At 62.2% G+C, this 56786-nt stretch carries 52 protein-coding genes and 7 pseudogenes (2 of these 59 only partly in view); 33 read left to right on the top strand and 26 right to left on the bottom strand.

Annotated features, from left to right (window positions below; all coding sequences use genetic code 11):
• The 6 genes from E6C48_RS18195 to E6C48_RS18170 form a co-directional block, all read left to right on the top strand.
• Positions 1–15, top strand: the final stretch of a protein-coding gene (locus E6C48_RS18195) for a sigma-70 family RNA polymerase sigma factor (protein WP_206086529.1). The gene continues 567 nt to the left of window position 1, outside the view; 15 of the gene's 582 nt are visible here — the last part of the coding sequence; its start codon lies off the left edge, out of view; it ends in the stop codon at positions 13–15.
• Positions 12–662 carry a ChrR family anti-sigma-E factor gene (locus E6C48_RS18190; RefSeq protein ID WP_136359587.1) on the top strand — a complete coding sequence of 217 codons (651 nt, stop codon included), beginning with the start codon at positions 12–14 and terminating at the stop codon, positions 660–662. Before E6C48_RS18195 ends, E6C48_RS18190 begins: the two co-directional genes overlap by 4 nt.
• A gap of 53 nt (positions 663–715) precedes the next feature.
• Complete coding sequence (locus E6C48_RS18185) at positions 716–1573, top strand: alpha/beta hydrolase (protein WP_136359586.1); 858 nt, start codon at positions 716–718, stop codon at positions 1571–1573.
• Positions 1570–2400, top strand: coding sequence for a DUF1295 domain-containing protein (locus tag E6C48_RS18180; RefSeq protein WP_136359585.1), 831 nt, complete (start codon positions 1570–1572; stop codon positions 2398–2400). Before E6C48_RS18185 ends, E6C48_RS18180 begins: the two co-directional genes overlap by 4 nt.
• A complete protein-coding gene (locus tag E6C48_RS18175; RefSeq protein WP_136359584.1) occupies positions 2397–3425 on the top strand; it encodes an SAM-dependent methyltransferase in 1029 nt (342 codons plus the stop codon). The genes E6C48_RS18180 and E6C48_RS18175 overlap by 4 nt, the downstream gene beginning before the upstream one ends.
• Before the next feature lie 76 nt (positions 3426–3501).
• Positions 3502–4011 carry a hypothetical protein gene (locus tag E6C48_RS18170; protein WP_230978844.1) on the top strand — a complete coding sequence of 170 codons (510 nt, stop codon included), beginning with the start codon at positions 3502–3504 and terminating at the stop codon, positions 4009–4011.
• Here E6C48_RS18170 and E6C48_RS18165 read toward each other — a convergent pair.
• Positions 3995–4405 (bottom strand): DUF2177 family protein, encoded by a 411-nt coding sequence (locus E6C48_RS18165; RefSeq protein ID WP_136359582.1) that lies wholly within the window; start codon positions 4403–4405, stop codon positions 3995–3997. The genes E6C48_RS18170 and E6C48_RS18165 overlap by 17 nt on opposite strands.
• 186 nt (positions 4406–4591) lie before the next feature.
• On the opposite strand from E6C48_RS18165, the gene E6C48_RS18160 reads away from it, so the two are divergent.
• Positions 4592–4975, top strand: a complete 384-nt coding sequence (locus E6C48_RS18160; protein ID WP_136359581.1) for a DUF2147 domain-containing protein — start codon at positions 4592–4594, stop codon at positions 4973–4975.
• Positions 4976–5519: 544 nt separating this feature from the next.
• Here E6C48_RS18160 and E6C48_RS18155 read toward each other — a convergent pair.
• From E6C48_RS18155 to E6C48_RS22880, 3 genes are read right to left on the bottom strand one after another with little or no spacing between them, the layout of a single operon-like run.
• A complete protein-coding gene (locus tag E6C48_RS18155; protein ID WP_136359580.1) occupies positions 5520–6419 on the bottom strand; it encodes a DUF6671 family protein in 900 nt (299 codons plus the stop codon).
• Positions 6416–6736, bottom strand: coding sequence for a hypothetical protein (locus E6C48_RS22885; protein ID WP_230978843.1), 321 nt, complete (start codon positions 6734–6736; stop codon positions 6416–6418). The genes E6C48_RS18155 and E6C48_RS22885 overlap by 4 nt, the downstream gene beginning before the upstream one ends.
• Entirely contained in the window at positions 6737–7078 is a 342-nt protein-coding gene (locus E6C48_RS22880; protein WP_230978842.1) for a hypothetical protein, read from the bottom strand.
• Positions 7079–7180: 102 nt separating this feature from the next.
• Between E6C48_RS22880 and E6C48_RS18145 the strand changes: the two genes are divergently transcribed.
• Together E6C48_RS18145 and E6C48_RS22610 are read left to right on the top strand one after the other, a co-directional pair.
• On the top strand, positions 7181–8074 hold the full coding sequence (locus E6C48_RS18145; protein ID WP_136359579.1) for a LysR family transcriptional regulator: 894 nt from the start codon (positions 7181–7183) through the stop codon (positions 8072–8074).
• 205 nt (positions 8075–8279) lie between these two features.
• Positions 8280–8525, top strand: a complete 246-nt coding sequence (locus tag E6C48_RS22610) for a hypothetical protein (protein WP_168734576.1) — start codon at positions 8280–8282, stop codon at positions 8523–8525.
• A 21-nt stretch (positions 8526–8546) separates the two neighbouring features.
• Here the strand turns inward: E6C48_RS22610 and E6C48_RS18135 are convergent, their stop codons facing one another.
• The 4 genes from E6C48_RS18135 to tnpA form a co-directional block, all read right to left on the bottom strand.
• The gene (locus tag E6C48_RS18135; RefSeq protein ID WP_230978841.1) at positions 8547–9200 is read right to left on the bottom strand and encodes a plasmid pRiA4b ORF-3 family protein; all 654 of its coding nucleotides are present in this window, start codon (positions 9198–9200) and stop codon (positions 8547–8549) included.
• Entirely contained in the window at positions 9161–10744 is a 1584-nt protein-coding gene (gene tnpC, locus E6C48_RS18130) for an IS66 family transposase (protein ID WP_136359619.1), read from the bottom strand. Before tnpC ends, E6C48_RS18135 begins: the two co-directional genes overlap by 40 nt.
• A gap of 93 nt (positions 10745–10837) precedes the next feature.
• On the bottom strand, positions 10838–11185 hold the full coding sequence (tnpB, locus tag E6C48_RS18125; protein ID WP_136359578.1) for an IS66 family insertion sequence element accessory protein TnpB: 348 nt from the start codon (positions 11183–11185) through the stop codon (positions 10838–10840).
• On the bottom strand, positions 11182–11586 hold the full coding sequence (tnpA, locus tag E6C48_RS18120; protein ID WP_136359577.1) for an IS66-like element accessory protein TnpA: 405 nt from the start codon (positions 11584–11586) through the stop codon (positions 11182–11184). The genes tnpB and tnpA overlap by 4 nt, the downstream gene beginning before the upstream one ends.
• A gap of 482 nt (positions 11587–12068) precedes the next feature.
• On the opposite strand from tnpA, the gene E6C48_RS18115 reads away from it, so the two are divergent.
• From E6C48_RS18115 to E6C48_RS18105, 3 genes and pseudogenes are all read left to right on the top strand, one after another.
• On the top strand, positions 12069–13556 hold the full coding sequence (locus tag E6C48_RS18115) for an ATPase domain-containing protein (protein WP_136359576.1): 1488 nt from the start codon (positions 12069–12071) through the stop codon (positions 13554–13556).
• Positions 13556–14599, top strand: coding sequence for a sensor histidine kinase (locus E6C48_RS18110; protein WP_136359575.1), 1044 nt, complete (start codon positions 13556–13558; stop codon positions 14597–14599). Before E6C48_RS18115 ends, E6C48_RS18110 begins: the two co-directional genes overlap by 1 nt.
• A 95-nt stretch (positions 14600–14694) precedes the next feature.
• A pseudogene (locus E6C48_RS18105) lies at positions 14695–15776 on the top strand (sensor histidine kinase).
• Between the two features lie 469 nt (positions 15777–16245).
• On the opposite strand, the gene E6C48_RS18100 reads toward E6C48_RS18105, so the two are convergent.
• The 3 genes from E6C48_RS18100 to E6C48_RS18090 form a co-directional block, all read right to left on the bottom strand.
• Complete coding sequence (locus E6C48_RS18100) at positions 16246–16521, bottom strand: hypothetical protein (RefSeq protein ID WP_230978840.1); 276 nt, start codon at positions 16519–16521, stop codon at positions 16246–16248.
• Positions 16522–16688: 167 nt separating this feature from the next.
• Entirely contained in the window at positions 16689–16898 is a 210-nt protein-coding gene (locus E6C48_RS18095; RefSeq protein WP_136359573.1) for a cold-shock protein, read from the bottom strand.
• A gap of 88 nt (positions 16899–16986) precedes the next feature.
• Entirely contained in the window at positions 16987–17337 is a 351-nt protein-coding gene (locus E6C48_RS18090; RefSeq protein ID WP_136359572.1) for a hypothetical protein, read from the bottom strand.
• 26 nt (positions 17338–17363) lie between these two features.
• Here E6C48_RS18090 and dnaE2 point away from each other — a divergent pair.
• Positions 17364–18164 (top strand): annotated as a pseudogene (dnaE2, locus tag E6C48_RS23055) (error-prone DNA polymerase); the annotation flags it as partial.
• Between the two features lie 21 nt (positions 18165–18185).
• Here dnaE2 and E6C48_RS18080 read toward each other — a convergent pair.
• The 3 genes from E6C48_RS18080 to E6C48_RS18070 form a co-directional block, all read right to left on the bottom strand.
• Positions 18186–18407 carry a hypothetical protein gene (locus E6C48_RS18080; RefSeq protein WP_136359571.1) on the bottom strand — a complete coding sequence of 74 codons (222 nt, stop codon included), beginning with the start codon at positions 18405–18407 and terminating at the stop codon, positions 18186–18188.
• 69 nt (positions 18408–18476) lie between these two features.
• Positions 18477–20909 carry a YbcC family protein gene (locus E6C48_RS18075; protein WP_136359570.1) on the bottom strand — a complete coding sequence of 811 codons (2433 nt, stop codon included), beginning with the start codon at positions 20907–20909 and terminating at the stop codon, positions 18477–18479.
• A 25-nt stretch (positions 20910–20934) separates the two neighbouring features.
• Positions 20935–22503, bottom strand: a complete 1569-nt coding sequence (locus E6C48_RS18070) for a proton-conducting transporter transmembrane domain-containing protein (protein ID WP_136359569.1) — start codon at positions 22501–22503, stop codon at positions 20935–20937.
• A gap of 98 nt (positions 22504–22601) precedes the next feature.
• Here E6C48_RS18070 and E6C48_RS18065 point away from each other — a divergent pair.
• Both E6C48_RS18065 and E6C48_RS22865 read left to right on the top strand, forming a co-directional pair.
• Positions 22602–22847 (top strand): annotated as a pseudogene (locus tag E6C48_RS18065) (LysR family transcriptional regulator); the annotation flags it as partial.
• 139 nt (positions 22848–22986) lie between these two features.
• A pseudogene (locus tag E6C48_RS22865) lies at positions 22987–23103 on the top strand (sulfite exporter TauE/SafE family protein); the annotation flags it as partial.
• Between the two features lie 377 nt (positions 23104–23480).
• Here E6C48_RS22865 and E6C48_RS23200 read toward each other — a convergent pair.
• The 4 genes from E6C48_RS23200 to E6C48_RS18045 all read right to left on the bottom strand — a co-directional run bounded on the left by E6C48_RS23200 (position 23481) and on the right by E6C48_RS18045 (position 28021).
• The gene (locus E6C48_RS23200) at positions 23481–23708 is read right to left on the bottom strand and encodes a DUF6455 family protein (RefSeq protein WP_407941017.1); all 228 of its coding nucleotides are present in this window, start codon (positions 23706–23708) and stop codon (positions 23481–23483) included.
• 721 nt (positions 23709–24429) lie between these two features.
• Positions 24430–26688 (bottom strand): xanthine dehydrogenase family protein molybdopterin-binding subunit, encoded by a 2259-nt coding sequence (locus E6C48_RS18055; protein WP_136359568.1) that lies wholly within the window; start codon positions 26686–26688, stop codon positions 24430–24432.
• The gene (locus tag E6C48_RS18050; protein WP_136359567.1) at positions 26688–27551 is read right to left on the bottom strand and encodes an FAD binding domain-containing protein; all 864 of its coding nucleotides are present in this window, start codon (positions 27549–27551) and stop codon (positions 26688–26690) included. Before E6C48_RS18050 ends, E6C48_RS18055 begins: the two co-directional genes overlap by 1 nt.
• Positions 27548–28021: a (2Fe-2S)-binding protein gene (locus tag E6C48_RS18045; RefSeq protein ID WP_230978839.1), complete on the bottom strand. Its 474-nt coding sequence runs from the start codon at positions 28019–28021 to the stop codon at positions 27548–27550. The genes E6C48_RS18050 and E6C48_RS18045 overlap by 4 nt, the downstream gene beginning before the upstream one ends.
• Before the next feature lie 108 nt (positions 28022–28129).
• On the opposite strand from E6C48_RS18045, the gene E6C48_RS18040 reads away from it, so the two are divergent.
• From E6C48_RS18040 to E6C48_RS18000, 9 genes are all read left to right on the top strand, one after another.
• Positions 28130–29587 (top strand): MFS transporter, encoded by a 1458-nt coding sequence (locus tag E6C48_RS18040; RefSeq protein ID WP_230978838.1) that lies wholly within the window; start codon positions 28130–28132, stop codon positions 29585–29587.
• Positions 29588–29611: 24 nt separating this feature from the next.
• Positions 29612–33391: a nitrate reductase subunit alpha gene (locus tag E6C48_RS18035; protein ID WP_136359564.1), complete on the top strand. Its 3780-nt coding sequence runs from the start codon at positions 29612–29614 to the stop codon at positions 33389–33391.
• Complete coding sequence (narH, locus tag E6C48_RS18030) at positions 33388–34920, top strand: nitrate reductase subunit beta (protein WP_136359563.1); 1533 nt, start codon at positions 33388–33390, stop codon at positions 34918–34920. The genes E6C48_RS18035 and narH overlap by 4 nt, the downstream gene beginning before the upstream one ends.
• Before the next feature lie 4 nt (positions 34921–34924).
• Entirely contained in the window at positions 34925–35557 is a 633-nt protein-coding gene (gene narJ / locus E6C48_RS18025) for a nitrate reductase molybdenum cofactor assembly chaperone (RefSeq protein WP_136359562.1), read from the top strand.
• A gap of 15 nt (positions 35558–35572) precedes the next feature.
• The gene (gene narI / locus E6C48_RS18020; protein ID WP_136359561.1) at positions 35573–36292 is read left to right on the top strand and encodes a respiratory nitrate reductase subunit gamma; all 720 of its coding nucleotides are present in this window, start codon (positions 35573–35575) and stop codon (positions 36290–36292) included.
• Complete coding sequence (locus E6C48_RS18015; RefSeq protein WP_136359560.1) at positions 36289–37008, top strand: peptidylprolyl isomerase; 720 nt, start codon at positions 36289–36291, stop codon at positions 37006–37008. The genes narI and E6C48_RS18015 overlap by 4 nt, the downstream gene beginning before the upstream one ends.
• Before the next feature lie 261 nt (positions 37009–37269).
• Positions 37270–38628, top strand: a complete 1359-nt coding sequence (locus E6C48_RS18010) for a hypothetical protein (protein ID WP_168734574.1) — start codon at positions 37270–37272, stop codon at positions 38626–38628.
• Between the two features lie 26 nt (positions 38629–38654).
• Complete coding sequence (locus E6C48_RS18005) at positions 38655–39179, top strand: DUF2249 domain-containing protein (protein WP_136359559.1); 525 nt, start codon at positions 38655–38657, stop codon at positions 39177–39179.
• A gap of 89 nt (positions 39180–39268) precedes the next feature.
• Positions 39269–39523, top strand: coding sequence for a DUF1858 domain-containing protein (locus E6C48_RS18000; RefSeq protein WP_136359558.1), 255 nt, complete (start codon positions 39269–39271; stop codon positions 39521–39523).
• Here E6C48_RS18000 and E6C48_RS17995 read toward each other — a convergent pair.
• Positions 39489–40193, bottom strand: coding sequence for a Crp/Fnr family transcriptional regulator (locus E6C48_RS17995; protein ID WP_136359557.1), 705 nt, complete (start codon positions 40191–40193; stop codon positions 39489–39491). The genes E6C48_RS18000 and E6C48_RS17995 overlap by 35 nt on opposite strands.
• A gap of 230 nt (positions 40194–40423) precedes the next feature.
• On the opposite strand from E6C48_RS17995, the gene nirK reads away from it, so the two are divergent.
• A complete protein-coding gene (gene nirK / locus E6C48_RS17990) occupies positions 40424–41542 on the top strand; it encodes a copper-containing nitrite reductase (RefSeq protein WP_136359556.1) in 1119 nt (372 codons plus the stop codon).
• Between the two features lie 74 nt (positions 41543–41616).
• Complete coding sequence (locus tag E6C48_RS17985; RefSeq protein ID WP_136359555.1) at positions 41617–42492, top strand: SUMF1/EgtB/PvdO family nonheme iron enzyme; 876 nt, start codon at positions 41617–41619, stop codon at positions 42490–42492.
• 112 nt (positions 42493–42604) lie between these two features.
• On the opposite strand, the pseudogene E6C48_RS23195 reads toward E6C48_RS17985, so the two are convergent.
• From E6C48_RS23195 to E6C48_RS17965, 5 genes and pseudogenes are all read right to left on the bottom strand, one after another.
• Positions 42605–42703: pseudogene (locus tag E6C48_RS23195) on the bottom strand (hypothetical protein); the annotation flags it as partial.
• A gap of 71 nt (positions 42704–42774) precedes the next feature.
• Positions 42775–43101: pseudogene (locus tag E6C48_RS17980) on the bottom strand (DUF6544 family protein); the annotation flags it as partial.
• A 342-nt stretch (positions 43102–43443) separates the two neighbouring features.
• The gene (locus tag E6C48_RS17975) at positions 43444–44676 is read right to left on the bottom strand and encodes an NnrS family protein (protein ID WP_136359553.1); all 1233 of its coding nucleotides are present in this window, start codon (positions 44674–44676) and stop codon (positions 43444–43446) included.
• A gap of 86 nt (positions 44677–44762) precedes the next feature.
• Positions 44763–45164 (bottom strand): pseudoazurin, encoded by a 402-nt coding sequence (locus E6C48_RS17970; protein ID WP_230978851.1) that lies wholly within the window; start codon positions 45162–45164, stop codon positions 44763–44765.
• Positions 45165–45430: 266 nt separating this feature from the next.
• Complete coding sequence (locus E6C48_RS17965; RefSeq protein WP_168734573.1) at positions 45431–46279, bottom strand: ferritin-like domain-containing protein; 849 nt, start codon at positions 46277–46279, stop codon at positions 45431–45433.
• A gap of 143 nt (positions 46280–46422) precedes the next feature.
• Here E6C48_RS17965 and E6C48_RS17960 point away from each other — a divergent pair, with 143 nt between their 5' ends.
• The 7 genes from E6C48_RS17960 to E6C48_RS17930 are packed head-to-tail and all read left to right on the top strand — an operon-like array spanning position 46423 to position 55411.
• Positions 46423–48777, top strand: coding sequence for a NosR/NirI family protein (locus E6C48_RS17960; RefSeq protein ID WP_136359551.1), 2355 nt, complete (start codon positions 46423–46425; stop codon positions 48775–48777).
• 24 nt (positions 48778–48801) lie between these two features.
• The gene (gene nosZ, locus E6C48_RS17955) at positions 48802–50721 is read left to right on the top strand and encodes a TAT-dependent nitrous-oxide reductase (RefSeq protein ID WP_136359550.1); all 1920 of its coding nucleotides are present in this window, start codon (positions 48802–48804) and stop codon (positions 50719–50721) included.
• A gap of 30 nt (positions 50722–50751) precedes the next feature.
• Complete coding sequence (locus E6C48_RS17950) at positions 50752–52110, top strand: nitrous oxide reductase family maturation protein NosD (RefSeq protein WP_136359616.1); 1359 nt, start codon at positions 50752–50754, stop codon at positions 52108–52110.
• On the top strand, positions 52107–53024 hold the full coding sequence (locus E6C48_RS17945) for an ABC transporter ATP-binding protein (protein ID WP_136359549.1): 918 nt from the start codon (positions 52107–52109) through the stop codon (positions 53022–53024). Before E6C48_RS17950 ends, E6C48_RS17945 begins: the two co-directional genes overlap by 4 nt.
• Complete coding sequence (locus E6C48_RS17940) at positions 53021–53851, top strand: ABC transporter permease subunit (protein ID WP_136359548.1); 831 nt, start codon at positions 53021–53023, stop codon at positions 53849–53851. Before E6C48_RS17945 ends, E6C48_RS17940 begins: the two co-directional genes overlap by 4 nt.
• 8 nt (positions 53852–53859) lie before the next feature.
• Positions 53860–54396, top strand: coding sequence for a nitrous oxide reductase accessory protein NosL (locus tag E6C48_RS17935; RefSeq protein ID WP_407941018.1), 537 nt, complete (start codon positions 53860–53862; stop codon positions 54394–54396).
• A 1-nt stretch (position 54397) separates the two neighbouring features.
• A complete protein-coding gene (locus E6C48_RS17930) occupies positions 54398–55411 on the top strand; it encodes an FAD:protein FMN transferase (RefSeq protein WP_136359546.1) in 1014 nt (337 codons plus the stop codon).
• Between the two features lie 18 nt (positions 55412–55429).
• On the opposite strand, the pseudogene mog reads toward E6C48_RS17930, so the two are convergent.
• Both mog and ubiV read right to left on the bottom strand, forming a co-directional pair.
• Positions 55430–56004, bottom strand: a pseudogene (gene mog / locus E6C48_RS17925) (molybdopterin adenylyltransferase); the annotation flags it as partial.
• Positions 55955–56786, bottom strand: partial view of a ubiquinone anaerobic biosynthesis protein UbiV gene (gene ubiV, locus E6C48_RS17920; protein ID WP_136359544.1) — the 3' portion only. It continues 68 nt past the right edge of the window; only the last 832 of its 900 coding nucleotides appear in the window; its start codon lies off the right edge, out of view; it ends in the stop codon at positions 55955–55957. The pseudogene mog and the gene ubiV, both read right to left, overlap by 50 nt.

Raw genomic sequence — 56786 nt, 5'->3', positions numbered from 1 at the left:
GATAGCGATATATGACGATCAACCATCACCCCAGCGATGAAACGCTGATGCGTATGGCGGCCGGCGCATTGGGCTCAGGTCCTGCGCTTGTCGTTTCCGTCCATCTCGAAGGATGTGCGGTCTGCCGCAACCGTATGGCGCACTTTGAGGCCGTTGGCGGCGCGATCCTGGATGAGATGCCACCCGTTCCGCTGGCAGCGGATTTGTTCGGACGCACCATGGAGCGTCTTCAGGTTGTCCAACAATTGCAGACCAAAGAGCGGTCCGTGAACAAGCACCCGGAATTGGGAATCGAGCTCCCACGGGCGATGCAGGACTGCGAGGTAGGACCGTGGAAATGGCTGGGGCCGGGCTTCAAATGGAGCAAGGTTAAGATTCCCGGTAGCCCTGACGAAAAAGTCATGCTGCTGAAAGGAAGGGCAGGGCTTCATCTGCCGGCTCATGGCCATACCGGCCTCGAATTCATGCAAATTCTGTCTGGATCGCTGGCCGACGAGCGTGGCCGATATTTTCCAGGGGACCTCGACGAGGCCGGCGACGATGTGGATCATCGACCTGTGGTCGGGCAGGAATCGGACTGCGTGTGTCTTGCGGCGCTCGAAGGCGATACGCGACTTCACGGATTGCTCGGTCGCCTTCTGCGTCCGATCGTGGGTTTCTGATCGATGGCTGAGGGCAGTGCGTTCAGCACAGCGGCGCGAGAGGTGGCCGGTACATGAAAGCATTTCCGTCTTCGGTCGATTTGTTGAACGTGATTTCAAGGATCGGTGCGACGCGATCCTATAGCGTTGTCCGTTACGGACGCCACCCGCGCCATGTCCTTGACATCTATCCGGCCGCCAAGGACGGACCGTCGCCAGTCATCGTCTTTTTCTATGGCGGCGGCTGGGAGGATGGCGATCGAAGCGACTACCTCTTCGTTGGACAGGCCCTGGCCGAGCGCGGCTTCACCACCGTGATTCCCGACTACCGTGTTTTTCCGGAAGTTCGCTTCCCCGGCTTCCTCGAAGATGCGGCTGAGGCGATGCGCTGGACGGTTGATCACATTGCGGAGTTTGGGGGCGATCCGCGACCCGTCATCGCCATGGGCCATTCCGCCGGCGCCCATATCGCCGCCATGCTGGCCTTCGATCGCAAATGGCTTCTTAGGCTTGGTCTTGATGCAAGCGTCGACCTTCGCGCCATGATCGGCCTTGCAGGTCCCTATGACTTTCTCCCGCTTCATAGCTCGACGTTGAAAGAAATATTCGGACCAGAAAACCGCCTCGCCGGCACACAGCCGATCAACTTCGTGGATGCGTTTGCTCCGCCGGCGTTTTTGGCGACAGGAAAGAATGATCGGACCGTCGAGCCCGGCAACTCGATCCGGCTCACCGAACGCATAAGATGCGTCGGCGGCGAGGCTGAAACGAAGCTCTACGACCGTGTAAACCACCGCACGCTGATCGGCGCGTTTGCGCGTCCGTTGCGCTTCCTGGCGCCGGTTCTCAACGATGTCGTGGGTTTTGCGCTCAAACATACCGATCAACAAGCGCTTCACGTTTTTCCGATGGCGCAGGGCAGGAGCGCATGACCGCGCCGATCGTCATTGTTGCACTCGCGGTTTGCCTCTCCGCGACGATGATCGGCGCTTGGCTTATTGCGCTTCGTACTGGCCGGTCGGGCTGGATCGACGCGATCTGGTCTTTCGCCACCGGCGCGTTCGGCGCGGCAGCGGCCGTGATACCACTCGCCGAGTCGCAAATCTCGATGCGGCAGGTGTTTGTGGCGATCCTGGCGTTGTTCTGGTCCCTGCGGCTTGGCCTCCACATCTCGATACGCACCGCCCGTGGCGGCGACGATCCACGCTATAAGCAACTGCGCGAGGAGTGGGGTGGTTCGTTCAAGCGTCGCCTGTTCTGGTTTCTTCAGATCCAAGCGTTAGCGGCCTTGGCGCTTGCCCTGTCGATCATGCTCGCAGCTCATAATCCCGCGCCGGGCCTCGGCATCGCCGACTGGACCGGTTTCGCCGTGCTGATCGTTGCGGTCGCCGGCGAGACGATCGCCGACCGTCAGCTTTCCGCATTTCGGTCCAATCCAGCCAACAAAGGCAAGGTTTGCGACGTCGGGCTCTGGGGGATTTCACGCCACCCGAATTATTTCTTCGAATGGTTGGGCTGGCTCGCCTACGCCATTATCGCAATCGACCTTAAGGGCGCCTATCCTTGGGGGTGGCTGGCCCTCGCCGGACCATTGCTGATGTACTGGCTGCTCGTCCACGCCTCCGGCATTCCGCCGCTCGAAGCTCACATGCTGCGCTCGCGGGGCAAGGCATTTCGCGACTATCAGCAGCGCGTCAACGCATTCTGGCCCGGCCCGCAACACTGGGCCAATGCGCGTAACAATGGAGGCATTCGATGAGCCTGATTTCCTCGGCGATCCGCGCCGCCGAACGCGCTCCGCTTCCCGACCCATTGACGCGGATGGGCATCGAGTTCCTGGTCGGGCGCACGAGACGGAAACTTGCCGCAGCCTCCAGCCAGGAGGAAGAAGAGTTCGCGCGGGCCATGGCCGAACATCCGATCGCCGAACATGCCGACGCCGCCAACGAACAACACTACGAGTTGCCACCCGAGTTCTTCGCCCTCACGCTCGGGCCGCACAGCAAGTATTCCTGCTGCCTTTATCCGACGGGTGAAGAGACTTTGGCCGATGCCGAGCGTTTGGCGCTTGAAGAAACGATCGCTCATGCCGATCTTACCGACCGGCAATCGATCCTGGAACTCGGCTGTGGTTGGGGCTCGCTGACGCTTTTCATGGCGGAGCGGTTCCCACATTCGACCATCACCGCTGTCTCGAACTCCATACCTCAGCGCATCTATATCGAAGCACGGGCGGCCGAACGCGGTCTCGCCAATGTCCGCGTCATCACCGCAGACATGAACAGCTTCATGGCGGAAGGGACATACGACAGGATCGTCTCGGTCGAGATGTTCGAGCATATGTCGAACTGGAGAGGTCTGCTCGAACGGATCAGGGAATGGCTCCGGCCGGAAACCGGGCGCCTGTTCATCCACGTCTTTAGCCACAAGCACAGTCCCTATCGGTTCGATCACAAGAACGAGGCAGACTGGATCGCCCAGCATTTTTTCACCGGCGGCATCATGCCGAGCCACGGCTTGCTCAGACATTTTCCAGACTGCTTTACGGTTGAACAGGACTGGCGTTGGAGTGGGCTCCATTACCAGAAGACTGCGGTGGACTGGCTGGCGCGCTTCGATGAAAACAGCGAGCGGATCGATCGCATCTTGGATGAGGTTTACGGCACCGACGCTGCGCTTTGGTGCCAGCGCTGGCGTCTCTTCTATCTGGCGACGGCTGGGCTGTTCGGGCACGCCGGCGGCGCCGAATGGGGCGTAAGTCACTACCTCTTGCGCCCGGTCTGATGCGGAGTGAGTGTGTATGATATCTGCTCATCACATTTGGGATCGAATTGCGGCTTACGCAGCCCATGACGATCCCATGGTCGCGGCCTGCAACCTGATTGCCCTGGTGGTCGCATCCAATCAGCCGTTTTATCCGCTCTATGTCTATTGGGCCGTCAGCGACCAGATCTGGCCGACGTTCTTCACGTTCATCTCGACGCCGTTTTTCCTGGCCGTGCCGGCCGTGGCTCGGCGATATTCCAAGATTGGCCGAGCGCTCCTACCCGTGGCCGGCATGGCCAACACGATTTTGAGCGCGAAAGTATTTGGTCCCGCGTCGGGCGTCGAGATTTTCCTGATCCCATGCGCTCTGATTGCCGCGACGTTTTTCCGACCTTCGGAGCGGATGATCGCCTTCCTTTTGATTGGCACAGCTTTGCTTATTAATCTGGGTCTGAGCGGGAAGTATGGTGCTCCGGCGCACAGTTTTACTGTTTCCGAGTATCAGGCATTTTTCCGGCTGAACGCCATGAGCGCTGGGACGCTCACAGTCTTCGTCGGGCTTATCGCCTCAGGTCTGATGAGCCGGTTCAAGACGCGGACGTGAAGGCGCGCGTGATTAAGAATCCGGCCGTCGCCGCAACCGCGGTCAGGAACGTTCCCCAGCAGAGATCAGCGACAGTCACCATGACCGGCCAATTCTTGAGTGTCGCCTGGTTGGTCAGGTCGTAAGTGGCATAAGCGAACAGGCCAAGGAACGCGCCGAACGATGTGGCTGTCGTCCAGCGGTCGCTGGCCAAGGCTGGTAAGATGGCGAAAACGACGATGCCGGCAATATAGACGAGATAAAAGAGCACCGCTGGCGCCAGCCTGAAACCGTCGACCAACATGTCACCCATCAAGGGACGGTAGAGCCGTTGTGCAGCGACGGTCAGCCAAATCGCGTCGATCGCGAGAAAAACCAGACCGGTTGCGACATAGGCAATGCCATAAGTTTTCAAGTCCTGACCTTTCTCTGCTCTAAAGTGCCAATTTCTACGCAGTCACGGCATAATTGGACCACTTGACTCCGTTCGTTACGGCAATCTCTGCCCGCGACCAGGAGCCCGCATGACGGCATGTGATCCGAGCAGCGAACGCCTGCGTATTCACTTGGACAGAGGTGCGAATCTTCGGGAGCTTATGCCGTGATATTGCGTGCCGCATTATTCTGCGTGTTTTCGATTGTTGGCTGTACCGCACTGGTCGCCCAGGAGCGTAGTCCTGATGGGGTGTGGTTGCGTGACGACGGCAATGCCCGCGTCAGGATAGCTCCGTGTGGCTCGAAGCTCTGCGCCACCAATCTGTGGATCAAGGACACGAGCAAGGGCGAGGAAGTCGGCGACCGCCTCATCATGTCGCTCGAACGGACATCCGATAGTCAATTAAAGGGCACCGCATACGATTCGAAGCGAAAGAAGACGTATCGCATCACCGTCATCCCTAGCGCGAAAGGTTTAACGACGCGCGGATGTATTCTCGGAGGACTGATCTGCCGGGAGGTCAATTGGACCCCTGCAGGTGGAGAATGAAGTTCGCTGATTGCCTTTCCGCATTGAGAATTCCGAAACATAAAACCGCTGACCTTCAGATCGGTTTATAGCGGGGGTCCGCGTACCGGCAGCAGGCCACACTGACCGAGAGATCAGCGCGTCCCCGACGAACGAAATTCACTCTCGCCAAATTGGCCTAGCGCTGAACAATCCAAAAGGCAGATACGGAACGTATTGCATATATCAAGAGCCATAGAACCAGAGGCTACAATGAAAATGCGTTTGGGGATGTTCATCATTTCGATCTTCGGCATGCTCGTAACTGTAGCGCTCGCAGCCGAGCCAAATATCGCAAAGGTCCCGTCAAGCCACTATAGCGGCACATGGTTGGAGATTGCTCGAAGGCCGATGTGGATTTAAGCCACAAGCTCATGCTCGGATGCGCCAGAACCCAAGCAATTCGAGCATCAGTTTCCTTCAAGCTGTCGTCATACCAAAATATCGAATTTACTCCCCGCGCGGGCAAGCATCTTCCACGGCTCCAACAGCCGGTTTGCGATCGGCTCTTGGTCGGTCGCGCCGATCACGGGTTACACTCGGGGCAATGGCCAGGATCGGCATGGGTGCGCCCGTCGGAGCGGGGACGCCCCTCGTGAAACTCGCAAGCGGCGCAACCGAAGATCTGTTGACGAACCATGATGCTCGGGGCGCCGCACCAAGCACAGGGAAGCCCCGTCTCCACGTCGATTTGCCCGTAACCCGGGGCGCTGCAGGCCGGACAGAGGGTCGCCAGCCGATCGCAAAGCGCACGTGCCAGGCGGGCAATGCTCGCCATACGCGTCGGATTCATGTGGGCGCGCATATCTGTCTGAACGAGCGCGCGCCTGTCGCGTGATCGCGGGGCCGAAGTTGCGAGTGCGCTTTCAAGCGCTTCAGCTGTGCGCAGCCCTTTGTGAATGAGAGCGCCGCGATCGTCGGGTTCATTAGGCCGTACGATCACGGCGTGATCGGGAAACCGGATATGGTCGAGAAATGCCCCGAGATCGCCGATCTCGGCCGCGATGGCATGCTCGTAGACCGGAGCATCATCGATCAGATGCTCGCTGACGACGATGCCGCGCTCGTCGTCCAGGAGAACCATCAACTCGACCCCGCCGGGGATGAACGGCACATGCGGATGCGGACCGTAGCTGCCTTCGCTGGCGATGCCGATCGACAGACCCGTCGCCGCCATCCCAAGCCGCGCCTTGGCGATGGCCGCCTCTCGAATGGTGCCGGCTCGCGCGATCTCGCCTGTGAAGGTGCCTAGCGTGTCGGTGTCAATCGCAGACGGGATCTCAACAGTAAGTTCTAGTTGCTCCTGGAAAGCCGGCACGATTGCCGCCTCTTTGCCATGCATGGTGGCCAGCACGGCGCGCAGGCCGGCATAAGGACCGGACAGCGGACACCCAGCCGTGGCTTGCGAATGACCGTCATTGCTCAAAAATAGCCCTCCCGTTTCTGCTGCTCGAGCGAGCGATTGTCGCCGAGACGGCCGCGACGTTCGGAGGTTTCGGCGCGCAGGGTCTCAAGCACGACGGCGATGGTTTCTGCTTCGGAAGACTGCGCCGCCGTCAGGCTCACCGCCCCTAGCCGGGTAAAAATGAGCATCTTGCGCGCGGCGCGCCGCGCGGCCACCCGATCTGGATAGAAGAGCAACGACCTGTGCAGGCAGAGACTAGTCGCGATCCAACCCGACACAAGCTGGGCAAGATTGCCCGCCTGAACGAGCACCAGCACGGCGGCAAGAGTGGCGCACACTCAGCCTGCGAACGCGCTCGCGCGCGCTTCACCATCGAGATAGGTCCGTGCATAGCGCACAACGATCCAGCCGACGAACGCGACGAGCAGCAGCATTGAGGCGCTGACGGCGTCAAGGCGCATTGACAAGCCGATCCCGGCCATCCCGATGAGCGGGTTTTCGCCTGGACCGCGAAGGATAAGAATACCGAGCGAGCCAAATGCGGACGCTAACGCCAGAAGCGCAGCAATCTCGGGGAGGCCGAGGGCTAGTCGAGAGCGGTGTCCTGGCGAAGAGAAGGAGACGATCGTGGAAACGACAAGAGTCAGCGGCGCAATGAGCGGAAGCAGATAATATGGCAAGGAAATCCCCAATGCAGGTTGTCATCACGAATGGGGTATCAGCCGCAATGCGGCGAATAAAATGCATTGTTTGAGGGATATCGTTCGCTATAATCGAACGTCATGAGCACGTTCAATTACAACCATCTGCGGTACTTTTGGGCAGTCGCACATGACGGGAATCTCACACGCGCGGCGAAGCGATTGAACCTGACGCAATCCGCATTGTCGGTGCAAATTCGCAAACTCGAAGCGCGATTAGGCCATGCTTTGTTCGAGCGGCGCGGTCGACAGCTTCATCTGACAGAAGCTGGACGGATCGCGCTGGACCATGCCGATGCGATTTTCGCTGCGGGCGAAGAATTGATCGGTACCTTGCGCAACACAGGCGAGATACGGCGCGTTCTCAGGGTTGGTGCGCTGGCTACGCTTTCTCGCAATTTTCAAATGGCGTTTTTGAAACCTTTACTTGGACGTAACGATATTGAACTTGTTTTGCGATCGGGCAGCAGCAGCGAGCTTTTTCAATCGCTTGAAGCGCTAAGCCTTGATGTTGTGCTTGTTAACCAGACACCGGAACGCGATCAATTAACACGCTTTGTCGCTCATCGCCTTGCTGAACAGCCTGTGAGCTTGATAGGAACAAGAGCTCGACTTGGCAAAATTAGGAAAGACGACTTAGCCGAGAGACTAAGCTCAAATCCGATCATCCTGCCGACGACGGATAGCAGCGTGAAGATCGGCTTTGATGCGCTTGTAGATCGTCTGGGCATCCGTCCGCAAATCGTGGCAGAGGTAGAAGATATGGCGATGATGCGGCTATTGGCGCGCGAAGATATCGGGCTTGCCGTGCTGCCACCGATCGTCGTGAAGGACGAACTGGAATCTGGTGTTCTGGTCGAGGCGGACAGGTTGCCGGGCATATCCGAAACCTTTTTCGCCGTTACGATGGAGAGAAGATTCCCCAATCCTCTCCTAAAACCACTCTTGGCGCGTAATCTTCTGAATTTAGCGTAGATTCGACCAGATCGGGACGCGCCTCCCTTCACGTGGTTCACTCGCAATCTCTGGAACAATGCTCAACCTCAATTGAGGAGAAGCCGGATTAATCCAAATGCGGAATCGCCTCGTGGAAGGAGGTGTTTTTCAGCCCAATACATTCAAGGTCTGAGTAAAAATCGCAGATCAGATCCGCGAGTTTGACTGCCTCAAAATCCGTCATATGCGCGGCTGTTTCCACCGCAGTCGTTTCAAGGTCATCCTGGTCGACCGCCAGAAGGTCAAGGATCCGGGCAAACTTGATCTTGAGTTCGCCGTCGCCCTCGAATTTGTCAATGGTAACCTGCAGAATGCTCTGTGTCGCGTCAATTACGCGTGTCTGGATGCTGTCAGGCGACGCCGCAAGGGTACGTATCGCCGCGAAAAATTGCTCGCGCGCATTGGCGTGTGTTTCGTAAGCCTCCGGTGAGGACCGCGGCCGCTCGGATCTTCAGCGTGCCTGACTGCGGCTTTTCTCGAAGCCGGCCTTGCCGAGAGCGCGGCGTCTGGCGAGCGTTTGCATCCGGGGTTGGATTTCGTCTTCAGCGGCATGTGCGGGATCGAACGGACGCCCGTGCCAGCGTTTGAGTTCGCGATGCTGCTCGTGCTTGGGATCGGCGATGGCGTCGAGGAACAATTCGAAGCCGGGGATGCCGCCGACATCTTCGGGTGGCGCGCGGCCGGCGCCGTCGATGTAGCGGGGATACTCGGCAGCGGGATCGGCGTCGGCGGCTGCCTCGATCGTGATCGTGTGCCGCCAGTCGTCGCCGAAGTCGTAGGTGTAGGCCAATTGCGTGATGCCGCGATCGAACAGCGTGCCGAGCCGCATCGTCTTCGCCGAGTAGGTTTTGTCGCGCAGGCTATCCCATTCGGGATCAGGGATGGCATAGCGCTTTCCGTCGGCGCGGAACTCGAACAGGTGATAGTCGTCAAACGGCATGGCCGCCTGGATAACGTCGTGCAAGGCCTTGAGCGTTGTCGTCAGCGGAACCTCGGCGCGCCGCCAGATGGCAGGCTGCCAGTCATCGAGTTGGATCATGATGCGGGCGATGCGATCGGCGTGGCTCATGCCGCCAGTCTTGCAGATTGCGCCTTCCAGTTCCACGGCAGGAGATCGCTCAGCCGGCCCTGCGGCGTATCGGCGATGCGAGCGAGCACGTCGGCGAGCCAGGCCTGCGGGTCGGCATCATTGAGCTTTGCCGTGCCGATCAGGGTATACATGACTGCCGCGCGGTCGGCGCCGCGGTCGGACCCGGCGAAGAGCCAGGATTTTCTGCCGAGAGCCAGGCCGCGCAGCGCTCGTTCGGCCGCATTATTGGTCAGGCAGATGCGGCCGTCTGCGAGGAAACGGCTGAACCCTTCCCAGCGCTTGAGCATGTAGTCGATCGCCTGGGCGACGGGCGCATGTCGCGAGAGTTTGGCCCGTTCACCGCGCATCCATTCTTCCAGCTCGGCAACGAGCGGCGCGCTCCGCTCCTGGCGCACAGCAAGGCGTTCGGCTGCGGCAATTCCATTGATGCCGCGCTCGATGTCGAACAGGAGATCGATGCGTTTGACGGCCTCGAAGGCGATCGGCGAGATCGGCGGCGCGGTCTTTCCCCGGCGGGTGTTCGCGGCGATGTCGGCGAGCACGAAGAACTTGCGCCGCGCATGGCTCCAGCAGAGTGCCTCCGTCACCGGTCTGGGCTTCCGCTCGGGGAGGTAGAGGCGGTTGTAGCCGGCATAGGCATCGGCCTGCAGAATGCCAGTGAACTGCTTCAGGTGTCGCTCGGGATGATCACCCGAGCGGTCGCGCGAGGCGTAAAACAGGGCTGCCGGTGGTGACGCCCCACCGAAGGGACGATCATCGCGGACATAGACCCAGGTCCGGCCTGTGTCGGTCTTGCCCTTCGCCAGGATCGGCACCGTGGTGTCGTCGCCGTGAAGACGCTCTGCCGAGAGCACATGATCCTCGATGAGCGCATGCAGCGGACGCAGCACCGCCGCGCACGCGCCGACCTGGTCGGCCAGCGTCGACAGGCTCAGATCGACGCCTTCGCGGGCGTAACGTTCGCTCTGCCGGTTCAGCGGCTGGTGTTGGCCGAACTTCTCGAACAGCACCATGGCAAGCAGGTTCGGACCGGCAAAGCCGCGCGGCGTGACGTGGAACGGCGCCGGTGGCTGGCTGATCGCCTCGCATTGCCGGCACGAGAACTTCTCGCGCACTGTCTGGATAACCTTCCACTGGCGCGGGATCACCTCAAGCGTCTCGGTGACGTCCTCGCCCAGCTTCGACAGTTTGGTCGAGCCGCAGCAGGGGCAGCTCTCGGGGCCGGTGATGATGACGCGTTCGCGCGGCAGATGCTCCGGGAACGGTTTGCGCGATGGCCGCTTGCGCTCGAACGAGCGAACCGTCTGTGACTGGAGGGCTGCCTGCTCCACCGCCAACTCGTCCTCGGTTGCATCCGCTTCCAGATCTTCGAGCTGCAGTTCCATCTGCTCGAGCAGCCTGGCCTTGCGCTCCGAGCGGCTGCCATAGAGTTCGCGCCTGAGCTTCTCGATCTCCAGCTTCAGTCGTGCAATCAGCGCCTCCGTCCCGGAGCTGACCGCCGCCGCGCGGGCGGCAAGCGCTTCGGCCTCGACGCGTGCGGCGCGCTCCGCGAGGATCATCGCGTGGGCAGCGGCGAGGTCGGAAGGGAGCGATTCAGCAGCGGACACGGGGCGATGGAATCACATCCACCACCATGTGCAAGGCCAAAATCATCAACCGGTCGCTGTTGGCCGCCAAGTCGTCTGGGGCATGCGCCAGTCGATGCCTTCGAGCAGATAGCCGAGCTGGGCCGGCGTGATCGTGACCACGCCGTCGGTCGGCGACGGCCAGATGAAGCGGCCGCGCTCGAGCTTCTTCGAGAACAGGCAAGCGCCCTGGCCGTCGTGCCACAGAACCTTGATCAGATCGCCGCGACGGCCGCGGAAGACGAACAGATGGCCATTGTGCGGATCGCGCTTCAGCGTCTCCTGCACCACCAGCGCAACGCCTGGGAAGCCCTTCCTCATGTCAGTGTGGCCGGTCGCCAGCCACACCCGCACGCCATTCGGGACCGGGATCATCGCGACCCAAGCGCGTCCAGCACGCGCCGCAGCGCCTCGATATCCACGTCGCGATCGACGCGGACGCAGCGCCCGCCGCCAAGCTCGATCTCGATGATGCCGCTCTTGCGGCGACGTCGGCCGGGAGACGCCGATGGCGCCGGCGCCTCAACGGCGGGCGGCATGGCAGCGGCAGGAACGATCTCCACCGGGACCAGTTGCGAGGGAGCAGCATCGACCCGCTCGCACAGATCCTTGCGCCATCGGAAGAGTTGACTGACGTGAATGCCCGCCGATCGCGCGATTTCCGAAACCGATACGCCAGGCTCGAACGACGCCGCGACCAGGCTCTCTTTCTCATCACGTGACCACCGCCGGCGTCTCTCCACCGACGTGATCACCTCCACCCGAGGCATCGTCATAGGGCTACTCCTAGGATTATCCCTAGGACTTCCGACGTTCACCCTCAGCCCGCAAGGCGGCCCTCACCGCAGGGATACTGTGTTTCGTCCATTGGGATACTTTCTTCGCCTCTGGGCACGCCTGGGACGTGAGGCGTGATTCAAGAGTTCGGGAAATGCGGATCGTCACTTTCGGACCACTGGCGCCAAGCTTTCCATGGCAACCGTTTTGTACGTCTCCAACCCTCCGTATGGACGGGCCATCCGGTCTCTAGCATGGTTTTGTGGGATTACCCAGCCGAGCTACCAGCAACGAAGGCGGGCTTTTGTGCGCCAGGACCCAGGGTTTTTGCGGTTTGACCCTAATCCGCCTTCGCCTCACTAGGTGGCATTGCCCCTGGAAGTCTCACCAGGTGGCTCGTCCCGCCAACGCCGGTGAGTTGGTCGGAACCAACAAAAACCCCAGCCGTTACGATGTTCACGTAAAGCAATAGGGGGGCAAAATGAAGAAAGACGACGCACTTCCAATCGCTTCCGGGGTAGATGGCCTCGATTATGTTCTACGGGGTGGGTACGCGAAATTTCGGTCCCATCTCATCGAGGGCAGGCCCGGCTCGGGCAAAACAACGCTCGGCCTGCAGTTCCTGATCGAGGGGGCTTCTCACGGGGAGAAATGCCTTTACATCACCCTATCGGAAAGCAAACGCGAACTGCTTTCGGTCGCGGACCGCCATGGTTGGAAACTCGAGGGTATCGAAATACTGGAGCTGGTGCCGCCAGAACTCAGCCTCGATCCTTCGCAAATACAGACTTTGGTCCATTCCTCTGACCTAGAGCTTGGTGAAACGGTCCGGGCGGCTCTGGCCGAAATGGAACGGATTAGGCCAGATCGGGTAGTTTTTGACTCGCTATCAGAGATCCGGCTTCTCTCGCAGGGCTCGCTCCGCTATCGCCGCCAAGTTCTGGCCCTCAAGAGCTTCTTCTTGCTCAACAATACCACAGTGCTATTGCTTGACGACCTGACGGCCGAGCACGACGATCTTAATCTCCACTCGATCAGCCATGGCGTCATCCGCATGGAGCAACTGACGCCGATCTATGGCGGCGAAAGGCGGCGCCTGCGCATCATCAAGATGCGTGGTGTGCAGATTCGAGGCGGTTACCATGATTTTGTCATTCGGCCTGGTGGCGTTACCGTGTTTCCGCGGCTCGTCGCCGCAGAGCATGAGGAGTCGGAACACGGCTCTCCAGCAATCAGCGGAAATTTAGTTGACGCTTTGATTGGCGGGGGACTCGATCGGGGCACGAGCACCTTATTGATAGGCCCGTCTGGCGTCGGGAAATCAACCATAGCCAGTTCCTATTGCCATGCGGCCCTATGCCGCGGCGAGCGTGTCCTGGTGTTGCTGTTTGACGAGATCAAGCGGATTTTTCTGGCACGGGCCGCTGGCGTGGGGATGGATCTGAAACAATTTGTTGGCACTGGCATGCTCTCCTTGCAGCAGATCAATCCTGCCGAGCTATCGCCAGGGGAACTGTCGTCCCGAATACAAGCTGCCGTGGAGGAGCTCGGTGCAGGTATGGTCGTCATTGACAGTTTGACGGGCTATCTAAACGCAATGTCGGAAAATCAGCATTTGGTTCTTCAGATGCACGAGATCCTGACGTATCTGAACCAGAAGGGGGTGGTCACACTGCTGCTTCTGGCCAATCATGGCCTGATCGGTCAGATCGCTACCCCTGTCGACATGACTTATCTGTGTGACGCCGTCATGTTGCTGCGGTTTTTTGAAAGTGGCGGCCGGATACGGCGGGCGATCTCGGTGGTGAAAAAGCGGGTCGGTCCCCACGAAGAAACAATCCGTGAATTCAGGATTGCAGGCTCGGGGATTACGGTCGGCGAACCGCTCGAGCAATTTCGTGGCATTCTTACTGGCTTGCCCTTCTTTGAAGGCAAACAGTCTGACCTTCTACAAGAGAAGGCATCATAATTATGCCGCAGGATTCCGCCGTACTTTTACTTACGCCAGTGGGACGCGATGCCCAGATTGCGGCTGCCATACTGGCTACCAGCAACATCGGTTCGCGCGTTTGCGCGACCCTCGAGGAGGTGCTGCCACTTCTAGACAAAGCGGAATGTCTTGTCGTAGCTGAGGAAGCATTGGTTAGTTCCGACCGCTGTCAGTTCGCGGCTTGGCTGCAAAACCAGCCAGCATGGTCCGATTTTCCGATCGTGCTGCTGGTGAGGAGGGGAATGGAATTCGACTCGCGGCTGTCGTTTCTGGATCGATACCTGATCGTATTGGAAAGGCCGTTCCTGGCGTCGAGCCTTGCCAATTCTGTGCGCTCGGCACTTCGCGCCCGCGCCCGCCAGATCGAGGTCAAGTCCTATATTGAACAAAAGCAGGAAGTCGCCGACCGTCAGAAGCTTTTGATCCGGGAGTTGCATCATCGTGTCAGGAATACGCTAGCTAATGTGCGGGCAATGATGAGCGCTACGGCCAGATCAAGCGGCCGTGTTGAGGATTTCGTGCGGGATTTCTCAGCCAGAATCGTCTCGTTGGCCGATACGCATTCGTTATTGACGGATGACTATTGGCAGACGGCATCTTTGCGGACGCTACTGGAGGGGGAGCTCCGCCATTACGAGACGTATGACAAGCAGCGTATCCTGCTCGACGGGCCTGATATTGCCCTAGTCGCCGACATCGCCATACCGGTCGGCATGGCATTTCACGAACTCGCTTCCAACTCATCGAAGTTCGGCGCACTTTCACGACCAAAAGGCCGCCTCGACGTGCGCTGGTCCACCGGTGGGTTCGGCGGCGCGAAACTCGTAAATCTCGACTGGCAGGAGCGCAACGGGCCCAAGGTCGAGCCGCCCAAGCGAAGGGGGTTTGGGACGACGCTGTTGGAGAAGTTGGTGGTCGTTCAATGCGGCGCCAAGATCGAATTAAACTATCAACCCGATGGCCTGCATTTTACCATGGCGCTGCCGCTACGCGACACCAGGCTTGTACCCGCGTATTCCTGACTCGGGGAACAAGCACGCCGCCTCCTGTTTGGCGATGGCAAGCGCAAGGGATCGCTGATATTGGTGGCGCTCACGCACAACGTAGGCGCCCGCAGATGACATCCGATTCAGAAAAGGCCGGTGCGGTCGAGCAATTGCTCGAGACACCGGATCTTGCCAGCGCGCTGGAAAGCGAACAGTTCAAGAAATTCCTCGACCAGGTTCCGATTGCTATTGCCGTCTCTGACCTGGGCGCGAAGGAACGTGTAATCTATGCCAATCCAGAGTTCGAGAAACTGTCCGGCCTGGAGGCGGCAAGTCTTGCCCGAGAAAACTGGGCTGCCCTCTCCGGTGTTGGCCTCCATCAACAGCAGGATCGCCCGCTGGCCGCCGCCGTGGTCGAAGAAACCGATTTCGTAGGCACGTTTCGCCTGCAACGGGGCGAGGGCAAGGCGGCGATCGTCGACGTCTATGCCAATGTCATTGAAGACGACAACGGCAAGATCTGCTTCAGGCTGGTGGCGCTGGTCGACGTCTCGACCCATGGCGAGACGGAGGATCTGCGCTCGGTTGAAGACCGTAACAGAGAGAAGGACATCCTGCTACGCGAGCTGCAGCACCGTGTGAAGAACAACTTGCAGATGATTACTGCATTAATCCGTATGGAAACACGCCATGCGGCCGAGCCGGACCAGAAACGTTTCGAAAGGCTCGCAGGTCGCGTCGACGCGCTTGCCATCCTCTACCAGCGCTTTCGACAGATGAGCAGAAGGACGAAGTCGATCTCGGAGTCTATCTCAGCCAGATCGCCTCAGCGGTCATGAATTCTCACGCTGTCGAGGGCATCCGCCTCAACATGAAGGTCGATACCTATCCAGTTTCAATTAACGTCGCTATGCCGACTGGGCTTGTGGTCAACGAGCTGCTGACCAATGCGCTCAAACATGCCTTCCGCGGTCGTGATAGGGGCACGATTACCCTGCACAGCATCGTTGACGGCGGTGGTTGCCGTGTCGTTGTCGCTGATGACGGTATAGGCCTTCCGGAAGGCGAGACATGGCCAAAGCAGGGCAAACTCGGCGCACTGATCGCGCGCTCATTGACCGAGAACGCAAAGGCGGAGTTTGACGTCAGCTCGAGTGCGAGTGAGGGGACGAAGGTGACCATCGTTTTCAGACGGGCGGCCGCCGCCGACTGAAATCGCTATGCATATCAATGGGAGAGGTGTGCTACTTCGCACGAGCACGAGCTGCGGGCCCGACTGTTTCCGGTCGTCGTAGAGAACCTACGCCGCACTATCCACCGCAGTCGCGTGCTTGGAATAATTACGTGTGTACGCCCCCGGCGAAGTTCACCCGCTTTTAGATTACCGGCATCGGCGTGTTCCGAGGGAGATGTCGAGCGCAATGAGCCGAATCATGCCTCGCCAGACCACAATGTGCCCGGGTGGCGGATGGTGGTACCCGGCTTAGATGCTGTACAATGGCGTGCGCTCAGATTGGCTATCTTACAGTATGGAGAGAACTGGCGACAACGGCTATGGCATCATCATGGCAACAACCGGCTTCAACCAGACGACGTCGCACTTACCCGGTATGGCGCCGAGCTTACCCATGAGCGGGGCCGGCAAGTATGCCGAAGCGTGAGTTCGCGTAGGCTAGTTTTGCCTAAACCTGATCGAAGGTGAAGGAAGTCAGAAGCGTGGTGACGAAGTTGCTTGCCTTCTCTTTGACGAGAAGTTCCGTCCATTCGTCGGTCCCGCGCAGCATCAAGCCGGTGTAGATGCTGTCTACCGCAGCCTCTTCTATGCGCTTGATATGCGACTTGAATACGGTTTCGTCGCCCGTCCTGTAAATATCGCGGACGACCATACGCAGGATTTCCTGAATGGCGATCTGCCAAGCGGTATTGATTGTCTGAAGCTCGCTCGCTTTCTCGGTCATCGAGATGTCCTTGATCTTGACGGCCATCAATGGAGGCGACGTTACATGCGCAAAAATGGCCGGCCGGCCGACATTAAAAAAGGTCAGGCAATTGTCTTGCCTGACCTCGCTTGGTCTCATGCTTTCACAGTGCCAGTACATCCGTGGTCAAAGGAAAGCTGAACCGATTAGATGGCCTGCAAGTTGCAGGCAGACATTTTACCCGACTTGCTGTCGCGCTCCATCTCATAGCCGATCTTCTGACCTTCGACGATCTCGCGCATTCCGGCGCGTTCGACCGCAGAGATGTGGACGAAGGCGTCTACGCCGCCGTTGTCAGGCTGAATGAAGCCGAAGCCCTTGATGGAATTGAACCATTTAACTGTGCCAGTGGTCATGATGAACCCTTTTATAACATTATCTAACAACGGCAACGCGCGAGCGCTGCCGTATTGTGACGATGACGATTTTGAAGGGAAGGTTCGTTCAGGGCGCGATGCCAAACGCGCAACAACCAAAGCTCAGCAAGCAATATCGACAATGTTGTTCGTACCCTGCTTTAATCGCTGTGTCAACTTTTGGTTTTGAAAAATGCAATTTCAACTTTTTGTTGGGGTGACGGTTCAATCTGGAGGGGATCAGATGCGCGACGCGGTGCACCAGCGTTTTGGTCTTTCTGGCGCCCGTTCCGCCGACGATGAGCCGCGGATCGCCGATCGTCCGGTCGGGGAAGTCAACGTAGTGCTCGACTGCGGTACGTTGTCGGTCGTTCAATTTTTTCATATGCGCCGCATTCATCCCCGTCTGCCCCGTATCCGCTTGAGAATCCACAATCATCGGCTACATTGCCCTCGTAGGTGTGTGGCTGGTCCGAAGGCATTGAGACGAAACATGCTGAGGAGCTGAACCTCACCAGGGGTGAGCGCCGCTTGCGACTGACGCTGAAACTTGCCCACCAATTCGTCGGAACGCCGCGTCACCATTCCCAGCATCCGGGCGGCTTTGTTCTGAGCTGCGACCGGCTGGGCGAGTTCGTGCCGATCGAGCCTGCCGCCATGGCTGATCGCCAGGTGGTAAAATGGGATAAAGACGACGTCGACGCCTTGAAAAATCATGAAGGCCGACGTACTGGCCCTCGGCATGCTGTCCTGCATGCGTCGCGCTTTCGATCTCCTCACGGAGCACAAGGACATCCGGCTCGACCTCGCGACAATCCCGGCCGAGGATCCGTGCACCTATGCGATGATCCGAAAGGCCGACACGCTGGGCACCTTCCAGATCGAATCCCGTGCCCAGATGGCGATGCTGTCGTGCATCAAGCCGCGCTCTACGATCTCGTCATCGGGGTCGCGATCGTGCGGCCGGGGCCGATCCGGGTGACACGGTGCATCCCTATCTCAGGCGAGGCGAGGGCAAGGAGGATGTCATCTCTCCCAAGCCCGAACTTGAGGCCTTGCTCGGCAAGACGTTGGGCGTGCCACTGTTTCAGGAACAGGTGATGCGAGTGGCGATCGAATGCGCCGGGTTCGCTGCTGGCGAGGCCGACCAGCGTCGCCGCGCCATGGTAACTTTTAAACACAGGTGGCGTCTCGAAGTTTGGTGAAAAGCTCGTCCGGGACATGGTTGACAACGGCTACGATCGAGAATTTGGCGCCTATGGCTTTCGCTTCAGGCGCACGATCTTGTCATTGGTCTTGCCCAGATTTTTCCAACGCTGAACGAACCTGTGCATTGCAGCGCGACCGGAGCACGCAATCCAGAATACTGAGATCGCTCAATAGCTCGACGGGATCACGTCCTCGGGCGGCGGCCAGGGCACTTTTCAGCCAGGTGCTCACGTTGGAACGGGACATCAGCCAATCGATCTGCTTGCTGGTTTCGATCAGCGCTGGGTCCTCAAGTCTCATTTCCTACTCCATTTTTTCGCGCATTCTGTGGGCCATAGAGGTGATCCGGTCGATCACGCCTGTACGTCGTCACACGGACACCAACTCCAAATTCGTTTCCGAACGCGAACCATCGAAGGCGTCAATCCAGTCCGCGCCGCCTGCATAGCGCCAGGCCAGGCGTCCCCTGTGGTCGAGCGCGAAAAGGTGAAGCCAGCGGTTGTCGAACAGCTTGCGGACCTCGGGGTGACGCTCCAGCACCGCAGAGATGGCTTCGCGCGGCGCCTCGATCGCCACTGACATGCGTAGCGGCTCATGGACAAAGTTCTCACCATCATGAATGGACTGCCAGGGAACGCCGCCACGCAGCAGACCGCCATTGCCCTCGACGACCCCCATGCCGCCGGTGATGTTGTGCAACAGCTTGTTGCCCGCGCCGAAAATCTGCGGCGCAACAGTCGAACCGTAATATTGCAGGCTGATCCAGCTCGCGACGACAACCGGCGCGGCCATGATCAATTCGAGGACGCCAAAGTCCTTGTCTTCGCGCCAGACATAGCTGTGCAGGAAGACACGGCCGCCCAGATCCCGCCCCGCTGTGCGGCTGCGCGGCGCGGCAATGAACGCCTGGCACCCGGTCAATCCCCATTCCGGCCGTATCTCGGCCCAGTCCCTTGCTCGGCGGGCAAGAGCGGCCGCCGATGGCTTTCCGGGCAGGCGCAGCGCGCGTTCGGCCCGCGTCAGCGCGCCGGCCGCCGTGAACCAGCGCTTTAGCTGCCCGATGTCCTCGGCATGAGCAGTCGAGGGATGGTCGGCCTCGTAGAGCGTAACAGTATCGGTCGTAGTCTCGTGCAGCGCCGCCATGAAAAGCGTATCGTCGGGCACGGAAATGCCGCGTCTGGCAAGACCGGCGCGAACCGCGGCGTCGTTGAGCAGGCCGGCGAGCAGCCGGGCGTTGACATCGCCGGAAAAGCCGCCGCAGGCGCCGCAATGAAGCATGCTGGCATGGGGATTATTGACGACGCTGGCGCCATGGCCGACGATCACCACTAGGCGCGCGAAGTCATGGGTCAGCGACATGCTCTTCAGCACTTTTTCCGCCATGGCGATGCGGGATGCCGCGTCGGGCGCGGGATCGAAACGGGGCGCCGGATCGTTCGGGTGCTTGACCTTGGCGAATCCAAGTCCGTTGCGCAACAGCTTGTTCACATAGACGGGACCCATCGCTTCGACGAAGGCGAAGGAGGAAACGGCTGCCAGTCTGAAGCGGCCCCAGGCACGGATTGCCCGCTCGCCAAGGCGTGCCGCTTCGTCCAGACGCGTCGTGTCAAGACTCCCGTCGCCCGAGCACGAGTAGGAACCCGGCGCCAGTTGCGGCGGCAGGCGGCTCTCCTCGATGTCGGAAGCGAAACGCCGATGGGAAACGCCCAACCCGAAGAAACCGGCAAATCCGATCGTGCGGATGCCGGGATCGAGGCTTTCCAGCGCGCGGCGGAACACCTCGGACCGCACGTCGATGCAAAAGGCCATCTGCAACTTGGCGCGGCCGTTGGCGGGTCTTGCCTTCTCCGTCGCGAGTTCCGCCGCCAGCCGCCGCTGGGCAGCATGCTCGGCCGCTTCCTGCAAGACAGAATCCAACATATCGTCGGCTGACGGTACAATCTCTTCGGCATAGAGCCTTCTTGCTTCGAGCCACCGGCCTTCGATCGAGGTGGCATATTGGCAAAAAATCGCCTTTTCCCAGACGAGGCGGATCGCCAGAAGATCGATCAGGGTCCGGTCGCTGCCGCCGCGAAGTTCCGCCTGCCACAGGCGATAGCGCCCGATCTGCGCCCAGCCCCCAAGGCTCATCAGCAGCCGGTGGAAATAAACCTCAAGGGCAGCGTCCGACAGGCCCAGATATCCGGCGCAATCTCGAATCGTCTGCTCTGCCGCTTCCGGCAGTTGCGACGCAAACGCGGCAAAACCCTTGAGGCCGGCAATCTCCGGCGTGAGATCGAACCGGGCATTGTCACGCCAGCTGTCATAGGCGCTGCGCCCCTTAGGAGCCGCCCACAGCGCCTGGGCCGTATCGAAATAATCGGCGGCCCAATGGCTGATACGCTCCGTCAGAACTCCGGGCCAGTCGATTCCCGATGTTCCAGCCGCCAGATCGGCTATCGTCGGCAGCGGTGTCGGGCACGGGCGCTCTACTTCCAACGCCGTATCGAGGGCCGCGCGTGTCTTCGGCGCACCGTGAACCGAAGCCCCGACAAGTGCCGCCGCAAGGTCCGCATCATCGATCTCACCGGACCGGATGCGCGCGGCATACCAGCTCCTTGGCATCGTAACCCGCATGCCGGCAACACGGCCTAGCCGGGCGGCGGCAAGTTCAAGCGACCCGTCCGCCTGGCCGAGAAACGGGTTGACCGTTACGCTCGAATCCAGCGGCCACAGCGGCGGAACCTGCCGCGCGGCGCGCCACGCGGCCTCGATCGCCGTATCCGTGGCGAGAACGTGATGATCTTCGATCCTGTTCAGCATCGGTATCCTCTGCGCCATCGGTTCGTCACGACGCGGTGCGGGCAGACCAACCGCCGAGCATCCGGTCCAGAACCGCGTTCAGGTAAAAGCCGTTGGCAAGATGCACGCGCAGCCCCGCAGCGGCCGGATGACCGGACCACAGCGGCAGCATGGCCTGGGCGATCGCGACCGCTCCGAAGCTCAGGGCGGCCAGCACCATCAATGTCCATTCGAGCCGGCCGGGCGCTGGCGTAGCCGGAAGGATTCCACGCGTCAGCCATTCGGCCGCCGTTTGCAGCGTGAAATATCCGACGGCCGCGGCAACGGCGTAAACCGCCGTCTTGCGGGTCAATACGCGCGGCGCTGCGTCGGCCAATCCCTGTGCCAGGAGATAGGCGACACCGAAAATCAGGATCGCGCCAAGGGCAAGCGATTGCGGAGACTTGTGGCCGAACCCGAAGGCGATGCCGAAGATCGCCCCGATCGCCGCGTAGATCAGCAGCGCCAGGACGAACGCCCGGCCGACTGCGGCACCGTCCGGGATCGCGACCGGTCCGGGGCGGCGGATGGCGGCGACCTGTTCCACAGCCCCGCCGGAGGCAAGGAAGGCATGCGCCTTGTAGAAGGAGTGGACGACGATGTGCAGCAAGGCGAGCGGAAACAGCGCCAGCCCGCACTCCAGCATCATGAAGCCCATCTGCGCCACCGTCGACCAGGCAAGCGAGGTCTTGACCGCAGGCTGGGTGAGCATGACGAGCGCCCCGAACAGCGCCGTGAAGCCGCCGATCATCGCCACCGCCGCCAGGATGCCCGGCGCCGTGAGCATCAGGTCGGCGAAACGGACGAGCAGGAAGCCTCCGGCATTGACGATGCCCGCGTGCAGAAGTGCTGAAACCGGCGTCGGCGCCTCCATGACTTCCGTCAGCCAGCCATGCGTCGGAAACTGGGCCGACTTGAGCAGCGCCGCAAACGCAAGCAGGCCGGCGGCGACGGCGGTCAGCGCCGATCCGCCGCCCGTTCTCGCCATGGAATTGATGGTTGCTATGTCGTCGGTGCCGTAGGCCCAGGCGGCAAGGCCGGCGCCGACGATCAGCGCGGCCGCGCCGAGGCGTGAAAACAGCCGCTTCTTGCGCTCGGCCCGCCGCGCTGCCAGCCGCTCCGGATAAAACAGCAGCAGCCGGCGTAGCGCCACACTCATGCCGATCCACGCTGCAGCAAGCTGCACGAGGTTACCTGCCTGGACGAGAAACAAGACAGCCGCGAGCGTGAGACACAGCCAGCCGGTGAACGCCCCCTGCCGCGCCTCGCCGTCGAGATAGGTCCGGGCATAGCGCAACACGAGCCAGCCGATGAAACTGACGAGCAGCAGCATCGTCACGCTGACGGCGTCCAGCAGCGAGGAAAGGCCGATCCCGGCAGCGCCGATCAGGCCGCTTGTCCCCGCCCCTTGCGTGACAAGCACGGCAAGCCCGCCAAGCGCGATGAGGAAAGAAACCAGTGCCGCCGCCTCAGCCAGGCCGGCGCGCTTCGGGCAGCGGCCGGAGCCGGGAAAGGCAATGGCCGCGGCGGCAAGCAGCGGCAGCGGCATGGCTAACGGAAGCAGATAGAGCGGCAACGTTGATCTCCTAAGAGCAGTTGTTGCGTTGCAATATCAGGCGCGCCTCACGGAAGAAAATTCATTGTTTATACGCTATCATTCGCTAACATTGAACGATGCCTTCCTTGAACTACAATCATCTGCGCTATTTCTGGGGCGTCGCCCATGACGGTAATCTCACGCGCACGGCGGCGCGGCTCAACGTCACCCAATCCGCGCTATAAGTGCAAATCCGCAAGCTGGAGGCGAGCCTCGGCAACGCCTTGTTCGAACGCAGCGGCCGCAAACTGCACCTGACGGAAGCGGGGCGCATCGCGCTCGACCATGCCGACGCCATCTTCAACACCGGCGAGGAACTGTTGCTCTTCCATACGTGACGTTTCCCAGGCCCTTGTTGCTTATAATATTTTCTGATTTCGATAGGCTTGTTCATAGCGACCATTGAATAGATCGCTCAAGGCCTTGCGCTTTCTGTACATCAGGTGACGCTAGCAAATGCTCGGACTTCTCGCGCCACTCTTTGTCGCAAAGGATCTCTACGCTTTGCGCTTCTGGAAGCCTTCGACGTGGTCGGGTGATCTTGTCGTGCTTGTTCCTGCGCTCGTGATCGGAATCGGAGTCAGGTAGCCTTGCCTGCCGTTGCGGTCGACCCGTCAGGTCGGTGCTGAGGCGATGCCGCTTGTCAGCGTTACCAAGTGTGCTGGTACAAGGAGGATTCGCATCGACAAATTGTGTTAGTGAACGACCGACTCGTACAGGCGGGAACTGCCAAGATCAACGCTCTGAAAGTACAGTCGATCCCGGAGACGTAGGAGCCAACGGTGTTCGAAGCATGGTGCCCCTACAAATGATCCGTTACCAGTTCCCCATTTTCGGCGTTGGACGGACTATAGTCGACAATGCGCTTATGTGCACAGCTCATGTCCGCTGGGATCGGCTGTCTGGGCCGCAACGTGACAGGCCATTGGTCGTCCACGGTCTCGATCTTTAACGGTTCAGAGCTTGAGTTGCTCGAAGAGGTGCCGATTTCCGCAAAACATGGGAGTCTTGCTCCGCTGTCCGTCCGCAGCGAGCCACGCGCTGCAGGCATCCGTTTGACGGCATGTTATGCATCGAATTGCCGCTTGGCGCAGGACCTTACCTCCGTTTGGCAAAGATGCGAGCCCATCACGCACATGAAGCTCTGCCATCATTCGGTCCAGCAGATTGATGTTATGCGTCATTCTCGAAAAGCATCCGGAAACCTTCATGACAAGTGCTCCGAACTAGATATCGTACGCCGTCATTGGACGGTCGTTCCGATAGTGGCTTGAGGAATTCACGATGTCCCTGACGGGAGCCCCTCTGCAGATTGGTCCGTACACGGCGGTACTGACGACAGACCTCTGTGTGATCTTTTGCTTAAGTGGTCCTAATTCCGGATACGTCCAGCAGCTGAGCTCTGGTATGCTCGTCTGGCAAGCAAGACGGCGAAATGCGATCGGTTCGGACAATAATCCCGGTGGTTACGCTCAAAACTGCCCGCCATTAAGTCCTTCCGGCAGCGCGCCTTAAGATGGCATATCGTACAAGCACGCCGCATGATACGGCTGCGTACGCCGTGTTCGCGATGGAACTGTTGCGGGTCCACGCCCACAGAGCGCAATGCCCAAGATGACATATCTTCGGACGCGAATGGAATGCGCAGAGCCATGTCGAAGTCCTCTGGCGTCAAATCGTATTCACCGAATATCCGACGGCGTTCGTCAGGCCCAAGCGCCTGAAGATCGTTCCTAATCTCCGCACATCTGCGTCGGTCGCGCAAATAAGCGGCCGCGTAGTTCCAGATATCACGTAGTTTTCCCAGCTCCCCCGCCATTTCGACCTCCGCTGTGGCGTCAACCCGGTGGTTGCACATACAACGAGAAAGATAAGCCCCCACAGCCGCGCGCTGTTTGCGCTAGATCAACCTTGTCGCTCAATCTGGACAACTGCCTCAACGATGCGATCGGGCAGAAGCGGCAGATCCGTAAGCCTTGAACCCAACGCGTGATTGACAGCGTTGACGACGGCAGGCGCCACCGGAATAGTCGCGATCTCTCCGATAGCCTTAGCACCGAACGGACCCGTTGGCTCGCCTTCCTCAATAAGCAGGACGCGCACGGGAGGCATTTCGGGAGCGTTAGCGACCGTGTAACGTGCGAAACTGTCCGCGTGTACTCTCCCAGTCCCGGTGTCGACCGCCACATCCTCATAAAGCGCGTAGCCGATGCCGATCTGGATTCCGCCATGTATCTGGCCTTCAACCAGCATCGGATTGATAGCTCTTCCGACATCGTGGACCGCCAGATAGTCGGTAACGCGGACCTGCCCCGTCAGCGTGTCGACATCGACTTCTGCAAAATGCGCCGCATAGGAGCCAGGATTGGCGGTGGCTCGGTGAGTATAGGTGGCGGCCGGCAGGTCTGTTCCCCGCGTCGACAACCAGGCGGCAAGTTCGGCAAGAGTGATCGACCTGTCATTTGCAGTCGCCCGGCCGCAACGCAGCACTATCTCGTTACTTTGGGCGTTTAGGGCCAGTGCCGCCTGCTCGGCTACAGCCGCTGCGAGCGCGATCCCCGCTTGGCGCACCGCTTCGCCGACGATATAAGTCATGCGGCTGGCGCGGGTGCCGAGGTCGTAGGCACAGGTGTCGGTATCCGCTGCAGCGACATGTATGTCGGAGGCATTCAGCCCGACCGTTTCGGCGGCGATCTGCGCCAGCGAGGTATCCGAGCCGCATCCCAGGTCATGCAGCGCGCAGACCAGTTCGGCGTGCCCGTTCGGTAGGAGCCGTAATGTGGCCGTAGAAGCCTCGTCCTCTCCGGGAAAGCAGCCGTTGATGTGCGTGGCAACCGCCATGCCCACTCCGCATCGAAAGCGGCTATTCGCCTTGCGTTCGGCACGCCGTCCCGTCCATCCGAAGGTCTCGGCCCCTTGGATCAGGCAATCGGCTCCGCGGGCGTTGCCCAGGGGCAAATTCTGCCACGGATCGCGAGCCGCCGGGGCGACGATGTTGCGGACGCGCGCCGCCACCGGATCCAGCCCCATGTCGCAGAGCGCAAGATCGAGCGCGATCTCGCCTATTGCGTGAATCTGCGGCGAACCGTAGCCGCGAAAAGCACCGGTCGGCAGCGTGTTGGTGTAGACGGCCCGGCCTCTGTACCGCTCTGCCGGGATCGCGTAGAGCCGCACCAGCCTTTGAAGCATGGAACCGGGTAGGTAGCTGCCGCCGGTGCAATAGGCGCCGATGTCGACCAGGACTTCGGTATCGCGCCCCAAGATTCTCCCGTCGGCTGCCAACGCGATCCGCATCCTACCGTAGGCGGCGGACCGGGTACGAGTGGAGGTGAAGGTTTCCTGACGGTTGAGGGCCATGCGCACAGGGCGCCCGCTCCGAAGAGCGAGGAAGGCGCAGATCGGATCCAGGATCGGCTCGGCCTTGCCGCCGAACGAACCGCCGATCGGAGCCTTCGTCACATGCAGCCGGTCGGGATCGATCGCAAGCGCCTGCGCTACTACCGCTTGCACGGCAAAGACACTCTGGCACGGTGAGTGGATGGCGACGCGTCCGCCGGGTTCGGGCCACGCTAGGCAGACATGAGGCTCGATCGCGCAATGGTGGCTACGCGGGGTTCGCACCGTGACTTCGGCCACATGATCGGCGCGCGCCATGGCGGACTCCAGATCGCCATGAGCGAAGGCGATCTCGTCCACTGGGTTCAGGTAGGTCGGCCCATCGGCATCCGTTACGGGTCCGGCATGGTCGAGCGCGGCCTCGGCCGAGAGCACTGAGGGTAGGTCCTCATACGTCACCGCGATCCGCGAGAGCGCGGCACGGGCGATGTCTTCGGTCTCGGCAAGCACGACGGCCACCCGGTCGCCGATGTGGCGGACCACAGGCGGAAACATCCGCTCGTCGGCAAGAGCTGACTGTCCGGCATACCAGATCGAGCTGTTATAGCCATTCTTCGGCGTGTTGGCGTGCCACCAGAGACCGATCACCCCGGGAAGGTCGAGGGCGTCGCCCGGATCGAGACTGACGATTCGCGCATGGGCACGGGGTGAAAGGAGCAGGGCAGAATGCGCGAGCCCGGGTAATTTCCTGTCGGCGGTGAAGCGTAGGCGGCCGGTGACCTTTTCAATGCCATCGATCAACGGGATTCGCCGGGCGACCTGGTCCATCACCAGGTCTCGTCGAACAGGGGATCACGCGGGGACATCTCGCAGAGCCGCGCGATCGCGTCGAGGCCCAATCCGCGAATTGCTCGTCGCTTCCAACAGTGGGAAGCGCGTCCCGCAATCGCGGCGTCAACGTCCGCAGCCAGCGCGTCGACAAAGACGCGAAGCGAGGCGGGAGCGAGGGGACAACCTGACAGTGCACCTTCGGCGCGCAAAAGCCGAATGGGGTGGGGGCCGAGCGCCCCAGCGACCAGCCTTACCGACCCAAACCGACCGTCGGAGAATTCCGCCATTGCCGCAAGGTTAATACGAGCAATCGTGAGGTCTCTGCGTAACCCAAGCTTGGCAAAGGCACTGCGCGGCAGGAGCTCCAAATTCGGCAGGACCGCCTCGGCTATTAAGGCACCGGTACCGGAACGGAATTCCTCGAGAGTGATCTCAGCGCAAGAGCCCCCAGGCAAAAACAGCTTCAACCGCGCATTGGCCAATATTAGCGCGGTGACCAGGTCCGCGGCTGGAGCAGCATTGGCGATATTGCCACCGAGCGTCGCGCGATTGCGGATTTGCATCGAGCCGCATTCTCCTGCCGCCTGGGACAGGGCGGAGAAGCGTGCCGCAAGTTTCGTATGGGCCGCTATCGCGGCGATGGTTGTCGCCCCACCGATGCGAATGTCCGCCCCAGACGACTCGATAAACGCCAGATCATGAACGCCCGAGAGATCGACAAGCGTTCCGACCAACGGCATTTGCCGCGCCGAGGTAAGCAGGTCGGTGCCACCGGCCACGAAATAAACCGGCGACGATCTCTTCATCAGCGCAACGAGCGTCCGCAGATCGGGAGGGCGGGCCGGTATCAACGCGTTCACGTCCGCACCCGCTCCCGCCGCGCTGCCTCTGAGGCCACCGCCTGCACGATGGTCTCAAACCCGGTGCAGCGACAAAGATTGCCGGCAAGCGCGTGTCGAATCTCGCCGGCGCTCGGATCGGTATTTGCCCGCAGAAATCCCTCTGCGGCCATCACCATACCCGGCGAGCAATAGCCGCATTGCACCGCGCCATACGTGAGGAACGCTTCCTGCAAGCCGGCGAGCTTTCCGGCTTCACGGAGCCCTTCCACGGTGGTGATATTGCGATCTTGTGCCTGGAAGCCGAGCACTAGGCAAGCATTGACAGGAAGACCGTCGACTAGGACTGTGCAGGCACCGCATTCGCCCTCGCAGCAACCTTCCTTCAGACCCGTGAGCCCCAACTCATCGCGAAGAATTCGACTGAGACGGGTCATCGGATCTGCGTCGATCCTGAGGGTAAGGCCATTAATTCGAAGAAGTAGCGTCAACGAAGGCCTCGCCACCGACTGTTCGATGCGGTCAGGCTGACACGTCTGTAGTGGTGCGAGTTCGCGAGACCACGCTCCGACCCCCAAACTTGAAGACGGCTGCCTAATTTGCTCATCGAAGCGCCATACAGTGGTCTGCTTCAAGTACGTTTCTGTTTTTGTTTGCGAAAACACAAAGAAGACCAAACTTGTCATTGCGGTCCCGCTCTCGCTACAGTGCCTTTGCAATCTCGGCGTTCCGCTCCTGGCGGCTGTTACCCTATGATTACGAGCACGCGGATTTCTACGGAGGTGCAGATGTCAGGATTTCGAAGCTTCGTGGTTCTGCTCGCTACCACCTGGGCATTCACCATCTGCTTCGCCGTGTGGATGATGTTCGGCGTTACCGGCATTCCGATCCGCGAGCAGCTCAGTCTGAACTCGGTCGAGTTCGGCTTGCTCACGGCCACGCCGGTCCTCACCGGCGCGCTGTTCCGCCTTCCGCTCGGTATCTGGACCGACCGCCTCGGCGGGCGGCGGCTGATGCTGGCGCTGCTGATCGGCTGCGCCGTGCCGGTGTGGCTGTCCTCCTACGCCACGGCGCTGTGGCATTTCATCCTGCTGGGGCTGGCGCTCGGGCTGGTTGGCGCATCCTTCTCGGTCGGCACGCCCTATGTCGCACGGTTCTTTCCCAAGGAAAAGCGCGGCTTCGCCATGGGCTTTTTCGGCGCCGGCACGGTGGGCGCGGCGCTCAACATGTTCGTGGCGCCGTGGCTGATCTCCGCCTTTGGCTGGCAGACCGTGCCGAAGGTCTACGCCGCCGCCCTGATCGTTACCGCCGTGATCTTCTGGATATTTTCCGCGCCCGATCCGGCACGCGCCGCGACCTCGCCCTCAATGGTCGCCCAGCTTCAGGTGCTGCGCGACCCGCGGGTGTGGAAATACTGTCAGTATTATTCCATCGTCTTCGGCGGCTTCACGGCGCTGTCGATCTGGATGCCGCAGTATTTCAAGTCGGAATATGGGCTCTCGATTGCGCAGGCTTCACTACTCGCCGCGTGTTTCGCTCTTCCGGCAGGCGTTTTCCGTGCCTTCGGCGGATGGCTCTCCGACCGCTTCGGCGCGCACAACGTCACATGGTGGGTGCTGTGGATCGCCTGGATATGCCTGTTCCTGCTCTCCTATCCACGCACCGAACTGACCGTCCATACGGTTAACGGTCCGACCAGTTTCGCCATTGCGGTTCCGGTATGGCTCTTTGCGGTTCTCTTATTCATTCTCGGAATCGCCTTCGCCTGCGGCATGGCCTCGACCTTCAAGTATGTAGGGGACGATTTTCCCGAAAATATGGGTACGGTGTCCGGCATCGTCGGCATGGTCGGCGGCCTTGGCGGCTTCCTGCTGCCAATCATGTTTGGCGCCATTCTGGGCTGGCTCGGAGTAAATTCGAGTTGCTTCATGCTTCTCTATGGGGTCGTATGGGTTTCATTGATCCTGAACTACCTGACCGAGGTGCGACGCGCCCCGGTGATGGGTGAGATCGTCATAGGCGGGGAGGCGACACGGCCGACAGCCCCGCAAGTCTGATACGCATGGGAAAGGAATAGCCAGATGAGCCACTTCCTCGAACGCCTGACCTACCTTTCCCGGCGACGCGAATCCTTTGCCGACGGCCATGGCGAGCTGCGCGATGAGGACCGGCTATGGGAGGAGGGCTACCGGCAACGCTGGCAGCACGACAAAATCGTGCGCTCCACCCATGGCGTGAACTGCACCGGCTCCTGCTCGTGGAAGATCTACGTCAAAAGCGGCGTCGTCACCTGGGAAACCCAGCAGACGGACTATCCGCGCACGCGCCCGGGCATGCCCAACCACGAGCCGCGCGGCTGCTCGCGCGGCGCGTCCTACAGCTGGTATCTCTATAGCGCCAGCCGCATCAAATATCCGATGGTGCGCGGGCGCCTGGTCAAGGCATGGCGCGAGGCGCGCAAGACGCTCGAACCCGTCGAGGCGTGGGCCGCCATCACCGCCGACCAGAAGACGGCGAAAGCCTACAAGGCGATCCGCGGGCGTGGCGGCTTCGTGCGCTCGACCTGGGCCGAAGCGACCGAGATCATCGCCGCCGCCAACGTGCACACGGTGAAGACATTCGGTCCGGACCGTGTCGTCGGCTTCTCGCCGATCCCGGCCATGTCGATGGTGTCATACGCTTCCGGCGCACGCTATCTCAGCCTCATCGGCGGTACGCTTCTGTCTTTCTACGACTGGTATTGCGACCTGCCGCCGTCGAGCCCGCAGACCTGGGGCGAGCAGACCGACGTGCCGGAATCGGCCGACTGGTATAATTCCGGCTACATCATCGCCTGGGGCTCGAACGTGCCGCAGACGCGCACACCCGACGCGCATTTCTTCGTCGAGGCGCGCTACAACGGCACCAATGTCGTGGCCGTCACGCCGGACTATTCCGAGGTGGCGAAGCTTTCGGATCTCTGGCTGCACCCCAAGCAGGGTACGGACGCCGCACTTGCCATGGCCATGGGCCACGTCGTGCTCAAGGAATTCTTCCTCGACCGCAAGACGCCCTATTTCGAGGACTATTGCCGCCGCCTGACCGACCTGCCGATGCTGGTGCGGCTGAGGAAAGACGGCGACCGTTTCGTGCCCGACCGCTATTTGCGCCAGAGCGACCTTGCCGGCGAGAAGAAAGGGCGCCGCAAGGCGTCGGCTTCCGACCGGGCCGCCTGGAAGACGGTGGCGGTCGCCGAAGAGAGCGGCGATCTCGTCGTGCCGCAGGGCTCGATCGGCTACCGCTGGCCGGCCGACGGTGAGCCGAAGGGCCGCTGGAACCTGGAGGAGAAGGACGGCGAGACCGGCGCCGAAGCGCGGCTGGGCCTCAGCCTCGTCGACCGCCGCGACGCGGTGGCGCCGGTCGCCTTCCCGTATTTCGGCGGTACGCCACATCCGCATTTCGCTGGCAACGACCAGGGCGGAGACGTGCTGGTGCGCAACGTGCCGGTGCGCCGCATTAAGCTGGCCGATGGCGAGAGCTACGTCGCCACCGTCTTCGACCTACTGTGCGCCAACTACGGGCTCGACCGTGGGCTGGGCGGCGATTGCGCCAAGAGCTTCGACGACAACGTGCCCTATACGCCGGCCTGGCAGGAGACGATCACCGGCGTCTCGGCCGCTCACGCCGTCGAAGTGGCGCGCGGCTTCGCGAAGAATGCTGAGAAGACCAAGGGCCGCTCGATGGTCATCATCGGCGCGGGCATGAACCACTGGTACCACCAAGACATGGGCTACCGCTCGATCATCAACATGCTGATGCTGTGCGGCACCGTCGGCGTCTCCGGCGGCGGCTGGGCGCACTATGTCGGGCAGGAGAAGCTCAGGCCGCAGACCGGCTGGACGATGCTCGCCTTCGCGCTCGACTGGGTGCGGCCGCCGCGCCACATGAACGGCACCTCCTTCTTCTACGCGCATTCCGACCAGTGGCGTTACGAGAAGCTCGACGTCTCGGAACTCCTGTCGCCGCTCGCCGATCCCGCGCCCTATCGCGGTTCGATGATCGACCTCAACGTCCGGGCCGAGCGCATGGGCTGGCTGCCTTCGGCGCCGCAGCTCAACGTCAACCCGCTGCGGCTCGCGGATGAGGCGGAAAAGGCCGGCGTCGAGGTCAGGGACCATGTCGTCGCCGGCCTGAAATCCGGCAAGCTTTCCATGGCTTGCGAGGACCCGGACAATCCGGTCAATTTCCCGCGCAATCTGTTCATCTGGAGGTCGAACCTGTTCGGCTCATCCGGCAAGGGGCACGAATATTTCCTGCGCCACTTCCTCGGCACCCGGCACGGCTTGCAGGGCAAGGACCTTGGCGAGGAAGGGCGCGAGAAGCCAACCGAGATCGAATGGCGCGATCCGGCACCGGAAGGCAAGCTCGACCTCGTGGTGACGCTGGATTTCCGCATGTCGACGAGTTGTCTCTATTCCGACGTCGTGCTGCCGACCGCCACATGGTATGAGAAGAACGACCTCAACACCTCCGACATGCACCCCTTCATCCATCCGCTGTCGGCGGCGGTGGACCCGGTGTGGGAGGCGAAAAGCGACTGGGAAACCTACAAGGCCATCGCCAAACGCTTTTCCGAACTGGTAGAGGGCCATCTCGGCGTCGAGCGCGACGTGGTGCTTACACCGATCCAGCACGACACGCCTGCCGAGATAGCCCAGCCCTTCGAGGTGCAGGACTGGAAGAAAGGCGAATGCGATCTCGTGCCAGGCGTCACAGCGCCGCAGATCGCGGTCGTCGAGCGAGATTATCCAAATACGTACCGCCGCTACACTGCGCTTGGACCGCTTGCCGACAAACTCGGCAATGGCGGCAAGGGCATTTCGTGGAACGCCGAAGCCGAGGTGAAAGGACTCGGCGGACTGAACCACCGCGTGAATGACGGCGGCCCGACCGACGGGCGGCCGCGCATCGACAGTGATATCGATGCCGCCGAGACCGTCATGTACCTGGCGCCGGAGACGAACGGCGAGGTGGCGGTGAAGGCCTGGGCCGCGCTGAGCAAGATAACCGGACGCGACCACGCCCACCTCGCCGAGACGCGGGAAGACGAAAAAATCCGCTTCCGCGATATCCAGGCGCAGCCGCGCAAGATCATCTCGTCGCCGACATGGTCCGGCATCGAGAGCGAGCACGTCTCCTACACGGCCGGCTACACCAACGTGAACGAATTGATCCCCTGGCGCACGATCAGCGGCCGCCAGCAGTTCTATCAGGACCATCGCTGGTTCCGCGACTTCGGCGAGAGCTTCGCCGTCTACCGCCCGCCGATCGATACGCGCACGGCCGCCGCCATGCTCGGCAAGAAGGCGAACGGCGAAACCGAGATCGTCCTCAACTTCATCACGCCGCACCAGAAATGGGGCATCCACTCGACCTATACCGACAACCTCATCATGCTCACCCTGTCGCGGGGCGGGCCGATCGTGTGGCTGTCGGAGACGGACGCGAAGAAGGCCGGCATCGTCGACAACGACTGGATCGAGCTGTTCAACCTGAACGGCGCGATCGCTGCGCGCGCGGTGGTCAGCCAGCGCGTGCAGGAAGGCATGTGCATGATGTACCATGCGCAGGAGAAGATCGTGAACGTGCCTGGCTCGCAGATCACCGGCCAGCGCGGCGGCATCCACAATTCGGTGACGCGCACGGTCTTGAAGCCCACCCACATGGTCGGCGGTTACGCGCAGCTTTCCTATGGCTTCAACTACTACGGCACCGTCGGCTCCAACCGCGACGAGTTCGTCGTGGTCCGCAAGCTCGTCAAGGTCGAATGGCTCGACCATTCCAATCCCGTCGATCCGGTTGCCGAGGAGGCCGCATCATGAAGATCCGCGCGCAGATCGCGATGGTGCTCAACCTCGACAAGTGCATCGGCTGCCATACCTGCTCCGTCACCTGCAAGCAGGTGTGGACCTCGCGGCAGGGCATGGAATACGCCTGGTTCAACAATGTCGAGACCAAGCCCGGCATCGGCTATCCCAAGGACTGGGAGAACCAGGAGCGTTGGAAGGGCGGCTGGAAGCGCAGGAAGAACGGCAAGATCGTGCCGAAGCAGGGCGGCAGGCTGGCCGTGCTCGCCAACATCTTCGCCAATCCGAACCTGCCCGAGATCGACGACTATTACGAGCCCTTCACCTTCGACTACGAGCATCTGCAGAAGGCGCCCGAACTGCCGACCGCACCGGTGGCCCGGCCGCTGTCGCTGGTCACCGGCAGGCCGATGGAAAAGATCGAATGGGGGCCGAACTGGGAGGAAATCCTCGGCGGCGAGTTCGATAAGCGCAGCCAGGACTACAATTTCGAGGCGGTGCAGAAGGACATCTACGGCCAATTCGAGAACACCTTCATGATGTACCTGCCGAGGCTGTGCGAGCACTGCCTCAACCCGAGCTGCGTCGCCTCCTGCCCCTCCGGCTCGATCTACAAGCGCGAGGAGGACGGCATCGTCCTCATCGACCAGGACAAGTGCCGCGGCTGGCGCATGTGCGTGTCGGGCTGCCCCTACAAGAAGATCTATTACAACTGGACTTCGGGGAAGGCGGAGAAGTGCATCTTCTGCTATCCTCGCATCGAGGCGGGCCAGCCGACCGTCTGTTCGGAGACCTGCGTCGGCCGTATCCGCTATCTCGGCGTTCTGCTCTACGATGCCGACGGCATTGAGAAGGCGGCGTCTGTCGAGGACGAGCAGGACCTTTACGAGGCGCAGCTCAAGCTGTTCCTCGACCCGAGCGATCCTGCCGTCATTGAGCAGGCCCGCGCCGACGGCATCGCCGACAACTGGATCGAGGCGGCACAGCGGTCGCCAGCCTACAAGATGGCTGTGGACTGGAAGATCGCCTTCCCGCTGCATCCGGAATACCGCACGCTGCCGATGGTCTGGTACGTGCCGCCGCTGTCACCGATCCAGTCTCACGCCAATGCCGGTGCCATCGACACGATCGGCGAGATCCCGGACGTTCGCTCGCTTCGCATACCGGTGCGCTACCTCGCCAACCTGCTTACTGCCGGCGCCGAGGCTCCAATCGTCTCTGCGCTCGAGCGGCTACTGGCGATGCGCATCTACTTCCGCCAGCGGCAGTTGGGCGAGGGCGACGGTGCAGCCGTGCTGGCGCAGGCCGAGCTGTCGAAGGCACAGGTCGAGGACATGCACCGCTACCTCGCCATCGCCAACTATGAAGACCGCTTCGTCATTCCGACCAGCCATCGCGAGGAGGCGGAGGATGCTTACGGGCTGAAGGGCTCGTGCGGTTTCACCTTTGGCAACGGCTGCGACTACGGCCCGCCGCATTCCTCGCTGTTCGGCGGCAAGATGGGGCGGCGCAAGCTCACCCCGTTCCGGCCGCTGGATACGTGAGGGCATGGCGATGCTGATCTTCAAGGCGTTCAGCGCGCTGTTGTCCTATCCGAGCGCCGAGATGCGTCAGGCGCTGCCCGAGATCGCCGGGGTGATACGCGCCTCGAAGCTCGTCGGCCCAGCAGAGCGCCAGGCGCTGCTTGCCCTGGTCGCCGAGATTGGCGAGGGCGACCTGCTGATAGCGGAAGAACGCTATGTCGATCTCTTCGACCGCGGCCGGGCGCTTTCGCTGCATCTGTTCGAGCACCTGCATGGCGACGGGCGCGACCGGGGTGCCGCCATGGTCGAGTTGAAGGCGCTCTACGCCGGAGCTGGTTTCGAGTTAACCGCTTCGGAATTGCCCGATTACCTGCCGGTGGTGCTGGAATATCTGAGTCAGCGCGACATTGCGGAGGCCCGCGACATGCTCTCGGACTGCGCCAAAATCCTGGCCTCCATCGCGCGTTCGCTATTGGCGCGACAGAGCCGCTATGCAGCCGTGCCGCAGGCGCTTCTCGTCATCGCCGGCGAGAAGCCGCTGGAGGCAGTGGACGTGAAGCCGGTCCGGGAACCGGCGGATATGCTCGACCGCGACTGGGCCGAACGGCCCGCCTTTGCCGACGCCGGCCCATCCGGCGGCGGATCCACGGCCCGATAGGGAAGGAGGCTCCACATGCTTGCCAATTCCTACGTCAACACGCTGCTGTTTGGGGTCTACCCCTATATCTGCCTCGTCGTGCTGCTGATTGGTAGCCTCATCCGCTTCGATCGCGAACCCTACACCTGGAAAAGCGATTCCTCGCAGATGTTGCGCAAGCGCGAACTGCGCCTTGGCTCAAACCTCTTTCACTACGGCGTCATCGTCGTCATTCTCGGCCATTTCGCCGGCTTCCTGGCGCCGCACTGGGCGGTGGACTGGGCGCTGTCGCCGGTCGCCCACCAGCTGCTGGCGATGGTGGTGGGCGGCATCGCCGGGCTGACCGCCATCGTCGGCCTGACGATCCTCATCCACCGGCGCCTTTCCGATCCGCGCATCCGGCTCAATAGCCGCAAATGGGATATCGCTATTACCCTGATGCTATGGCTGCAGCTTCTGCTTGGCCTGCTCACCGTGCCGCTGTCCGCCTTCCACATGGACGGCGAGCTATTCGAGACCCTGACCGGCTACGTCAAGGGCATCGTCACCCTCGACGGCGGAGCGGCAGCCCTGATGGTGGGCGTGCCGTTGACCTACAAGCTGCACATCCTGCTCGGCTTCACGCTGTTCCTGGTCTCGCCGTTCACACGCATGATCCATATCTGGAGCGGGGCAGGGGCGCTCTCCTACCTGTTCCGGCCCTACCAGATCGTGCGCACGCCGAAGACCCGCGCCGAGGAACCGACACGGCCATGATTCTGTCGGTGAACGGCATGGCGGTGGCGGTCGAGGCCGATGCCCTGCCAGAATTCGCCGCCGCGCGCGAACTCCTGCGGCAACGGGCGGTGGAGGTCGGCCTGCTTGACGCGGCTGTCGAGGACGAAGCAGAGATCGACAGTACGATCGAGGCGCTGCTGGAGAAGGAAGTGGCGACCCCGGTTCCCACCGAGGCCGAGTGCCGCCGCTACTACGAGCAGAATCCAACCGAGTTCGAGAGCGGCGATCTCGTCCATGCTCGCCACATCCTGTTCCAGGTGACGCCGCAGGTGAACGTGCCACAGATGCGAGCGCGCGCCGAAGAAGCGCTGAACACGCTGCTTGCCGAGCCGGACCGCTTCGCCGCCATGGCCGCCGAACTGTCGAACTGCCCGTCCGGCGAGCAGGGTGGCAATCTCGGCCAGGTCAGCCGCGGCGACATGGTGCCCGAGTTCGAAAAAGCTCTTTTCAAGTTCGGAGCTTCGGGAATCCTGCGCGATCTCGTCAAGACGCGCTACGGTTTCCACATCGTCGCCGTCGACCAGCGCATTCCGGGCCACAGGCTGCCGTTCGACGTCGTCCAGGAACAGATCGCCGCGCGGCTTCGATCCCGCGTAGAGGAAAAAGCGCTGCGCCAGTATGTCAGCGTTCTCGCCGGACAGGCCGAGATCGAGGGGGTTCAGCTCGAGGCGAGCGAATCGCCGCTGGTGCAGTAAGGCCCGCAAACCGGCGAACGGAAACCACTTCGCTGGTGAAGAAGTTTGCGCTTAAACAAAGTCAAGCGAGGTGAGGCGGCTAGAGTTCGGGCCAAGCCAGCCCGATGGGATATCTTCAACGAATATCCTTCAGCACGGGCGTTCGTCGGTAAAGGCCTGTGCCTAATGGCGTCGACCAGGCCGGTCGCCGAAACGTCCATGGCGACGTCTCGATGGTTTTGACGCGCCATCCATCATGGAAGGCGATGCGAGGAAACGGCCATGATGGGCACCGCGCTATCGCGCTGGACAATGTCATATTTCACAGCAGCCCTGGCCTTCCTTGTCGGCGCCCAGGTGCTGATGATCGCCGGATACGGCTTTCCCGCGGTGCCGGCTGAGGCGCCCGAGACGCTGACCCTCGTCCACATGGTCACGATCGGGTGGCTCAGCCTTTTGATGTGCGGGGCGCTGTTCCAGTTCGTGCCGGTGCTGATTGCGCAGCCGCTACGCGGGGGACGGCTGGTGCTGCCGGCGCTGATATGCCTTTTGAGCGGGCTCGCCTTCCTTCTGGCCGGGTTCCTGCAACTGGCGGGCACGATCGACACCGACCTTCCGCTGCTCGCCGTCGCGGGCATGCTCCTGCCGGCGGGTTTCCTGCTCGTCGTCGGCGTACTCGTCGGCACGCTCCTGCGCGCGAACCTGACGCTTCCGGCGCGTTTCGTCGCCGCGGGTCTGGCTTGCGTGCTTGTCACCGTGACTCTCGGTGCGCTTTTTGCGTTGCTGCTTTCGGGCTTCCTGCCTGCGCTGGCGGGGCTCGACTTTCGGACCCACGCGCTCCCCGTCCATATCGCGGTCGGGCTTGGCGGATGGCTGACATTCACCGCGATCGGCGTCTCCTATCGCCTGCTGCCCATGTTCATGCTGTCGCCGGACGGAGAGCGCGCCAGCAGCCGGGTGGTCTGGTGGAGCGGGATCGCCGCCCTGGTCCTGATCGCCTTGGCCTCGCCGATCGTCGCCATGGTGGAAGGGACAGGCTTGATGGCGACACCCGACACGGCGACCGGGTTAGCCGCGACGCTGGGATTGGTCTCCCTTATCCTCTACGGTGTAGATCTCGCCTTCTTCTATCGTCATCGCAAGCGCCGTGTCATTGAATTGAACAGCCGTGCCGCCCAAGGCGCCTTGCTTGCTCTGATATTGTCGGCGCTATTGCTGCTTGCGCTTCTTGCGACCGGGACGTTGGGTCAGCACGTCGGTGCGCTTCTCTATCTCGTCGCATTCGGCTGGCTGTCCGGACTCGGTCTCTCGCAACTCTACAAAATCGTGCCGTTCCTGACGTGGCTGGAATGCTACGGTCCGGTCATGGGAAAAAAGCCGACGCCGCGCGTGCAGGATCTCGTTGTGGAGCGGCGAGACCGCGTCTGGTTCGCGCTTTATTTCCTCGGCGTGCTGAGCGGCACGGGAGCCCTGCTCGTCAACCAGCCTGACGTATTCCGTGTCGCAGCCGGCGCGACACTGCTCGCGACGCTGGCCATTGTCGTCGAGCTTGTTCTGGCGCGCCGCCTCTACAATGTGGAGGACGGCAAGCGCCTGCCCGACGGGACGTCCCGGCCGCGCCTTTTCCTTCCCAGTCCATAGTGACGACAGACGAACCGGAGACAGCAATGACCCAACCCCACTACGAACTCGACGTCCGGCCGATCCTTCGGGAAGGCGGGGAGCCTTTCCTCGCCGTCATGCAGGCGGTGGACGCGCTTGCTCCCGGCCAGAGCCTGCGACTGCTGGCGACCTTCAAGCCGATTCCGCTGTTTCATGTTCTCGGCAGCCGTGGTTTCGAGCCTACGGCACGCGAGATCGGCAACGGCGACTGGGAGGTGATCTTCACGCCGACCGAAAGTCAGTCCGGCGGCGAGGCTTCACAAGCCGAGTCGGCAAACAATAGGGTCGACAAGGCAGACGAAGCTTGGCCTGAACCCGTCATAGAACTTAACAATTGCGATCTCGATCCGCCCGAACCAATGGTTAGGACACTCGAAGGCGTCGAGACTCTATCGCCTGGGCAGACGCTGGCGGCGCTCCTGCCACGCGAGCCGCTGTTTTTGTTCAAGGAACTTGAGTCGCGTGGTCATCTGTGGCGTGGCTCTTTCGATCCCGAAGGGCACTATCGAATTGTGATACGGCGAGGCTGACCGGGATCTCCCTGCGGAGTTTGTCGATACGCAACGATCTTCTGCGTCCCTTCGCTAAAGTGTGCATTGCTTTGACCAGGATAGCGAAAATGGGAAGCCTCTTTGACCGAGATATGACGATGGACGAGATCATGCGCAGATGGCCGGCAACCATCCGTGTAGTCCTTCGCAACGGCATGCTGTGCGTTGGCTGTCCAATCGCCCCCTTTCATACGCTTGCGGAGGCCGCGCGCGAGCACGAACTGGATGAGGTGGCGTTACGCCATGCGCTGGAAGCAGCGGTGTCTTCCAAAACGAAATCAAGGACGGTTATGTCTTCTCCGTCCGGCCTTCAGCGAGCATGAGCAGCCGATGCGGCTCGACAACAGTCACCTTCTGACGTCCGCTTCTTACCAGGCCCTGTTCCTCCCAAGCCGTGAGAAGGCGGCTGACCGTATGCAAGGTCGTGCCGGTCATTTCCGCAATATCTTGCCGCGAAAGCGGAAAGTCGATCAGAAGGCCCTCGTCCGTCCGTTTGCCTGACTGGCGCACGAGTTTGAGCAAGGCGTGGGCAACCCGCTGATCGACCTGCTCCGTTGACATCTCGACCACGCGCGCGTGGGCATCCTGCAGCCTGTTGCCGACGGTCCGGTAAGTGTTGGCGCCGAAATTCGGGAAAGCCGAAGCAAATTCCGACCACATGCCACTCGGCCACGCAAGCACCACGCAATCAACGACGGCGATGGCGCTGGCCGGATAGGTCGTGCGCCCGAGCGCGCTCGCGATTCCCATCAGTTCGCCTGGGCTGATATAGCGCACGGTGACTTCTTCGCCGTCAGGCGTGGTCTTGATGACGCGCACATATCCGTCCAACAAAAGAAAGAACGAATGCGCATCTTGTTCTTGGTCGAAGACCGCGTGGTCCTTTGTGATGCGCAACGCACGCGCCTGACCGATCATGCGGTCGAGTTCCGTCGGGTTCAAACCCTCGAATGGCGCCATATGGGCGATCAGTGAGCGATCGAGGCGACTCATTATGCGTTCCGATTCTTCCGTAATTTGGTCTGCGAGTTTTCGCCTAGCATGTCATGCGCACGCCGGTCGCCGCAAGCGGTCCGGGCTGCGGCGTTTTCCGCGCGGGTCCTCGTCGCATCCATTTCTCCGATTGAATCGAGCAAGTATTTTGCGCCGCATCAAAGAAGAGTGCGCTGCAACAATTATTCTCCTGACCATAGAAACGGGCAACTTCACGAAGGAGATTTGAGATGTTGACCAGACGCGAAGCTCTCTTGGGCACCGCCGCCGGGGCGGCGACGGCCGCCTTGTTCGCCGCCATGGCGGCAACTCCGGTTTTGGCAGAGGTGCGGGCAGGAGACATTTCAACCCTGCCGCGCGAGAAGGTCACGCTGGTCGCGCCGCCTTTCGTTCATGAACATCAGCAGGTCGCCATTGGCGGCCCGAAGATCGTCGAGTTCCAGTTGACGGTCAAGGAGCAGACGATGGTCATCGACGATGACGGCACGACGATGCAGGCCATGACCTACAACGGATCGATCCCTGCACCGATGATGGTCGTGCACGAGGGCGACTACCTCGAACTGACGCTGGTCAACCCCGAAACGAACGAGATGCCGCACAATGTCGACTTCCACGCCGCCACGGGCGCGCTCGGCGGCGCCAAGCTGCTGGACGTCAACCCCGGCGAGCAGGCGACGATCCGCTTCAAGGCGACGAGAGCCGGCACCTTCGTCTATCATTGCGCGCCTGCGGGGATGATCCCATGGCATGTTGTGTCGGGCATGAGCGGCACGGTGATGGTGCTGCCTCGCGATGGCCTGAAGGACGAGGCGGGCAAGCCGCTGAAGTACGACCGCATCTATTATGTCGGCGAGAACGAGTTCTACATTCCCCGCGACGAGAACGGGAAGTTCAAGAAGTTCGACTCCCTCGGCGACAGCTACGACGAGACGCTGAAGGTGATGCGCGGGCTGATCCCCACCCACGTCGTCTTCAACGGCAAGGTCGGCGCGCTCACCGGCGACAACGCGATGAAGGCCAGCGTCGGCGAAACGGTGCTGTTCGTGCATTCGCAGGCCAACCGCGACACGCGCCCGCACATCATCGGCGGCCACGGCGACCATGTGTGGGAACAGGGCAAGTTCGCCAACCCGCCGGCCAAGGATCTGGAAACCTGGTTCGTGCGTGGCGGATCGGCGGGAGCGGCGCTCTACACCTTCCTGCAGCCGGGCATCTACGCCTACGTGAACCATAACCTCATCGAGGCCGCCGAACTCGGCGCCACCGCCCACATCATGGTGGAAGGCAAGTGGAACGACGACCTCATGGCGCAGGTCAGGGCGCCGGCACCGATCGCCAGCTACTGACAGGAGCAGCGGGGAAAGCGGGGCGGCCTGTCGCACGTTCGGCAGGCCGCCTTTTTCTTTGAAAGGACATCATCATGAAAGCCCGTGTTCCGGCGAGCATCGCGTTCGTCGCGGCGGCACTCGCCGCGGCCACATCCACGCTTTCGATCGTACAGCATTCCGGTCGCGCGCCGGTCGCGGCCAGGCTTGCGCCGGTCGAGACAGTCACCGTCGTGCCGGGAACGTTTTCCTTCCGGTTGCCAGGTGAATATCTTCAGGCCGGCCGGCCGGTCGATGCGCCGACGCGCATTGTCAGCTTCCAGGCCGGCTTCGAGGTCATGAAGTATCAGGTCGGTGCGGGCGACTATGCGCGCTGCGTCACGGACGGAGCCTGCGAAGCGGCGAACGGCAATGCCACGGGCGACACGCCGGTAACCGGGGTCAGCTATCGCGACGCGGAAGCCTACGCGGCCTGGCTCTCCCGCCGGACCGGCGAGTCATGGCGTCTGCCGACCGACGAGGAATGGAGCTTCGCCGCCGCTGAGCGCCTGCATGACGACGCGCTCGGCCTCGCCGACGACGGCAATCCCGCCATCCGCTGGCTGGCACGCTACCGCAGCGAGGCCGCCGGCAAGGCCGAGCGCGACCCGCAGCCGAAGCCGCGAGGCCATTTCGGCGCCAACAGCAAGGGCGTCTTCGATATCGGCGGCAATGTCTGGGAATGGACGTCGACATGCTATGTGAACGCCGCCCTTAGGGCTGACGCAACTGTCGAGCAGAGCGTGGAGAATTGCGGCGTGAGGGTAGCAGACGGCCGGCACCGCGGCTACATGTCGACCTTCATTCGCGACGGCAAGAGCGGTGGTTGTGCCGCCGGGCTGGCCCCAGACAATCTCGGCATCCGCTTGGTGCGCGATTCGCCTTCGTCGGTGGCCGTGCTGAAATGGCTGCGAGCAAAGCGCGCAGGCTGAGCTCTAGAGGATAGCGTGTCCTTGCACGCGCAGTCTCTATCGTCGACGGTGTCTGAATCGACGTTGAGCTCCGCCCAGAAAATTGCCGACTACCGTGGCTCTACAGTCAGGCTCACCGTTCGAATGACCAACTCGTCAGTTCTCCGCGCCAGGCGATGAATTCTTCTCCGTGCAACTCCCAGCCCACTTCGCCCGAGAAGGGTAACCATCGGCCCGCATGTCTTCTGTAGTTGGAAAATCGGCCGCTCCAAGGTCGTTCGACGAAGCGACACCTTCTTTGCGAGGGCGATCCGGCGCGAAAACCGAAAAGATCCTGCCTTCGCGGTCAAGGCCGATTTCAATCTCGGCACGGGCCGACCCTGAGTCGAGAGAGACGGAAAGCCTATCTTGGTCAAGAACTCGCCAAACTAGATACGGGTTCTGCAGGATGGCGTCCGGCGCCCAAGCAAGTTCCGCCAGGTATCGCATCATTTCGCCCTTCACCACTTGCGGGTCGGGCGGAGCGCTCGCAACGGGAATCCATCCGAGGGCTTTGACCGCCAAATGCGGTTCTCCTCCTTTCAGAGCATCCGTCACGGAAATAAGGCCGGAACGGTTCCGGCGGTCCATTCGAATTCCGGACGCTGCAGCAGAATCCTTTGGACCGCCGAAAAATGCATTGTGCGTGCTTCGGATTTATCCTGCATGGTTCCGGATTGCGTCAGTCGGACCGCGATGCAGAATTCTGGGCTGGCGCCGAGCCGGTGTGCCAGGTCCATCACTGCTGTAGGTAGATTCATTCAGGAACCGTGATCTCGGAAATCGCCTCGATGGGAACGGCTATCCGCTCGCGCGACTACACACCCTTCCCAGCAGATGTCCGCCGGGCAACGTGGAGCCGATGACACGACAAGTCGTGCGCCCGGCTCCAACAGTTGCCACACAACGCCCATATTGGACGATTGGGTGATTTCAACTTCGCTTCCCCGTGACCATTCGCACGAGTAGATCGCGACCTTCATCCTCTCCGACGCGCACTTTCGACCGCAACAGCATGCCGCCGAAAAGCGCAACATATCCGAGGAAGCCTGCCGACCAGGCGGCAGCGGAGAGGTATAGCAAAATCTCCTGTGCGGGGTGAAAAGCAGCGCACACTCGCAGAACGCCGGCGAGCAGGACCGCTGCGAAGACTGAACAGCCATCCACGCCTGCCCGCAGTTCGCGCCCGGTATGCCCAAGCGTGGCGCGCATCATCACCGCAAGCGTCATGCACCCGATCGCGCCAACGCCGAAGGCGTGCAAACCGGCGGCGGGTGGAACTGACGGCAAGATGGTTGCTAAGCCGGCAAAAATAAGTCCGACAGGCAGGAAGACATAGGCCAGATGCAGCATAAGCACCAGCGGATCGCGCAAAGTACGATCGCCTGCCCAGCGGCCTAGGCGGACGGCGTTGAGCAGGGCGGAAGTGAGCAAGGCTGCCCCGGTAATCACGCCATTGGGAAAAGCGGTCCATGCGATCAGGGAGATAGCGGAGATCGCGATAACGACGGTGTCATAACGCCCGACTGGAACAGGCAGCCGACCTGGATTTCGCCGCACGAGCCAGTTTCGGGTGAAGCTCGGAATGATACGCCCGCCTATGATCATAATGAGGAGGACCACCGCGCCGATGCCGAGGCGCCGGCTGATATCGGACAGCCCGTTGAAATGCGCCTCCAGATGGAAGAGTAGATTGGCAACGAACAGCACACTGACGGGAGCTAACACCTTGAGGTTGCGCCAGTTGCGGCCGGCCACGATCTCCACCGCTGCGGCCATAGCGACGGCGAACAAGAAGGCGCTGTCCGTCGCTGCCGCGGCAATCCAGCCGATCAAGCTCGAAAAGAACACGGCGAAGCGTCCTGCAAGCCACAGAAGCACAAGCACCAGCAGGGGCATGCCCTGCACAGGTAGGCGGCCCGTCCAGTTCGGGATCGCGGTCAGCAGGAAGCCGGTCACTACTGCGGCGATATAGCCGAACAGCATCTCGTGAATGTGCCAGTCGACGGGCGCGAACAGGCTTGCGGTATCCAGGAGCCCATAGAACAAGGGCAACCAGAACAAGATCGCTATGCCAGCGTTAAGCGCGCCAAGCAGGAAAAAAGGCCGGAAGCCGTAAGAAAGAATGGCCGGGTAGTTCCCTGGCTTTGTGCGCGGGATCGCCATGCAAGCTTCATTCAAGAAATCGGGAGTTGGAGACGGGGCTGCCCCAGACAACGTCGAAGCAGCCTTCTGTCAGAACGATCGACAGATCAATGGCCGCCTGCAGCCTTTTCGAGAAGCTCGGCCATGACTTTTTTCGCCTTGCCGGGCTGCTTGGCTGTCTTTGCCTGCTCCAGGTTCACCGGTTTGCCGACGACAATCAGCGCCACCATGCCCATACCATAGTGCGGTACGCATTTGACGCCGTAGACGCCTTCCTTGTCGACCGTGACGGTAATCGGCTTGCTGATCTCGCCCTTGAAGGACTGTGCGCCCTCCGGGACCATCCCGTCGATGCTGGCGGCATCGTGGCCTTTGTCGGTCGGGACAAACGTCACGGTATCGCCGGGAGCGGCTTCGATATAGTTCGGCTCGAAAACCATGACGCCGTGTTCGCCCTTGTTGAGAAGTTGGACCTGATGGTCCGCCGCATTCGCGACGCCGGTTGCCATCATGGCAGCCACAGCCGTTGCGATGAAGGTTATATGTCTCATTGTCATGCCTTTCTGCGTTGCAACAATTGTTTGTTGCGCTGCTTCTATAGCGGACATCCATGGTCAACTTTGCTTAAGCGCAAACACGGGCGACGTGGCACGCCTGCGGGAAGGTGGAGCGAAGGCGCTTCATGCGCGCAATAGGCGCCGGGTAGCCCAGGACGCTGGCGCCGCGCGTTCCGGGGTTTAATTGTGGAATAGTTGACGGAATAGAGGCTTCCGGCTCATTCGCTCTCGAGATCTCTCACAATGGCGAGACGCTTTACCGCGATGGTCGCGAGAGCCTGCGCCCGATCCCGGGCCGCCTGCGAAAGCAGGTGTTCACCGGCATCGATATAATAATCCGCCAGCCATTCGCAGAGCGCATCCAGCGAGCGTGGCGGCGTGGGGGCAACCGGGGCGGGATCTTGGAGCGGGTCCGATGCGAGATCGAGTGAAATCATACGCGCCTCAAGAGCGAGGTCGCGGTACCTGTTCTTGTTCGCATTCATGTCGGCATATTCCTCAAGACGGGTGCAGACCTCCATTTCGAGGCTGGCCAAGTCGCAGGTTTCCCGGATGACCCGCCCTGGGCGGTGTTGCTTGAAAAAGGCCTTCCGTCGCTCGCGTCGCAGCGTCTTCGCATGCTCGAGCTCCTCGCGCGCCATTCGCTCGGCGGCCTGCCGTATTTCCGGCGATGGTCCATGCGCTGCGACATAGGACCAGAAGGCAAAGGCGCGTTCCTCGTTGCGTACCGCAACGGCCCACGAACGATAGGCGTCTATTAGTTCGGGCGCTACGAGTTCTAGGCTCTCGTCGTCAAACACACCTTCGGTGTCCGCCCCGTGAGCCGGAGGGCGTGGGGCATGATGCAAAACCTGCTCGGACCAATCCGAGACCATCTCGATATGACCCGTCTCTTCGCGCACGAGACGATCGAATACTTCGGAAAGTTCCTGGCGGCCGGCAGCTCGCATGCGCTCTCCCAAGGCGGCATATCGTTCTGCAGATTCCTTTTCCATTGCCATGGCGACCGCCAGAAGTTCGTCCATCGAGCGGATCGATGCCGTCGGCTCAGATGTCAGGCGGGTCATCACGTGGTCCTCTTCGTTGACGCACAACATACCGACGCTTTCCGAGACCACGTTTGCGTTGGATCAAAGAATCGTCCGCCAAAACCATCGACATGTGCGCCCTGAGACCGGTCACGCCAGGAGCGGCCGGCGGAAGGGAATGCATGCCGTTACACACGTTCACGACCGGGACGAAGGCCGCCGCGTCGCGCCATGCCGGCGGCGCATCGCTGCGTGTGGTGGTGTTCGTCCTCGTCGCGGTGTCGTCGCTTTTTCTTTCGGCGCCGCAGGGACTGGCCGACGAGAGCCTGCAACACTTTCTCTCCGCCACGCAGCCGAATGAACTGATCCAGGGCGCCGACGCATACGGCACGGCCGAGGGCAGCCCGCCGCTGGTGCCCGTCCTGTCGAACGGCAAGGCGGTCGGCTACGCCTATCTCAACACGGATTTCACCAGCGCCGTCGGTTATTCCGGCAAGCCGATCCGCATCCTTGTGGGCATCGACCCGAAAGGCGTCGTCCGCGGCATCAAGCTGGTCGAGCACAAGGAGCCGATCGTGCTGATCGGCATCCCGCAGGAAAAGGTCGTCGCCGCGCTGAATTCGCTGATCGGCAAGGATCTCGGCCGGGTAGCCGCCGGCCAGGAACAGCTTCCGCAGGTAGACATCGTCAGCGGCGCCACCGTCACCGTGCTGGTGATGAGCGACAGCGTCGTGCGCTCGGCGGTAAAACTGATCCGCAGCGGCCGCCTGGGCCAGACGGGCGCCTTCGCCGCCGGTGCCTCCACGGCGCCGGCCATGGTCGTGGACCCGACTGTATCGGGAGCGAGCGACTGGAGCACGCTGGTCGGCGACGGCTCCGTGCGCAGCCTCAGGCTGACCGTCGGCGAGGTGACCAAGGCTTTCGCTGACGCCGGACAGCAGCAGGCGGCCGAGCGGCCGGAAACCGGCAACCCCGAAGATCGCTTCATCGACCTCTATGTCGCGCCGGTCAGCGTGCCCGCCATCGGCCGCAGCCTGCTGGGCGACGTCGTCTACGACCGGTTGCAGAAGAAGCTGAAGCCGGGCCAGCAGGCCGTCGTCGTGGCCGGCGAAGGCGCCTATTCCTTCAAGGGCTCGGGTTATGTGCGCGGCGGTATCTTCGACCGAATCGAGCTGATGCAGGACGGCCAGGGCGTGCGCTTCCGTGACCGCAACCACACGCGGCTCGGCGATCTTGCCGCCGAGGGCGCGCCGCACCTACGCGAGATTGCCCTGTTCACGGTGCCGGACGAGTTTGCGCTCAATCTTTCCGAGCCGTGGGAACTGCAATTGCTCGTCCAGCGCAGCTTCGGCGCGCGCGACAAGGCCACCTTGCCTTTCGACCTCAGTTACACGCTTCCTACCCGCTACCTGAAGGCGGCGCCGGTGAAGACGGTGCAGCCCACACCCCGGGCGGCCACGTCGGAGCAACAGGTGGGCAGGCCCACGGCGAGCGAGCCGGTCACACAGGGCTTCGCCGAGGAAGAGCCCCTGTGGGTGACGATCTGGAAGCTGAACGCCGTCAAGATCGGCATCACCGTCGCCGCCCTTATTGTGCTCACCGCCATCTTCTTCTTCCAGAACTGGCTGGTAAGCCGGCCCCGCCTGTTCGCCTGGGTCAGGCGCGGCTACCTTTTGTTCACGCTGGTCTGGCTCGGCTGGTACGCCAACGCCCAGCTTTCCGTCGTCAACGTGCTGACCTTCGTCAATTCGCTCGTCACCGGCTTCAGCTGGGAGTTCTTCCTCGCGGCACCGCTGATCTTCATCCTGTGGGCGGCGGTGGCGGCGGGCCTGCTGTTCTGGGGCCGGGGGCCTTTCTGCGGCTGGCTGTGCCCGTTCGGCGCCTTGCAGGAACTCACCAACAATCTCGCCCAATGGCTGAAGGTGCCGCAGGTCAAGCTGCCCTTCGGCCTGCACGAGCGGCTGTGGCCGATCAAGTACATGATCTTCCTCGGCCTGTTCGGCCTGTCGCTGTATTCCGTCGCGCTGGCCGAGACCTACGCCGAGGTCGAGCCGTTCAAGACGGCGATCATCCTGAAGTTCGCGCGCGGCTGGCCCTTCGTCGTCTTCGCGCTGGCGCTGCTGGCGGCGGGGCTGTTCATCGAGCGCTTCTACTGCCGGTATCTGTGCCCGCTGGGCGCGGCGCTCGCCATTCCCGGCCGCATCCGCATGTTCGAGTGGCTCAAGCGCTATCCCGAATGCGGCTCGCCCTGCCAGCGCTGCGCCAAGGAATGCCCGGTGCAGGCGATCCATCCCGAAGGCGAGATTAACGTCAACGAGTGCATCTACTGCATGCACTGCCAGGAACTCTACCACGACGACCACCGCTGCCCGCACATGATCCAGGTGCGGCTGAAGCGCGAGAAGTTCGAGGCGCTGTCCTCGCCCACCACGCGAGGCCCGACAAAGCCGGGCAAGGGTCCGCCCAAGCCGCCGGTCATCACCCACAAGGGCGAGCCGGTCGCGGCCTCCGGACAAGAAACCACCTCAACCGGCTGACAGGCCACAACAAGGAGACCGACCATGTCGCAGGACGAACAGGAACGGAAAGCAATCTTAAGCCGGCGCCAATTGCTGGGCACGACCGCCGCGATGGCGGCGGCGGGGGCGGCCGGCGTCGGCGGCGGGCTGGCGCTGGGCGGGGGCGTGGTTTCGCCCGCCGCCGCGGCCGACGCGCTGGAAGCCGAGGTGAAGCCCGGCGAACTGGACGAATATTATGTCTTCTTCTCCAGCGGCCAGACCGGCGAGGTCCGTATCATAGGCGCGCCGTCGATGCGCGAGATGATGCGCATCCCGGTCTTCAACCGCTGCAGCGCCACCGGCTGGGGGCTGACCAACGAGAGCCGCAAGGTGCTGACCGAAGGCCTGCTGCCGGAGACCGTCGAGTTCCTGAAGGACAAGGGCGGCGTCTATCTCAACGGCGACCTGCACCATCCGCATCCGTCCCAGACGGACGGGACCTATGACGGCCGCTACCTCTACGTCAACGACAAGGCCAATACGCGCGTCGCGCGCATCCGGCTCGACGTGATGAAGTGCGACAAGATCATCCAGTTGCCGAACCAGCACACGGTGCACGGGCTGCGCGTGCAGAAGTATCCGAAGACCGGCTACGTGTTCGCCAACGGCGAGGACCGCGTGCCGATCCCGAATGACGGCAAAATCCTCGACGACCCGAAGCAATACCATGCGATCTTCACCGCCGTTGATGGCGAGACGATGAAAGTCGCCTGGCAGGTGATGGTCGATGGCAACCTCGACAACGTCGACGCCGACTACCAGGGCAAGTATGCCTTCGCCACCTGCTACAATTCCGAGGAGGGCGTGAACCTCGAGCAGATGATGGCCAAGGAGCAGGACTGGATCGTCATCTTCAACCTCCAGCGCATCGAGGACGCGGTGAAGAAGGGCGACTTCAAGGAGATGGGCGGCGTGCCGGTCATCGACGGGCGCCACGGCTCGCCCTATACCCGCTACGTGCCGGTGCCGAACAGCCCGCACGGCATCAACACCGCGCCGGACGGCATCCATGTGGTGGCCAACGGCAAGCTTTCGCCGACGGTGACGGTGTTCGACGTGCGCAAGTTCGACGACCTGTTCGACGACAAGATCAAGCCGCGCGACACTGTCGTCGCCGAGCCGGAGCTGGGCCTCGGGCCGCTCCACACCGCCTATGACGGGCGCGGCAACGCCTACACCACGCTGTTCATCGACAGCCAGATCTGCAAGTGGAACATCGAGGACGCCAAGCGTTCCTACGCCGGCGAGAAGGTCGATCCGATCCGCCAGAAGCTCGACGTCCACTACCAGCCCGGCCACAACCATTCCTCCATGGGCCAGACCAAGGAGGCGGACGGCAAATGGCTGATCTCGCTCAACAAGTTCTCCAAGGACCGCTACCTGAACGTCGGTCCGCTGAAACCGGAGAACGACCAGTTGATCGACATCTCCGGCGACCAGATGGTGCTGGTGCATGACGGCCCGAGCTTCGCCGAGCCGCACGACGCGACCCTCGTCCACCGCTCGAAGATCAACCCGGTCTCGATCTGGGACCGCGACGATCCCTTCTTCGCGGACGCGGTCAAGCAGGCGAAGGCCGACGGCATCGACCTGATGATCGACAGCGAAGTGATCCGCGACGGCAACAAGGTGCGCGTCTACATGACCTCGTCGGCGCCGGCCTTCGGCCTCGAGAGCTTCAGCGTCAAGCAGGGCGACGAGGTCACCGTCTACGTCACCAACATCGACGAAGTGGAGGACCTGACCCACGGCTTCGCCATCATCAACTACGGCGTCAACATGGAGGTGGCGCCGCACGCCACGGCGTCCGTGACGTTCACGGCCAGCAAGCCCGGCGTCTACTGGTACTACTGCTCGTGGTTCTGCCACGCCATGCACATGGAGATGCAGGGCCGCATGTTCGTGGAACCGCAGGCGGCGTAGGGCGTGGGCCGGTTGCTCCATCTCGCAGCAATGGGAACGGCGGTTCTTGCCACCGCCGTTTCCGGCTGCCCGGCCGTTGCGGCGGAGATCGCCGTGCCGGCCGGTGCAGCTCCTCTCCAGGTTGCGGTGGATGCCGCCGCTCCCGGCGACGTGCTGCGGCTCGCGCCGGGGGCGCATCGCGGCCCCGTCGTCGTCTCCAAGGCCCTGACGCTGGAAGGCGAGCCGGGCGCGGTGCTGAAGGGCGGCGGGCAGGGCAGCGTCGTCACCCTCGAAGCGTCGGACACCGTCGTGCGCGGCCTTACCATCGAGGGTTCGGGCATGGACCTCGACGCGCTGGATTCCGGCGTGTTCGCCAGCGAGACGGCGACAGGCGCGGTGGTCGAGGACAACACGGTCCTCGGCAACCTCTTCGGCATCTACCTGCACGGCTCGCGCGACGCGGTGGCGCGCGGCAACCACATCGAGGGCCTGCGCGAAGGGCGCACCAGCCGTTCCGGCAGCGGCGTTTCGGTGTGGAACGCGCCCGGTGCGAAGGTGCTGGACAACCAGATCAGCTTCGGCCGCGACGGCATCTTCGCCAATGCCAGCAAGCAGAACGAGTTCCGCGGCAACACCTTCAGCAACCTGCGCTTCGCGGTCCACTACATGTACACCAATGACAGCGTGATCGCCGACAACGTCTCGACCGGCAACATCGTCGGCTATGCGATCATGTATTCCAACGGGCTGAAGGTCACCGGCAACGTCTCCGACGGCGACCGCGACAACGGCCTCCTGTTCAATTACGCCAACGGCTCCGAGATTTTTGGCAACATTGTGCGTGGCGGCCCGCAGCCGGCCGGCCGCTGGACCAGCAACGGCGAGCGCTTTTCCGCCGATGCCGACATGCCGGCGACCGGCAAGGTGATGCCGGCAGCGCCGCGCACGGGCATGCGCATCGGCCCGGAGAAATGCGTTTTCATCTACAACGCCAACAGGAACCGCTTCAGCGGCAACACCTTCGAGGGCTGCGAGATCGGCGTGCACTTCACCGCCGGCTCCGAGGGCAACGCCATGAGCGGCAACGCCTTCATCCACAACCGCAACCAGGTCAAATATGTCGGCACGCGCGCGCTCGACTGGTCGACCGGCGGGCGCGGCAACTACTGGAGCGACAATCCCGCCTTCGACCTCGACGGCGACGACATCGCCGACAATCCGTATCGGCCCAACGACGTCATCGACAAGGTGCTGTGGGAGGCGCCAGCGGCCAAGGTGCTGGTCAACAGCCCGGCCGTGCAGGTGATCCGCTGGGCGCAGGCGCGCTTCCCGGCGGTGTTTCCCGGCGGCGTGGTGGACAGCCATCCGCTGATGAAGCCGGACGGCAAGAACCAAGCGGGGCGGCCATGAACCTCAACGTCGAACTGAATTCGGTCGCCCGCCGCTACGGCCGGGTCAAGGCGGTGGACGGCGTTTCCTTCTCGGCGGCGCCCGGCGAGGTGATCGCGCTCGTCGGCCACAACGGCGCCGGCAAGACCACGCTGATCAAGCTGATGCTCGGCCTTGCGCGACCGACCGCCGGCTCGGTCGCCGTGCTGGGGCAGGATCCCGCGGCGGGCGACGCCACCGTGCGCCGGCGGCTCGGCTACCTGCCGGAGACGGTCTCCTTCAACCCGGCGCTGACCGGCCGCGAGACGCTGCGGTTCTATGTCCGGCTCAAGGGTGGCCGGCGCGACGAGGAGGACGCGCTGCTGGAACGGATCGGCCTCGCGCACGCCGCCGACCGACGCATCGGCACCTATTCGAAGGGCATGCGCCAGCGGCTGGGCCTGGCGCAGGCGATGATCGGCACGCCGGCCGTGCTTTTGCTAGACGAGCCGACCACCGGGCTCGATCCGGAACTGCGCCAGCAATTCTACGCCATCGTGCGAGAGATGCAGGCGGTGGGGGCGACGGTTTTGCTCTCCTCCCATGCGCTCAACGAGCTGGAGGGCAACGCCTCGCGCGTCGTCATCCTCAACGACGGGCGCAAGATCGCCGACGGAACGCTCGACGAACTGCGCCATATCGCGCGGCTGCCGACCAGAATCCGGTTGAAGACGGTTGAAGGCGGCGCCAAGCGCCTGCGCGAATGGATGGGCGAGCCAGCGGGGCTCAGACAGATCAACGGCCATATCGTCGAACTCGACGCGACCCCGGAGGACAAGGCCGCCTTCCTGCGCAGGACGGCTGGCGAGGGCGCTCCCTTTGAGGACCTCGAAATGGTGCCACCCGGGCTCGACGAACTTTATGCTCATTTCCTCTCTGAGAGGGCTTCCAGATGAAGACGATCCTTCTGCTTTCGGTCAAGGAAGTGCGTGAGGGCCTGCGCAACCGCTGGGTCGTCGCCGCGACCGGCCTTTTGGCCGCGCTGGCGCTGACGCTCACCTTCCTCGGCAGCGCGCCCACGGGCACGGTGGGCGCCGGCGCGCTCGATGTGGTGGTCATCAGCCTTGCCAGCCTCACCATCTTCATCGTGCCGCTGATCGCGCTGCTCATCTCCCACGACGCCATCGTCGGCGAGATCGAGCGCGGAACCATGACGCTGCTGCTCTCCTATCCGGTGCGGCGGCGGCAAGTGCTGTTTGGCAAATTTATGGGCCATCTTGCCATACTGGCCTTCGCCACCTGCGTCGGCTACGGGCTGGCGGCGATCGCGCTGCTGGTCACCGGCAAGGCGGTAGGCGCCGGAAGCTGGGCGGCCTTCATGGCGATGACGGCCTCCTCGGTGCTGCTCGGCGCCGTGTTCGTGGCGATCGGCTATCTGGTCAGCGCGCTGGTCGCCGACCGCGCCACGGCCGGCGGCGTCGCCATCGGTATCTGGCTCGTTTTCGTCGTCCTCTACGACATGGCGCTGTTGGGGCTGCTGGTCGCCGATCAGGGCCGCGCCGTCAGCGGCGGCACGCTCGACGCGTTGCTTCTGTTCAACCCGACGGACGCCTATCGGCTGTTCAACCTTGCCGGCTCCGGCAATATAGCCGCCGCTTCCGGCATGGCGGGGACCGTGCAGACCGCGGTGCTGGCGCCAGCCGCGCTGCTTGCGGCGCTCGCGGCATGGGTCGTCGCGCCGATGGCGTTGGCCGCGCTCGTCTTTTCGAGGAGGGAGCTGTGAGGCCGCGCCTGACCGTTACGCTTCTCTCCGGCCTGCTCCTGCTTCTCCCGGCCCTGGGCGCCTGCCAGCGCGAGGCGGAAGTCCCGCCCGTGCCCTTCGCCATGACCGAGGAGGCGATGGGGCGCTACTGCGGCATGAACATCCTCGAGCATGCCGGGCCGAAGGGCCAGATCATCCTCGCCAAATACGACGAGCCGATCTGGTTCTCTTCGGCGCGCGACGCCATCGCCTTCACCATGCTGCCGGAGGAACCGAAGGACATCCGTGCGATCTACGTCTCCGACATGGCCAGGGCGCCGAGCTGGGACAAGCCCGGTGCCGAAAACTGGGTCGACGCAAGGCAGGCTTTCTTCGTCATCGGCAGCGACGCCAGGGGCGGCATGGGCGCGGCCGAGGCCGTGCCGTTCTCCACCGAGGCGGCGGCTGCGGCCTTTGTCGAGGACCATGGCGGAAGGACGGTGCGCTTCGATGCCGTTCCGCGCGACTACATCCTTGAACAACAGGCCGGAAGCGGTGCGCATGCGCCCTCCGGGGAGGTCGATTGACATGATGAACGCCAGGATGACCCGCCGCCGCATGATCGGCATCAGCGCCGCTGCCGCCGGCATGGTGCTGCTGCCGCCACGCGGCGGGGCGGCTGCAGAAGCGGTGACCTGGCAGGGTGAGGCGATGGGCGCGCAGGCCTCGCTCATCATCCATCACCCCGACCGCGACAAGGCGGAACGGCTGGTGGAAGCGACGGTGGCCGAGGTGCGCCGGCTGGAACGCATCTTCAGCCTCTACCGCGAGGATTCCGATCTCACGCTACTCAACGGGCAGGGTTTTCTCGTCATGCCGTCGCCGGAAATGGTGGACATCCTGCGACAGAGCCGAGCGGCATGGGAACTCACCGGCGGCGCCTTCGATCCCACGGTGCAGCCGCTGTGGGACCTGTATCGCCGCCATTTCTCCACGCCGGGTGCCTCCGAGGCCGGACCTCCATCCGAAGCGGTCGCCGAACGCGTAACCCGCGTCGGCCTCGACCGGATCGCCTGCTCGCCCGACCGGATAGACCTTTCTGTGCCCGGATCGGCGCTGACACTCAACGGCATTGCGCAGGGCTACGTCACCGATCGTGTTGTGGACCTTCTGAAAGCCGGCGGTATCGAACGCTCCATGGTCGACATGGGAGAAAGCCGCGCCATCGGCTCGGCACCGGGAAACCGGCCGTGGCGCATCGGAATTTCCGACCCGCTCGACAAGGCCAGTATCCTGACGGTGCTCGACGTAGAGGATCGCGCGGTCGCCACGTCGAGCCCGTTCGGGTTTTGCTTCGACCGAGAGGGAAACTTCAGCCACATCATCGATCCGCGTAGCGGCGCGACGCCGCAGCGCCATGCCAGCGTCACCGTGGTGGCGGGGCAGGCAGCGCTGGCGGATGCGCTGTCGACGGCCTTCAACCTGATGGACGCGGATGCGATCGCAGCCAGCGTCCGCATGCAGGCCGGCGTCGAGGCGCATGTCCTGTCCTTACGGGGCGAATGGACGAAGTTCACGGCCTGGGACGGTCGACGTCTCTAGGAGGAGGCCATCTGGAAGGCCCGGCCGGTGACGCCGAACTCTGGCGATAGCTCGATCCGTCCTGCACCGATCAGTTCGAGGCAATAGGGCACGGCAGGGAAGACGGCGGCCAGGCAGATCGCGATGGCGGACGGCTTTCCGGGCAGGTTGACGATCAGCGAGCGGCCCCTGATGCCGGCAGTCTGGCGCGAGAGGATGGCCGTGGGTACCTGCATGAGGCTTGCCCGGCGCATCAGTTCCCCGAAGCCTGGCAGTCCCTTGCTGAAGACCTGCTCCATCGCTTCGGGCGTCAGGTCTCGCGGCGCGGGGCCGGTTCCTCCGGTCGTCAGCACAAGGTCGGCGCCATCGCGGTCGCAAAGCTCGATTAAGGCATCCCGTACGCTTTCGAGTCCGTCCGGCACGATGCGGCGGAAATAGTCACATGAGTTGGTCACCACGGCGCGCAGCCAGCTTTCGACGGCGGGTCCGCCGAGATCTTCGTACTCGCCGCGGCTGGCGCGGTCCGAAACGGTGAGGATGGCGATCCGCGTCACCTTCTCCACCTCAGACCGCCACCGGCGGCCGCGATCCGGCCTCGCCCCGGGCGTAGCCATCGACCATCGGACCCGGCAGGTCGAGACAGGACAGGAGGAAGCGCGCCTCGGTCGGCTCAACCCGCCGTTCGACAAGCTCCCGGTAGGTTCGGGCCACTTCAACCATGTCACAGCCGTGCGGCGACAGCCGCAGCCGCCGGACGCCACGAGCGGCGAATTCCGCCGGATCGAGAACGACTGCATGCACCTGCGCCGAAAGCGTCTGTACGCCGTTGATGGCCAAGAATTTCTGCCCGTCGATCGTATCGACGGCGAGTCCATCGGGATCCAGTTCACAGGTGAACTGGCACGAATCCTTGTGAAGGCCGTGCAGGCGCGCATGATAGCAGCGTCCGGACAGAGCCAGCGGCAGCCGGCCAAAAGTGAAGAGTTCGAACTCGGCTTCGGCACATCCCGCCGCGATCGCTCCGATCGTCGCCAACGAAAGTTCGACCGGTGGACAGATGGTGCGCGCGCCGTGCCGCACCAGAAAACTGGCGGTAGCCGCGTTGTAGACGTTCACGAACGGTCCCGTCACGAACGGCCTGCCGGAGCGGGCAGGCAAGGCAGTGATGTCGTTGATCTCCACCAGCCGGCCATCGGCACACAACTCTTCGACAGCGCGGCGTTCCCGCACCGTCGCGGGCGCCGCCAGCGTCGAGAGCACGACCTCCTTGCCGCCGCGCTCGAGCCGTTCGATGATGTCCGGCCAGGCCGGGTCGGAGAAGGGCATGCGCTTGCCGCAGACGACCTCGCCGACGTGGACGCGGTCCACCGGCGCTTCGTCGGCGACGCGGTTGTAG

Origin of the sequence: Ollibium composti, assembly GCF_004801285.1 — a bacterium.
Taxonomy (GTDB): Bacteria; Pseudomonadota; Alphaproteobacteria; order Rhizobiales; family Rhizobiaceae; genus Mesorhizobium; species Mesorhizobium composti.
The sequence above is the reverse complement of the archived record's forward strand: the minus strand, read 5'-3'. Positions and strand labels throughout refer to the sequence as shown.

Bases quoted from the DNA above. Each gene is read 5' to 3' on its own strand.
- E6C48_RS18190 (WP_136359587.1), top strand. From the start codon at position 12: ATGACGATCAACCATCACCCCAGCGATGAAACGCTGATGCGTATGGCG.
- E6C48_RS18185 (WP_136359586.1), top strand. From the start codon at position 716: ATGAAAGCATTTCCGTCTTCGGTCGATTTGTTGAACGTGATTTCAAGG.
- E6C48_RS18180 (WP_136359585.1), top strand. From the start codon at position 1,570: ATGACCGCGCCGATCGTCATTGTTGCACTCGCGGTTTGCCTCTCCGCG.
- E6C48_RS18175 (WP_136359584.1), top strand. From the start codon at position 2,397: ATGAGCCTGATTTCCTCGGCGATCCGCGCCGCCGAACGCGCTCCGCTT.
- E6C48_RS18170 (WP_230978844.1), top strand. From the start codon at position 3,502: ATGGTCGCGGCCTGCAACCTGATTGCCCTGGTGGTCGCATCCAATCAG.
- E6C48_RS18145 (WP_136359579.1), top strand. From the start codon at position 7,181: ATGAGCACGTTCAATTACAACCATCTGCGGTACTTTTGGGCAGTCGCA.
- E6C48_RS22610 (WP_168734576.1), top strand. From the start codon at position 8,280: ATGCGCGGCTGTTTCCACCGCAGTCGTTTCAAGGTCATCCTGGTCGAC.
- tnpC (WP_136359619.1), bottom strand. From the start codon at position 10,744: ATGATCCTCGCGGAGCGCGCCGCACGCGTCGAGGCCGAAGCGCTTGCC.
- tnpB (WP_136359578.1), bottom strand. From the start codon at position 11,185: ATGATCCCGGTCCCGAATGGCGTGCGGGTGTGGCTGGCGACCGGCCAC.
- tnpA (WP_136359577.1), bottom strand. From the start codon at position 11,586: ATGACGATGCCTCGGGTGGAGGTGATCACGTCGGTGGAGAGACGCCGG.
- E6C48_RS18115 (WP_136359576.1), top strand. From the start codon at position 12,069: ATGAAGAAAGACGACGCACTTCCAATCGCTTCCGGGGTAGATGGCCTC.
- E6C48_RS18100 (WP_230978840.1), bottom strand. From the start codon at position 16,521: ATGACCGAGAAAGCGAGCGAGCTTCAGACAATCAATACCGCTTGGCAG.
- E6C48_RS18095 (WP_136359573.1), bottom strand. From the start codon at position 16,898: ATGACCACTGGCACAGTTAAATGGTTCAATTCCATCAAGGGCTTCGGC.
- E6C48_RS18090 (WP_136359572.1), bottom strand. From the start codon at position 17,337: ATGATTGTGGATTCTCAAGCGGATACGGGGCAGACGGGGATGAATGCG.
- E6C48_RS18080 (WP_136359571.1), bottom strand. From the start codon at position 18,407: ATGAGACTTGAGGACCCAGCGCTGATCGAAACCAGCAAGCAGATCGAT.
- E6C48_RS18075 (WP_136359570.1), bottom strand. From the start codon at position 20,909: ATGCTGAACAGGATCGAAGATCATCACGTTCTCGCCACGGATACGGCG.
- E6C48_RS23200 (WP_407941017.1), bottom strand. From the start codon at position 23,708: ATGACGCATAACATCAATCTGCTGGACCGAATGATGGCAGAGCTTCAT.
- E6C48_RS18055 (WP_136359568.1), bottom strand. From the start codon at position 26,688: ATGGACCAGGTCGCCCGGCGAATCCCGTTGATCGATGGCATTGAAAAG.
- E6C48_RS18035 (WP_136359564.1), top strand. From the start codon at position 29,612: ATGAGCCACTTCCTCGAACGCCTGACCTACCTTTCCCGGCGACGCGAA.
- narH (WP_136359563.1), top strand. From the start codon at position 33,388: ATGAAGATCCGCGCGCAGATCGCGATGGTGCTCAACCTCGACAAGTGC.
- narJ (WP_136359562.1), top strand. From the start codon at position 34,925: ATGGCGATGCTGATCTTCAAGGCGTTCAGCGCGCTGTTGTCCTATCCG.
- narI (WP_136359561.1), top strand. From the start codon at position 35,573: ATGCTTGCCAATTCCTACGTCAACACGCTGCTGTTTGGGGTCTACCCC.
- E6C48_RS18015 (WP_136359560.1), top strand. From the start codon at position 36,289: ATGATTCTGTCGGTGAACGGCATGGCGGTGGCGGTCGAGGCCGATGCC.
- E6C48_RS18010 (WP_168734574.1), top strand. From the start codon at position 37,270: ATGATGGGCACCGCGCTATCGCGCTGGACAATGTCATATTTCACAGCA.
- E6C48_RS18005 (WP_136359559.1), top strand. From the start codon at position 38,655: ATGACCCAACCCCACTACGAACTCGACGTCCGGCCGATCCTTCGGGAA.
- E6C48_RS18000 (WP_136359558.1), top strand. From the start codon at position 39,269: ATGGGAAGCCTCTTTGACCGAGATATGACGATGGACGAGATCATGCGC.
- E6C48_RS17995 (WP_136359557.1), bottom strand. From the start codon at position 40,193: ATGAGTCGCCTCGATCGCTCACTGATCGCCCATATGGCGCCATTCGAG.
- nirK (WP_136359556.1), top strand. From the start codon at position 40,424: ATGTTGACCAGACGCGAAGCTCTCTTGGGCACCGCCGCCGGGGCGGCG.
- E6C48_RS17985 (WP_136359555.1), top strand. From the start codon at position 41,617: ATGAAAGCCCGTGTTCCGGCGAGCATCGCGTTCGTCGCGGCGGCACTC.
- E6C48_RS17975 (WP_136359553.1), bottom strand. From the start codon at position 44,676: ATGGCGATCCCGCGCACAAAGCCAGGGAACTACCCGGCCATTCTTTCT.
- E6C48_RS17970 (WP_230978851.1), bottom strand. From the start codon at position 45,164: ATGGCAACCGGCGTCGCGAATGCGGCGGACCATCAGGTCCAACTTCTC.
- E6C48_RS17965 (WP_168734573.1), bottom strand. From the start codon at position 46,279: ATGACCCGCCTGACATCTGAGCCGACGGCATCGATCCGCTCGATGGAC.
- E6C48_RS17960 (WP_136359551.1), top strand. From the start codon at position 46,423: ATGCCGTTACACACGTTCACGACCGGGACGAAGGCCGCCGCGTCGCGC.
- nosZ (WP_136359550.1), top strand. From the start codon at position 48,802: ATGTCGCAGGACGAACAGGAACGGAAAGCAATCTTAAGCCGGCGCCAA.
- E6C48_RS17950 (WP_136359616.1), top strand. From the start codon at position 50,752: ATGGGAACGGCGGTTCTTGCCACCGCCGTTTCCGGCTGCCCGGCCGTT.
- E6C48_RS17945 (WP_136359549.1), top strand. From the start codon at position 52,107: ATGAACCTCAACGTCGAACTGAATTCGGTCGCCCGCCGCTACGGCCGG.
- E6C48_RS17940 (WP_136359548.1), top strand. From the start codon at position 53,021: ATGAAGACGATCCTTCTGCTTTCGGTCAAGGAAGTGCGTGAGGGCCTG.
- E6C48_RS17930 (WP_136359546.1), top strand. From the start codon at position 54,398: ATGATGAACGCCAGGATGACCCGCCGCCGCATGATCGGCATCAGCGCC.